A 57,671-nucleotide genomic window follows, 5' to 3' on the forward strand; every position below is an offset into this window, starting at 1 on the left:
ATTCGAGACGGAGAAAACACTTGGAACTGAAATGGTTGGAAGATTTTGTCGCTCTGGCCTCGACCGGCAGTTTTTCCCGTGCCGCCGAAATCCGCAATGTCACCCAATCGGCCTTCAGTCGTCGCATCAAGCAACTGGAGACATGGCTGGGTGCGGATCTCGTCAGTCGCGCCACCTTGCCCGCCGAACTGACGCCCGAGGGAATATCCTTTCTGCCCGTGGCGCAAAGCGCCATCCGCACGATGCAGGAAGCCCGCGCCGCCACCCAGGCCGCCCGTCCGCAGGCGCGTCCGGTGCTGAACATTGCCGCCCTGCAGACGCTGACAGTCACCCGGTTGCCCCGATGGCTGGAACAGCTTGAGCAGCATCTGCCCACCGCACGCACGAGGCTGATCCCGGATCGCGGCGGCATCGAGGCCAATCTGGACGCTCTGGTCGATGGCGAAGCCGACCTGCTGCTGACCTATGCCCATCCCTATGTTCCCATGTTGCTGGACCCGCGCCAGTTCGACTGGATCACATTGGATCGCGATATCATCCTGCCGGTCATGGCACCGGAACCGGGTCGCAAAGGCTCCATGACCTGCGATGCGGTTCGCGCGGTCTTTGCCGGCACGGCACAGCAGGACATCCCCTATCTGGATTACGGCAACGCCTCTTTCTTTGGCACCGCGCTGCAACGGCTGTTTGCCCGTCGCGTCCTGCCGCGCAGGGTCATGCATGAGAATGCCATGTGCATCGGCTTGCGCGCGCTGGCACTGGAAGGGCGCGGGATCTGCTGGCTGCCCCAATCGCTGATCGCCAGCGATCTGACGGCCGGGCGACTGGTCACGGTGTCCTCCGACCCGCAATGGCAACTGGAGATCGACATCCGCCTGTATCGCTGTCGTGCGCCGCAGCACCAGACTGGCGTGACAGACCGGCTTTGGGACAGGCTGCAAGGTGCCGCCATCTCCGACAGCCCTGCGGGACGACGCGGCTGATCCGGCTGACGAATCGGCCAAAGCGTGTTACACTGTCAACTTCGTCAACGTTCAGTTGCGAGGGTCATGTTATGCGAGTTCTGGTGTTTTTCCTGGTCTCCCTCATCGGGGTCATGCTGACCACGGCCGACAGGTCGGTGGCCTTCAACCCCTGCAATCCGGAAGTCCGTACCTGCGAATAGATACCGGATCATGTTGCGGAGGCACCGTGTTCTGCCATGGAAGAATTCCCCGATACCTTCTGGCCATCGGGGTCAGAAGAAACCGGCGCATTTGCGTCCGTTGATATGTGGTTTGCCCTGTCATTCGTGATGGGGCTGGCGGTGCTGATGGTGTTCAGCTGGCGGCGGCTGTTCAACGAACGTGAATTCGACATCAACGAGACTTCGGACCGGCTGCTCAGCATCCTGCCCCCCGGGACGCTGCGCGGCACGATGATCCTGATGCGCGCCTATCTGATCTATATTCTCGTGGTGGGCACGGCCTATACCGTGCTGTCCTTCGGCGGTGCCTATGTGCTGCGCGTCGCCCAGAAACTGAAGATCGGCGAGGAGTCCGGCCTCAGCTTCCTGTCCTCCAACATGGCCTTTGACGATCCGGCCTGGCCATTGGCCGTCAGCCTGGCCTTTGTCGGGCTGGCCGACACGATCCCCAGGCTGAATGTCATCGAGCGCCACATCCGCAGGTTGGCCCATCGTTCGATCGGGATTCCACCGCTGATCCGCTCGCTGACGCGCACGGTGCTGCAGATCCGTCTTCAGCAGGACGGCGGCGCGCATAATCCGCGCGCGGCCGAGCATGGCGCATTCCTGCAGGCCCTGGCCGCATTGGGTATCGAGGGCCATCGTGACGAATTCGTGGAACGTCTTGACCGCATTGCCATCCTGTCGGACGAGGTGCTGGGCGATCAGGCCGTCTGGCCCTCGGCCGAGTTGCACTCGCGCTTCGGGCTGGCAATACGGCCCGTGAAGCAGGATATCGAAGCGCTGTTTTCCGATATTGACGGGCTGCTGCTGTTGCTGCGCGATGCCCAGTTGCAGGACGGGACGCCTCAGAACCCGGCCAAGCTGGCCCATCTGCGCCGCCAATGCCATCTGTCCATGCAGCGCGCCGAGATGATCGACCGCGACCTCAGCATGCTGATCGCGATCTTTGCCGAAAACGAACCGAACCTGCCTGATGATGTCAAACCGCTGCTGGGCCGTTTCGTGGATCGCATCTATGAACAGCGCAATGCCGGCGGGCGGGTTCTGGACCGGTTGCTGCTGATCCTGATGTTGATGCTGGTTCTTGTCTGGGCCGCGACATTCGCCGCCACGCTCTGGGGGCTGAACCCGGTGGTCGGCCCGCTCGGCAACAGCGGCACGGCGACCTATCTGACCTTGCTGATGCTGACGATCTATGCGCCCTCGGCCCTGATCGGCCTGTCATATCAACAGGCAAGACTGGATCGAAGGCAATGGCGGCCCGTGTTCGACGCAAAGGGCAAGATGCAATTCCCACCACCGGTCAGCCAGTATGGCGCGACCTTCCTGTGCGGCTATCTGCCGGTTTTCGTCCTGTTGCTGGTCTTCTACGCAATCTTCTTCCTGATGCTGTCCAATGACTTCGGCACGGCAAAGAGCCAGTTCCTGCTCTTCCTGCCGGTCTATCTGGTCTATGCCGTCATGGGTGGGCTTCAAAGCGTGTTCTCGGCCTTTGCGCAGGGCGAAATCCGCAAGAGCGCCCCCGAGTCAATCGCGCTGGCCGCACCAGTCGTGCACGCCGCGCTGGTAGTTGTCATTCTGACAGCCCTCTTCGAGGCCTACAGCCCACTGCTGGCCAATCGTGCCCATGGTGGGTCGGTCACATATTGGTTCCTGATCTTCCAGGCCAGCGCGGTCGCCTTTCTGGTCACATATCTGTCGCGCAGCGCCACGCCCGAACCTGCGCCACTGGAGAGAACCGCAAGCCGGGGGCAGATGCCATGATCCGGATCGCTCTGGCCTTCATCCTGATCGCTGCGGGGGCGATACCCCTGCAGGCGCAAGAGACCGTGCGGGTCGGGTTCCGTGCGGATGCGCCGCCCTTTTCCTTCCGCGTTGGCGCACAGACCGAATATCACGGATTCCTGGCCGAACTCTGCGTGGACATCATCGAGGATGCGGGCCTGGCGCTGGAACCCGTCGAGATCTCGGCGGAAAACAGGTTCGACATGCTGTCACGCGGCGGTGGCGCGGGCGGGATCGACCTGCTGTGCGACCCGACCTCGATCAACCTGGAGCGCATGTCGAACTATCTGCTGTCGCCCATCGTCTTTGCCACTGGCGCGGGCTATCTGCGCCATTCCCGTATCGGCAATGGCGAGGACAACCGAAACGAGGTTCTGGTCGGCTATCTGCGCGGCACCACTGCAAGCACGGCGGTCGATATCGCCCGCAATTCGGCACAGGTCATCAAGACCGTATCCGGCGGCACCATCCGCAATGTCGAGGTCGATGACCATATCGATGGCATCACCCGCATCTGCCAGGGCAAGCTGGATTTCTATTTCGGCGACATCGACATCCTGCGTGCGGTGCAGGCCAATCTGATGGCGACACAGGGTCTTGACTGTGGCCGGGTGCTGGGCAGCGATGGCCGGCTGTTTTCCTACGAGGCCTATGCGCTGGCCTCGAATGCCGGCCGACCCGATCTGGCGCTGCTGGTGCAGCGCGGCGTGTTCATGGCCTTTTCGGATGGCCGTGCGCGGGACAGCTATGCGCGCAATTTCGACCGTCGTGACATGGGGGCCGCGCTGAAGGCGGTCTTTGCCCTGAACGCCGTGCTGCCCTGTGGCGAGGTTCTGGATCATGACCCTTGCCACTGATCACGATGGGCGGGCCACGACCGGCCACGCCTGAACAAACTGGGGGGAAACCATGTCGCTTGTCACGGATATCAATGCCCGCATTCAGACCGCCACGGACCAGAACGATTCCGAGGCGCTGGAAAAATTGCTGGACGAATTGTACCAGCAACGACAAGAGGCCGACAAACCCTATGACGCCTCTATCGAGTTGAAACCCGAATATCGCGACGAACTGGCCCCCGAAGGCTATGAAAGCGACGCGGCCATGAACTGGGCAAACCGCATTGCCCGCTCGAAACGGCTGGTGGATTATCGGGTCAAGCTGCTGGGCGGCTTCAAGGGGCCGCGGATCGTCTCCGAGGGCGACAGCTGGTTTCAATATCCCCTGCTGCTGACGGATATCATCGACAACTTCATCGCGCAAAGCGATCTGGCGACCTATTCTCTGGGTGCTGCGGGTGATCTGGTCGAACATATGGCCATCAGGCGCGAATATATCCGCGCCATTGGCACCACCGGCGCGCGGGTGATGCTGTTGTCGGGTGGCGGAAACGATCTGCTGGGCGATGGAAGGCTGTTTGACCTGCTGCGCCCCTATACACCCGGCGCATCGGCGGATGATCTGCTGGACATGGCCGCGCTGGAGGCAGCCTCGCAAGAGATCCTGGGCTATTACAACCGCATCCTTGTCGATGTCGCCATGAACCACCCCGGCGTGATGATCTTTGGCCACGGCTATGACACGCCCTTTCCCCGCAAGGGCAAGAAACATTTCGGCAAGCCACTGGAAGAGGCGGGCATTCCCCTGCCCGTGGGACGTGATGTCATCCGGATGATCGTCGAATATTTTCGTGAACGCCTGATGGTCCTGTCCGACCGGATGCCGAATTTCCGCTTTGTCGATCTGACCGATACGGTGGGCGAGCATCCCAATTCATGGTTCGACGAATTGCACCCCCATGATGCGGGGTTTGCCAAGGCCACCGCACCGCTTCTGGCGGCGGTGCGCGCGCATCTGGACGGTCCGCCAACCCCATTGTTTGAATCGGCGACCCCCGACACCGATGGGGTGGCGTCGGTCGGGCCAGTGCGCATCGTTCTGGATCCCGGCCATGGCGGCAGCACCAGCGTCTCGGGGTCCAGCTGGAACAATGCGCTGGGGCCAAGCGGATCGCTGGAAAAGACCTGGACGCTGGATGTCGCCAAACGCGCGCAGCGCATTCTGGCCGCGCGCGGGCTGGGCGCGGTGCTGACCCGCAGCGGTGACATCAATCTGACCTCCCAGTCGCGGCGCAACATCGCCCGCGCCATCGAGGCCGAGGTCTTCGTGTCCATCCATTTCAACGCCTCGAACGCACATAATGCGCAGGGCACGGAAACCTATATCCACAGCGATGCAGATTCCCCGCGCAGCATCCGGCTGATGCGCAATCTGCAGGCCACGATGGTGGCCGCGCTGGGGCATACCGACCGCAACCGGACGCGCAGCCATGATGGCGTGCTGCGCGGGGCCTATGGGGTGATCCGCGAAAACGGCCATTCGGCAGCAACCGCGGCCTGTCTGCTGGAGGTCAGCTTCATGGACCGCGTGGACGAGGAAAACCGCATCCGGCAAGACAGCTATCGCGAGCGCATCGCGACCGCCTTGGCCGATGGTATCCAGTCCTACATGACCGGAGAAACCGGGCTGGAAAGCAACGAGGTCATCGCAGCGCAGCAACCCGATGAATATGAGGACGCCATTCAGGAACATGCCGCCCGCGCCGGGCTGAGCGTGACCCAATATCTTGGCATTGCCGAGGCGCCGGCTGGAGTACCTGCAGTTCATGACCAGGGTGACAGCCGCGGACAGGGTCATATGGATGGCAGTCTCCTGCTGGAGTCCGATTTCCAGCCGGCCCCTGCCGCCACGGGATTGTTTGAACAGATGGCCCGCGACATCAGGCAGCGCCGCGCCCCTGGCGTGACGGACCCCGATCAGGGCGAGGATGCCTTTCTGGACGCTTCGCAGGCGCTGGACCTATCTGCCATCGGGCTTGATGCGGCGCACGACCGTGACATGCTGGAGCGCGCTTTCGCCAATGCAGGCGGCGCGGGCGGCCCTGACAATGCGGCTTTCGATTTCCCGGCCTTCCGCGCCTTTCTGGACTCATTGGACCTGCGTCACTTCACCGCCGCCGAACTTCTGTATCCGGGGGCTCTTGACAGAAGCCGGGCCTGCGCGGGCCGCAACAGGCTGCCACCGCGCGAACTCTGGGGCAATATCGCCACCACTGCACGCATGCTGGACGCGATCCGTGATCTGCTGGGCTGTCCCTTGCGCATTGTCAGCGGCTATCGTTGCGCGGATTTCAACAGTTGCATCGGCGGCCATCCCGCCAGTGAACATGTCAGATATGGTGCACTGGACTGGACCGCCACCGAGGGCAGCCCGGCCGACTGGCACCGCGTCGCGACCGAGATCCGTGACTCGCGCCCCGAATTCATGGGGGGCATCGGACGCTATGACAGGGCGCGCGTCATCCATATCGACACGCGCGGCCGCCGCGCGGACTGGTAGGAGGGCGCAATGACGGTGGAATTCTTCAGCGACTGGAACCAGCAACCCTTTGCCAAGCTGGAAGGCAATGCCAGCGTCCACCGTCCCGAACAGATGATGCGCGGCTGGACCGAGGTTGACGGGCTGGAGGCCAGCGTCGGCCCGCGTTCACTGATAGATGCCGGATTGCTGGAGCTGCTGGCCAGCTATCGCCGCGCGGTCTGCAGGATCATGTGTCAGGGCACTGATCATCGCGGCGTGACGGGCAGTTGGTCGGGCACTGGTTTTCTGGTCGGGCCGAACCTGTTGCTGACCAATCATCACGTGCTCAACAGCGTCGCCACCGCCATCGAGGCCCGCGTCGATTTCGAATATGAAAGATCGCGCGAGCAATTGTCCGGTGCGGCGGCGGCGGGCTATGGGCCGCGCCGGGAATTGCGCCTCGATCCTGAACGACTGTTCGTCACCAGCCCGGCAATTGGCGGGCTGGATTATACCTTTGTGCGCATCGCCGAGGATGTCGCGCAGCAATATGGCCATATCCCGATGTCACGCGGCTCTTTCACGGGGCGGCGCTATGAGCCGGTCTTTCTGCTGCATCATCCGAAGGGCGATCTGAAACAGGCTTCGGTCGATGATACCGAGATCCTGAATATCGACGCCGATCTGTTACTCTATGCTGCCGATACCGATGCCGGTTCGTCGGGCGCGCCGGTCATCACCCGCAATGGCAAGCTTTGCGCGCTGCATCATGCCTATCGCAACCGCGAACAGATGGACGCCCTGCATGCCGGACGCGCGCCGGCTCTGGTCGATGGCGGGGACTATGCGGTGGCGAATGAAGGCATCAAGATTTCCGCCATTGCGATCGATCTGGAAACCCAGCTGAATGGTCGCGGTCCCGATCAGGCCGCCATACGCGAGGTCCTGTCGAATTTCATCGACACCGACACCCTGACCGGCCCCTTTGGCGTGCTGGGCCGGCGCACCCGCACGGAAAGCAATCACCTGCAATCGGGCACCGCCCGCGTGGCCGAGGCCATCAATGCCACCGAGCAGGATCTGGATATCGCCGTCTGGAACATGGAATGGCTGAATGCCCTGCATGATGACAATGCCATCCGAAAACGCATTGCCACGGTTTTTGCCGATCTGACCCATGACGCCTGGGTGCTGAACGGCATTTCCCCCGAGGCCGCCATGGCCCTGCGGCGCACGTTGCGTGACAATTTCGGGCAGGAATATGACTGCATCCATGCCGAGGACGAAATCCACCCTGCCCAGCCCAGCATTTCGATCATCTACAATTCCCGCACCGTGGCCGTTACCCGCAAACCGTGGCCGCCCGAGGTCGAGGCACTTTGGCGGCTGCGCGCCGGGCGCGACATCGGCCTGCAGTCGCTGGATGGACCGGTCTTTCCAAGCTTTCCTGCCCGTTTCGAACTGACCGTCTTGCAACGCGAGGTCGAGACGTCTCTGACGGTCCTGCCGCTTTTCGTCGGAGAACGCAGCAACGCCATGCTGCGCCGGGCGGTTGCAGCGCGCCTGCTGCGCGTTATCGTCGACCAGATGGGCACGCAGGTAGATGCCAGACAGGACTGGTTGATCCTGGGCGATACCAATACACCATTGCGGGCAGCACGTCTTGATGCCCTGCGCGCGCTGGATTTCGACCCGGTGATCGCATTTGACCGCGAACGTGGCGGCATCACCTATCTGGCCGGGCGGCGCAGGATCATGTCGCATATCTTCGTGCCCAAGGGGATGCAGACCATCGACAATGACGGGGGGCTTGTCACGACGGTCGAACATGCCTTCGAGGGCGAGTTCATCGATTCCGTCACCGGGTCGACCCCCTTCGGATTGCGTATCTCGTTGCAGGACCCTTCGATCGCCTCGGATCTGGCGCAGATGGACCGGTTCCTGGCCGACCGACCCAGGCATGGTTCCCCCGAAGCCCCCCGCCTGCCGGCACCGGACACCACCCATGATTGGGTCTGGCAGGGGCTGAACAAAAGGGATTTCGTTCGCCAGAACCGCGCCGGGCTGCTTCTGGCCGTCGCGAATGCGAATGCCGGTCTTGCAGCGGACGACATTCCACTGCATCTGCGCGATCTCGTGGTGCTGATCTATTGCGAGGCCGGTTTCCGCAATGGCGCGATGGACCCACAAGCCTATCACAGTCTGGGCGAACGCGGCCTGCTGCCCCTGCCCGACAATCTGTCCTACTGGATCGGCGGCGAGGTCCCCCGCCATGACAGGCTGCTGCCGCTGGCGCGCAATATCACGCTCTATGCCCGCTATCTGGCGCAGGTGAAGAACCGCGCGGTGCGGCCCTCGTCGGCAGGAATGCTCTATCGTGACCTGTTCCGTGCATCGGAAATCATCGACCACCCGGAACGTCAATCCGCGCTGCTGGCAGGAATCATCCATGGCTATTTCGTCGGGCAGAACTTCCGCTCGGGACAGGCGCCCGAGCCAGCCCAGCTGCTGGCGCGCTATTGTCGTGATCTGCCGGCCGATCAGATCGTTCAGGGCACCGGATATGTCCATGAGCAGACAGCCATCCTGCGCAATCGCCAGGCCAATATCGACGCCGCATTGCGTCACGACTGGGCCTGACGTCCGCCCCCCGCGCGGCGCATTAAATTGCGCCTGCGACGGGTTCCCGCTAGGAAGGATCAGGCCAGATTGACATGAAACGGATGAGGCAGGGTGAATACGCGTTTTCTGGAAACCTTCGTCACCGTCGCCAATCTGGGCAGCTTTCGCGCCGCTGCCGAGCAACTGAACATCAGTCAGGCCACCGTTTCCAGCCGTATCTCGGCGCTGGAAACGGAACTGGGCGTGAATCTTTTTGACCGGGAATTTCACGCCACCCGCATCACCGTGGTCGGCGCGTTGATCCTGGACAAGGCCCAGGACATCCTGGCGGCCGAACGCAAGCTGTTGACCACCCTTTCAGACCCTGCCACGGCGGCGGGGCGCGTGCGGCTGGGGCTGGTCACCTCGATCGTGCACACATGGCTTTGCGATCTGATGGAAGAGGTCGCCCGGTGCTATCCCCGGCTGGAGATGGAGCTGACCATCGAGCCGACGACCAATATTGCCGCCACATTCGATCGCGGCGGTCTGGACATGCTGTTGACGACACAGGAACAGCAGGACGAACAGACCGCCTGCATGGAGTTGCCGCCACTTGCGATGGGCTGGTTCGGACCCGCCGGAATGCGTGATGAATCGCTGACGCTGGCGGATGTGATCACCGGGCCGCTGATCACCTTTACCCGCAATTCCCGCCCGCATGCCAATGTCCTTGCGCTGTTCGAAGAACAGGGGCTGCGCCCCTCTATGGTGCATTGCGTGACCTCGATTTCGGCCATCGCGCGTCTGACCGAGCGCGGGCTTGGCATTGCCACCCTGCCGCGGGGCTGCGATCTGGCCGGGCCGGACCTTTGTGAATTGCAGGTCGATGCGACGCTGCCCGATCTGCCACTGTATTGCGTCTGGCGCCGCAACTCTGATGCCGCCATCTATCGCGCCATTGCCGACCTGGCCCGGACCTGCGCCGAAGCGCATCGCGCCGCGTCTGGTTCTGATTTGAAATCAATGTGATAGAAAAACCCTATCACCCCTGAACAGAAATTCCCGTTTGCCTGAAAGGCGGATTCGGCTGAACCTTGTCCAAATGCAATCGACGCGGCGCAGGGCCATCCGTCCTGTCGGCCTCGTCCCCCACGCAGGACTCAACATGAGCAAGATCCGTTCGACAGAAGAAGCCCAATTGTTCGTGTGGAGCGACGTCGATCCCGACCACGAGGCCGATTTCAACCTGTGGTATGATCGCGAACATATGGAAGAACGCGTCCGCATCGACGGCTTTACCGGCGCCCGCCGCTATCGCGCGGTGTCGGGCTCGGCCCGTCGCTATCTGGCTTTGTATCGCGCGACCTCGCTGGCTGACTTCACCTCGGCCGCCTATCAAAAGGCCTTCACCCAGCAAACCCAATGGTCGGTGACCAATTTCACGCGCATGTCCAACACCCGCCGCCGGGTCATGCAGGTGGCACTGGAGGGCGGATTTGGCTGGGGCGCAGCGGTCGCGATGATCGAACTGATCCCCGGCGCGGTCGATCTGGAGACCATGCGTGCAGCCATGGAAGACCTGCTGGCGGTCGAAGGCGTCCTGCGTGTTCATTACATGATCCCGGATGAAACCCTTTCGACGCCCCTGCCCTCGGAACAGCGCGAGGGTCGCGTCCTGGCCCCCTGCCTTGTTGTCGATGTCACGACCGAGCCGGTGGCCGAGGCAACCCTGCGACAGTTGACCGAACGCTTTGACGGCGCGCTGCGCGAGGCGCAGACCTTCACCCTGCTCTGGGCGCTGAACGAAGACGACCTGCCGCCTTTGGCAGAGTGACAGAAAGCCGGACCGGGGGCTGCCCCTCGGTCCGGTTCAATACCCAAAAACGATAACCGATCGGGAGTTGACTACAGATGAAACGCTTTCTTCTTGGTACCGCAATCGCAGTCTTCGGCGCAGGTCTGGCGCAGGCCGAAACATGGAAAATGTCCGCCGATGCGCCGGACGGCAACTATCTGACCCAGAACATCCGTGCCTTTGCCGAAGACGTCGCCCGCCTGTCCGATGGTGAACTGGAAATCGAGGTCGTCTCGAATTCGGTTCTGCTCAAGCGAACCGATCTGAAACGCGGCGTTCAGCGTGGCATCGTCCCGATCGGCGAGGTTCTGATCTCGGCCCTGGGCAATGAAGATGCGGTCTATTCCGCCGACGCCGTGCCGCTGCTGGCAACGACCTTTGACGAGGCCAAGGCACTTTGGGATGCCTCGCGCCCGATCTATGAAGAAAAGCTGGCCGAAGATGGGCTGGTGCTGCTGTTTGCCGCGCCCTGGCCCCCTCAGGGCATCTACATGAACAGCGAAGTGACCGATGCCTCTTCCTTCGAAGGGGTCAAATTCCGCGCCTACAACCCTTCGACCGCGCGTCTGGCCGAACTTCTGGGTGCCGTGCCCGCGACCATCGCCACGGCCGAAATCTCGCAGGCGTTCTCGACCGGCGTGATCAATGGCATGATCACCTCGCCCTCGACCGGCGTGGACAGCCAGGCATGGGATTTCGTGTCCCACTACTATGACGTGCAGGCCTTCATTCCCAAGAACATGGTCATCGTGAACCAGTCCTCTTACGACGCCCTGTCCGACGAGGTGAAGACTGCTCTGCGCGAAGCCGCCGAAGTGGCCGAGACCCGCGGCTGGGAGATGGCCGAAACCGCCACCGCCGAGGCCACGCAGACCATGGCCGACAATGGCATGCAGGTTCTGCCCACTCCCGAGGGGCTGGCCAGCGATTTCGAGGAAATCGCGGCGACCATGCGCGCGGAATGGCTGGAAGAGGCTGGTGAAGAGGGCCAGACCATTGTCGACGCCATGAAGTAAGCCCATCGTCCCGGCCTCCTTCGTGGAGCCGGGCCCTCTTCGTTGCGCGGCAGACCGCGCAACGAATTCCAGCACAGGAGAATGTCGCGATGGTCCTGACCCGTCATCTGTTCAATTTCTGCGGGGCTCTGGCCGCGCTGTCCCTTGTGGGGATCGCGGTTCTGATCCTTGCGCAGATCGTGCTGCGCCTGATGGGCAGCCAGATTCCGTCAGCCGATGATTTCGCGGCATGGGGACTGTCTGCCTCGATCTTTCTGGCGCTGCCAACCGCACTGACCCATGGCGACCATATCCGCGTCACCTCGCTGCGCCAGCTGATGCCCCAGGGCATGGGCCATGTGGCCGATGTGCTGGCCGCCGGTTTCGCCACGATCCTGATGGGATGGGTGGCATGGGCGATCTTTGGCTATGTCCATGAAAGCTGGAGCTATGACGATGTCAGTCAGGGCATCGTCGCCGTGCCGCTGTGGATCCCGCAGTCAGCCATGGCCTTTGGCGCGATCCTATTTGCCATCGCCTTTGCCGAAGGGACATTGCGGCTGATCCTTGGCCTGCCGGTCGAACGCGACGATGTCGCCGAACAGATGCGGGGCGAGTGATCATGGAAATCCTGTCACAGACTGCCATTCTTGTCGTCACGCTGCTGGTCCTGCTGGGATTGGGCGTCTGGGTCGGGGTGGCGCTGCTGGCCTCGGCTGTGGTGATCTTTCTGATGTTCACCTCCAGCCCTGTCGATGCCATCCTTGGCACCACCATGTGGGCGCATTCGGCCAGTTGGACACTGACCGCCCTGCCGCTGTTCATCTGGATGGGAGAAATCCTTTATCGCACCCGTCTGGCCGAAGACCTGTTCACCGGCCTTGCGCCATGGGTCGGCCGTCTGCCCGGCGGATTGGCCCATGTGAATGTCGTCGGCTGCGGCATTTTCGCGGCGGTCTCGGGGTCATCGGCGGCCACGACCGCGACCGTCGGGCGGATTTCATTGCCCGAACTGAAATCGCGCGGCTATGACGACCGGCTTGCCATTGGCTCACTGGCAGGCTCGGGCACGCTTGGCCTGCTGATCCCGCCTTCGGTGGTGATGATCGTCTATGGCGTCGCGGCGCAGGTCTCGATCAACCGTTTGTTCATTGCCGGCGTCGTGCCGGGGCTGATGCTGATGGCTTTGTTTTCGGGATATATCATCCTGTGGTCGCGTCTGCATCCCGAGGCGATGCCCGACCCGGAAAACCGCATCGGCTGGGGTGAACGCCTCAAGCGGCTGCGCCTGCTTCTGCCGGTCGTGGGTCTGATCATCGGCGTCATCGGCTCGATCTATGCCGGCTATGCCACCGCGACCGAGGCCGCCGCCATCGGCGTGGCCGGGGCATTGATCATCGCCGGCATCGGCGGCTCGCTGACCCGTTCCAGTTTCATCGAGGCGCTGTTCGGGGCCACCCGCACCTCGGCCATGATCGGGCTGATCCTGCTGGGCGCGGCCTTCCTGACCTCGGCCATGAGCTTTTCGGGCCTGCCCGCAGACCTGGCCAAGGTCATCTCGGAAAGCGGCCTTGGCAAGGCCGGGCTGATCGCGGTGCTGACGGTGTTCTTTGTGCTGCTGGGCTGTTTCCTTGACGGAATCTCCATCGTCGTGCTGACCACCTCGGTCGTGATGCCCGCGATCGCGGCGGTCGGGATCGACCCCGTCTGGTTCGGCATCTATCTGATCATCGTGGTCGAGATGGCACAGATCACGCCGCCCCTTGGCTTCAACCTGTTCGTGATCCAGAACCTGACCGGGCGCGGCATCTTTGAAATCACCCGGATGATCGTGCCCTATTTCCTGATCCTCGTGCTGGCCGTGATCCTGCTGACCGCGTTCCCCGGCATTGCCACCTGGCTTGTCCAACAAACGATCTGAGACCGCAAATGACCCAAGACCTTCTGAACCAAGCCCGCGCCCAGGCCACTGCGCCCGATTTCATCCAGGTCTTCGACGACCCGATCACCGCCGAAGGCCCGCTGTCGGGCCTGACCGTGGCGGTCAAGGATCTGTTCGACGTGCAGGGCTATGCCACCGGCGCAGGAACCGCGCCGCGGACTGACCGTCCGCTTGCCACGCGCGACGCTGCGGCGGTTGCGCGGCTGCGTGCGGCGGGTGCGGGGCTGATCGGTCATGCCAATATGACCGAATATGCCTATTCCGGGCTGGGATTGAACCCCCATCACGGCACGCCACTGACACCCCTGATAGAGGGCTGCATCGCCGGTGGCTCGACCTCGGGCGGGGCGTCGGCCGTGGCGCGCGGCGTGGCCGATATCGCGCTTGGCACCGACACCGGCGGCTCGGCCCGTATTCCGGCGGCCTTCTGCGGCATCTACGGGTTCAAGCCGACCGCAAGCACGATCCCGCGCGATGGCGCGGTGCCTCTGTCGCATTCGCTGGACAGCGTCGGCGTGCTGACCCGTGATCCGGCCCTGTTGCGCCCGACGCTGAACGTGCTGCGCGACACGCCCCTGCCTGCCGCCGACATGCCCGGCACGGTGATCGTGCCGCAGAACTTCGGGCTGGACGATGTGGCACCGGAAATCGTTGAAGCCTTCGAGACCGCGCTGGAGGTTCTGGCCGAGGGCGGCATCTCGATCCGCCGCCTGTCACTGCCCTTCTTTGACCGCTATCGCGCCCTGCCTGTCTGGCAGTTCTCGGCGGTGGAATCGCGCTGCCATCATGGCGCGGAATATGACGCCCATCGTGACAGGCTGGACCCGCGCGTCGCCTCGCGCATGGCACGGGCCGAAGAAACCGATGCCCCCGGCTATGCCCGCACCTTGCTGGCGCGTCAGGCATTGGCCGATGAGGCCACACGCATCTTTGCCGACATGCCGATCCTCTTGCCAAGCGTTGCCATCATGCCCCCGCGGCTGAGCGATCTGGAGGATGATGCAAGCTATGACCGGCTGAACCTGCTGGCCCTGCGCAATACCAGCCTGGCCAATGTCATCGACGGCTGCTCGGTCAGCCTGCCGCTGGCCGATCTGCCCGGTGCCGGGCTGATGCTGACCGGTCCGCGTGGCAGCGATGCCATGATGCTGGGCATGGCCGAAGTGCTGGCCTCGGAACTATGAGCACCGCGCGCCCATGCGCCCATGTCGCATTGGGCGCGCAACGCTATCAGGTGCAGCATCTTGCGGTGGGCGCGGACGCGTCCTTCGCCGGTATCAGCGACCTTGCCGTGCTGGCCGACCGGATTGTCGTGCTGCGGCGGCAACTGCCGGAATTGCAACTTCTGAACACGGACGGCACCGGCAAGATCAACAGCCAGCCCCTGCCCCAGTTCACCTGCGGCCACGGTTTGCGTGTTCTGGAACCCGACCTGCTGGCCGCAACCGATATGGATGGGCACAAGGTCGTTTTCCTGAATGCCGAACTGGTCGAGATCGCGCGCCTGCATTGCAATGAACGCCCCGCGCTGGGGCGCCCCTTCAATCATCCGACCGATTGTGCGCGGGGGCCGGATGGGCGGCTGTATGTCTCGGACGGCTATGGCAACAGCGCTGTCCATGTCTTTGCCCGCGATCTGCGCCACCTGTTCAGCTTTGGTGAGCCGGGGACCGGCCCGGGCCAGTTTTCGACCCCACATAGCATATTGTTCGACAGCAAAGGGCAGCTTTGCGTGGCCGATCGCGAAAACAACCGCGTGCAGAGATTTGATGCCGAGGGCCGCTTTCTGGACCAGATCGAAGACCTCTACAAACCCATGGCGCTTGCATTGCGACCCGATGGCGTGCTGCTGGTCACGGATCAGACACCACGCCTGTCAGCATATGATCCGCAGGGCAACCTGATGGGGCGCTGCCGGACCTTTGCCACCTTTGCCCATGGCGTGGATGTTGCGAAGAATGGCAGCATCTTTCTGGCCGAGATGATGCCCGACCGGGTGACCTGCCTGCGCCCGACCGCCGACTGACCTCGGCATTTTTCCGGTTCGCCCCGATATGCAAAACCTCGCGCGAACTCTGCAGACATCAGATATGAAACGTTTCATATTGACTTGCAAAATATTCACATCATAGTGATCTCAAGCCGCCGTGACGCAGGAGGAGAGCGTCAGGGCAGCTTGGGGATCATCAGGGAGGATGACATGAAACTCAGGAATCTTGCGATTACCGCTGCCACCGGCTTGCTGCTGTCGTCGGGCATCGCCATGGCCGATGACAAACCTGTCGTGGGGCTGGTCATGAAGTCGCTGGCCAATGAATTTTTCCAAAGCATGCTGGCAGGTGCCGAGGCACATGCCGCCGAGCGCGGCGATTTCGAACTGATCGCCGTGGGGATGCAGAACGAAACCGATTTCGAGGCCCAGATCAACGCAGTCGACAATTTCATCACCCAGGGCGTGGATGCCATCGTCGTCGCACCGGCAGACAGCCGCGCCATGGTGCGGCCGCTCAAAAAAGCCGTTGAAGCAGGCATCGTCGTGGTGAATTTCGACGTGGCTCTGGATACCGAGGCCAAGGAGCAACAGGGCTTCGAGCTTGCCTTTGTCGGCCCTGACAACCGTGGCGGCGCAGCCATGGCCGGCGATGCCCTTGGCGAAAAGCTGGGCGAAGGCGCAAAGGTCGTCATCATCGAGGGTAACCCCGGTGCCGACAATGCCACCCAACGCCTGCTGGGATTTCAGGATTCGGTCGAGAAATACAAGCTGGAGCTTCTGGACAGCCGCACGGCCCATTGGGAAACCGAAGAGGCCAATCAGGTCTTTTCGACGATGCTGACAGCACATCCCGACATTCAAGGGGTAATGGCAGCCAATGACTCGATGGCGGTGGGAGTCGTCAAGGCGCTGGAAGCGGCGGGACGCGACGATATCGAGGTGGTCGGCTTCGACAACATCCCCGCCGTTGCCCCGATGATCGAAGATGGCCGCATGCTGGCCACGGTCGATCAGTTCGGGCAGGAGATGGCCGCCAATGCCATTGACCTGGCGCTGGAAGTCCTTGCCGGTGGTCCGGAACTGGAAGGCTGGGTGAAAACCGACATCAAGCTGGTGACGGCTGACTAGGCCATCGGTGCCCGACAAGATGATGTCGGGCACATTCCCAATCCACGAACAGGATCGCAGATTGATGTCGCAAGCATTGCCACAGGCGCATCAGCCAGATGCGCTGCTGTTAGACGTGCAAAACCTTCAGAAATCCTTTGGCGGCGTGCATGCGCTGAGTGGCGTCAGCTTTTCGCTGAAAGCGGGCGAGGTTCACGCGCTGGTGGGTGAAAATGGCGCGGGAAAATCGACCTTGATCAAGGTCTTGTCCGGCGTCCACAAATATGATGCCGGCGAAATCACGCTGGCCGGGGCGCCATTCAAGCCGACCGATCCGCATTTTGCCAAGGCCGCAGGCATTCAGGTCGTCCATCAGGAATTCAACCTGCTGAAAGATCTGAGCATCGCCGAAAATATTTCGATCGAGGCCTTCCCCCGCAAACGCTTTGGCCTGCTTGACCGCGCCGAGATGAAAGCCCGCGCCCGCCGGGCGCTGGATGCCATCGGGTTGAATGATGTCGATGTCGATGCGCCGGTGCGCAGTCTTGGGATCGCGCATCGTCAGTTGATCGAGATTGCCCGTGCCCTGCAGACCGACAGCCGCATCCTGATCCTGGACGAACCCACCGCCACGCTGACCGAGCGTGAGACATCGCGGTTGTTCGAAATCATTGCGGGCATCAAGGCCAAGGGCGTGACGGTGGTCTTTGTCTCGCACCATCTGGACGAAGTTTTTGCCATTTGTGACCGGGTGACGGTGTTTCGAAACGGCCGGACAATCACGACAGAAGACATTGCCGAAACCTCGCCCGAGGGCATCGTGCGCCACATGGTCGGGCGCAATCTGGCGCAGCAGGAAAAGGAAATACACGTCCCCATCGACAAGGATGTCGTCCTGTCCGTCTCGGCGCTGCAAACCAGCCAGAACCCGGACCCGAACGGCGTGTCATTCGAACTGCATCGCGGCGAAATCCTTGGCATCGCGGGACTTGTCGGCGCCGGTCGCACCGAAGTGCTGCGGGCGATTTTCGGAGCTGATCCGATCCGCTCGGGCGTGATCACACGCAACGGCCATGCGCTGAACATCAATGGGCCGCGCGATGCCATTGCCGCCGGCATCGGCTTTGTCACCGAAGACCGCAAGGATGAGGGGCTGATCCTCGACATGCCGATTGCGGCCAATAGCTCTCTGGTGAATATCAGACAGGTCTCGCGTCACGGGTTGCTGGATTTCGCACGCGAACGTCAGATGGCTGTCGAGGGCGGTACGCGGCTGAAACTGAAATATGGCAAGACCTCGGATCCGGTCTCCAGCCTGTCGGGGGGCAACCAGCAGAAGGTCGTTCTGGCCAAATGGCTGGCCAATGACCCTGAAATCCTGTTGCTGGACGAACCCACGCGTGGCGTCGATGTCGGCGCCAAGGCCGAGATCTATGCCATCCTCAAGGGGCTGGCGGCCAACGGCATGTCGATGATTGTCGTTTCCTCTGAATTGCCCGAACTGATCACCCTGACCGACAGGATGCTGGTCATGTCGGAAAACAGCATTCAGGGCATCTTGATGCCGCAGGACTATGATCAGGAAACCATTCTGAAACTGGCCTATGGTCAATCCGACGTCGCGAAAGGACCGACCCAATGAGTTCCGCACATGAAGCCAATATCGCGGCACGGGGCAAAAGCTTTTCCCTGAAGGCCATTCTCAACAATGCCGGTATCGGCCTGGCACTTCTGCTGGTGATTGCCTTCTTCTCGGTGACGACGGAACATTTCCTGTCATCGAACAATATCACCAATATCCTGACCCAGATCACGATCAACCTGATCCTTGCCGTCGGGATGACCTTCGTGATCCTGATCGGGGGAATAGACCTCTCTGTCGGATCGGTCATGGCCTTTGCGGCCGTGGTGGCGGGCAAGGCGATCACCCTGCCCGGTCTGGGGGTGACAGAACTGATCCTGCTGGCCTGTCTGGCCGGCGTTCTGGCGGGGTTGGTCTGCGGAATCCTGAACGGGGTGCTCAGCGCCTATTGGTCCCTGCCTTCATTCATCATCACCCTGGGCATGCTGAATATCGCCCGCGGCGCGGCCCTGCAGATTTCGGGGGCACAGACGATCTATTCCTTTCCCTTTGTCTTCGAAGAGTTCGGATCCAAGCTGATCTACGGCGTGCCAGTGGTCTTTCTGCTGGCGCTGCTGCTGGTGCTGATCGCCTGGTTCGTTCTGAACCGCACCGTCTTTGGGCGGCTGATCTATGGCATCGGGAACAATGAAGAGGCCGTCCGCCTGGCCGGGCATCCGGTGTTCTGGTACAAGGTCGCCGCCTTCACCATCTGCGGTCTGACCGCCGGGATTGCCGCGATCGTCTATATGGCGCGTCTCAGCATCGCCAGCCCGATCGCGGGGATCGGCTTTGAACTGAACGCAATTGCGGCGGTCATCATCGGCGGCACCAGCCTGTCGGGCGGGCGCGGATCGGTGATCGGGACATTGCTGGGCGCATTCATCATCGGCGTTCTGGCAAACGGGTTGATCCTGATCGGATTAAGCGACTTTATGCGCCAGATGATCACCGGCGTGGTCATCATCATCGCTGTCATTCTGGATCATTACCGCGCGAGGCTGTCCGCATCATGAAACGTAGCATCCTGATCAACCGTCATCTCAGCACGCTTGTTGCCTCGCTGGGGCATCTGGACGAAATCGTCGTGGCGGATGCCGGATTACCCGTGCCCGATGGGGTGCCGGTGATCGATCTGGCGGTCAAACCGGGGGTTCCCGGATTCTGGGACGTGCTGGATGCCCTGCGTTCGGAACTGGTGATCGAAGCTGCAGTTATCGCCGATGAGGCCAATGATGACCTGCAAGCCGCATTCGCCGATTTCATGAAGGACTGGTCGCAGGAAACGAAAAAGCATATCGCCCTTTCCACGACCTCTCACGGGGCTTTCAAGGACCGCAGCGCGCGTTCGAAAGCAGTGATCCGCACTGGTGAATGCACCCCCTATTGCAATGTCATCCTTGTCAGCGGCGTGCCATTTTGAGCAGAAAGGCCAAGGCAGGAACATCGGGGACGTCATGGCCACGATAAAGGATGTCGCGCGCGAAGCCGGGGTTTCCGTGGGCACCGTGTCAAAGGTCATCTCGCGGGATGCCACGGTCAAACCCGCCCTGCGCGAACGTGTCCTGAAGGCCATCGCCACCCTTGGCTACCGACCCAATCTGGCGGCCCGCGCCCTGCGGACCAACACGGTTAATGTGATCGGACTGGTCGTGCCGGATATCTCCAACCCGTTTTTCGCCGCGCTTGCCAAGCGGATCGAGGCCGAGGCCGCCAAATACGCCCATTCGGTCATGCTGGCCAATTCCGATGACGACCCCGAGGCCGAGGCGCGCCAGATCGCCGCCCTGCTGGGCCAGCTTCCCAAGGGGCTGATCATCGTGGGAGCCGAGACCAAAGCGGTCAAGACGGTCAAGAGTGATGTTCCGATCGTGTCGGTCGACCGGCGCTATGGGGCCTATCCGCTGATCGCGACCAATCACGAAACCGCCTCTGCCCTGCAGGCGGACCATCTTGTCGCTCTGGGGCATCGGCGGATCGGCTATATCTCGGGGCCGGACACGACCGAGGTCGGGCGGCTGCGCAAACAGGGGTTCTACGGTCGCATCATGCAACTGTCAGATCCCGGCGATCCGGTCAGGCTGATCATCCGTGAGGGCAGCTTCGATTACACCTCGGGCGAACTGCTGGCCCGCGCGATGCTGGAACTGCCACCGGACGAGCGGCCGACCGCGATTGCGGCGGCCAGCGACCAGCAGGCGATTGGCGCGTTGCGCCTTGCCCGCGACATGGGCATCGAGGTTCCCGCCCGACTGTCCATTGCGGGTTTTGACAATATCGACCTTGCCAAACTGGTCGTGCCGCGGCTGACCAGTGTCGCACAGCGTATCGAAGAGATTGCCGTGCTGGCCGTTCAACGAATCCTGAACCCGGGACAAACAGGAACCAAGCCCGCCGATGTGCTGGTGGGTGCCGATCTTGTCGCGCGCGGATCTTCCGGCCCGGCCCCCAACGCCAAGGCGCCGGGGTGACCAAGGACCGATCGCCAATCGGTTTCAGCTACGGGACGCTCTGGCCATTTCCTGCGCTTCGATCGCCAGTTCACAGACCCTGAAGCTGCGCGACTGCGGGCAGGCCGTTTCGGTCCGATCGCGAATATCGTTCAGAAGATCGCTGAAATAGGGCATGCCGGCTTGGGCACAATCGATATGGGTGCATTGATCCCTGTTCACCAGAAACAGGTGATTGTCGCCCGGACGCCCGTCCACATCCACATATTTTCGCAGTTCGATGGTGCCTTCGGTGCCGGTGATGAACAACCGCCCATCGCCCCAATTTGGCAGCGCGTCGGCCGTATACCAATCGACGCGGATAAATCCCTGCGCCGCTCCCGATCTCAGGGCAATCGTGCCGAAATCCTCGAACTTCGGGTGCCGGGGATTGGCGTGATTGGCGATGGTCGCCATGGTGATCTCGGCGTCCTCGGATCCGGTGAAATGCAGGAACTGCTCTATCTGATGCGAGGCGATATCGGTCAGGATTCCACCGTAGGTCGCAGCATCAAAAAACCAGTCGGGACGACTGGCCGCATTCAGTCGATGCGGCCCCAGTCCGGTCGTGTGGACGACCTTGCCGATGGCGCCTTCGCGCACCAGTCGTGTCGCCACGGTGACGGCGGGAACCTCGAAACGTTCCGAGAAGTTTACCGACCAGATCCGGCCGGTTTCCTCGACAGTCTCGCGCAGGTGACGAACCTCATCCAGCGAGATGCAGCCGGGCTTATCGACCATGACATCCTTGCCCGCGCGCATTGCCCTGATGGCCAGATCGGCGCGCTGATCGGGACGGCAGGCAATGAGAACCAGTGCGATGCTGTCATCATTCAGGATTTCGTCCAGACTTTCAGCGCGGGGCGCATCAGGAAAGCGCTTGAGGAACCCCGAAACGGGCTGGGGGTTGCCTTCGGTCCACCAGGCGGCCAGCTGTGCGCCGGCATCGATCATGCCCTGGGACATGCCATAGATATGGCGGTGATCCATTCCAAGGGCGGCGAAACGCAGTCCGGCCATCATCATTCTCCGATTTCTACGGTGGTTCCGCTTGCCCCGGATCGGGTCATGGCGTCGATCAGCGCGTGAACGCGCAGGGCCTCGCGCCCGGTGATGCGTGGCGGGCGCTTGTCTCGGATCGCGCGGGCGAAGTCCTCGATCAGTTCGCGATGCCAATCGCAGGGAAAGGCCATGGGATCCGCCCCGCCCCCCGTGCCTGAAACCTCCCCGACGGTTTCGCGGCGACCGTCACGCCATGTCACGACAAGCTTCCCCCCCGTCAGAACCGCCGTGCCCCTTGTCCCATCCAGCACCAGGCGTTCTTCTTCGCCGGGATAGGTGGCGGTGGTCGCCACCACCGAACCCACCGCGCCATTGTCAAAGCGAATGCCTGCCGTGGCGAAGTCCTCGGCCTCCATGTCATGCTGGGCGGTGGTCGCCGTGAAAGCCTGCACCCTTCGGGCCGGACCCGTCAGGCTGAGCATCAGGTCCAGCACATGGATCGCCTGCGAAATCAGCACGCCGCCACCGTCGCGTTCGAAAGTGCCGCGCCCCGGAACATCGTAATAGGACTGATCGCGCCACCACGGGATCTCGGCCCGCACAAGTGCCAGATCACCCAACTCACCCTGATCGACCAGTTCCCGCAACCGCAGCGCGCCCTTGCGCATGCGATGCTGAAACACGATCCCCAGCGTGACGCCCTTTGCCTCGCATTCGGCAACGATATCCTGCGCCGCCTTCAGGCTGCGTTCGACGGGCTTTTCCATCAGGATATCCTTGCCCGCCGAGGCCATCTCGGACAGGATTGCCGCGCGCTGGTTGGGCGGGGTTGCGATGATGACACCATCGGTCCCCGGGTCGGCGGCAATCGCCGCAAGGCTGTCAAACACCGGGAAACCGAAGGTCTTGCTGACCGCCTCGGCCTTGGCGGGGCTTCGATTGAAAACACCGGAGACATTGACCCGGCCCTTCAGTTCGGCCAGCGCCTCCAGATGCGGTTTGGTTGCCATGCCAAGGCCGATCACGGCAAGATTTGCAATGGGTTTTTCAGTCATTTCAAGTTCCTCAAGGCCCGAACCACTGGATCGGCAGTAAAGTGATCTGCGGGATCATCGTCACCAGCAGCAAGACAACGACCTGCGCCGCGATAAAGGGAAGGATGGCGCGGAACACCGACGAAGATGGTGCCCCCCCGACGCGGGCCGTGGTGAAGACCAGCACCCCCAGAGGCGGCGTCAGCGCCCCGATCACCAGGTTCATCACGATAATGATTCCGAATTGCAGCGGATCGACGCCCGCAGCCACCACGACCGGCACGAGGATCGGCACAAGGATAACCATGGCGGCAATCATCTCGATGAACAGTCCGACAAAAACCAGAAACAGATTGATCACCAAAAGCAGAAGCAGCCGGTTCCCGGTCAGGGCCGCCAGCCATTCGGCGATCTTCTGCGGGGTTTGTTCAAAGGTCAGAATCCAGGCAAACGGCGACGCTGCCGCAATGATCACCGCCACCGCGACGGTGTCCTCGACCGCTTCGCGAAACGCATGGGCAAGATTTCGGGCCGTCAGACCGCGATAGATCAGCGCGCCGCAGAACAATGCAAAGACAAAGGCCATGGCTCCGGCTTCCGTCGCGGTAAAGATCCCGAAGCGCACGCCGCCAACAATAAGCACCGGCAGGCACAGCGCCGGGGTGGCCAGCCAGAACGAGCGCCAGCGCACGGCGCCGCCAGAACGTTGTCTTGTGCCGCCATAGCCGTTGCGCACGGAAATGATCCAGGCCACCAGTGACAGCGCCATCGCCACCATGATCCCCGGCAGAATGGTTCCGACGAAGACTGCACCAACCGAGACCGATGCCAGAGCCGCATAGATGATCAGGCCCAGCCCCGGCGGGATCATATTTGCCAGTGTCGATGATGCTGCCGTCAGGGCGCAACTGAAAGAGCGGCTGTAGCCGTGTTTCTCCATCTCGGGCACCAGCAGCTTGGCCGTGGCCGAGGCATCGGCGGTCGAAGACCCCGAAACGCCCGCAAGCATGACATTGGTGACAATATTTGCCTGTGCCAGTCCCCCGCGGAAATGCCCGACCAGATGATAGGCCAGATCGACGATACGCACGGTGATCCCACCGACATTCATCACGGCGGCGGCAAGGATGAAGAAGGGAATGGCCAGCAGCGTAAAGGAATTCAGCGCGCCGGACATGTTCTGTGTGATCGTCACCAGCATCAGCGGCGGCAAGGGCGACAGCCCCGCGAAAGAGCCGATGACAAGTGCATAGACGATGGGCACCTCGGCAAAGATCAGGAACATCGTCACGACCATCAGGATCGCGGTGCTGCTGCTTTCCCCGAAAATTGCGCCACCACCTTCACGCAGGGCGTAATAGCCGACGATCCCCGTGACCAGCGACGCCAGTCCGCTCCACCATGCAAAGCCGCGCACGGGTGCGCTCAGCAACACAAGCGTCAGCCCTGCCCCGACCGGAACGGCCATGAACAGATAGCGCAGCGGCACCCGCAGCGCCGGCATGACCTGCATGGCGCGGCTCATGAAATCGATGCCATGGATGACAAGGATGATACAGCCGATCACCGTCATCACCCTGAGGAACAAGCGGTGCAGGGCCTGTGATCCTGCCGACAGCCGGGGGACGAAGAGTGAAATGGCAATATGTCGATCCCGAAAGGTCAGCAGCGCCATGCCCAGAAAGACCGCCCAGACAAAACAGAACTGGGCGGCCTCTTCGGGCCATGCCAATGACGCGTTCAGCACATAGCGGCAAAAGACCTGCAGCACGACAACCGCGGTCGCGCAAAGCATCAGCAGGACGGCTATCGGTTCCAGGACATTCGCCAGCATGCGGTAGGGCCGTGCCGGAATATCATGTGGCGGATTGTTGCTGTTCAAGATGTTCTCCCCGTCATCTTCCGCCCCATGGCAGACCCCGCAGGGCAGAAGACAGACGCCTTAGCCAAGCGCGCGGATCTTCGCGATCATCGCGGCGGTTTCAGGGCTGGTTGCGCCGAATTCCTCATAGAGGCCGGCGGATTTTTCTTCCCAGCGGGCCTTTTCCTCGGCGGGGAACGGATTGACCACGCAGCCTGCAGCCTTGAGGTCTTCCAACGCCTGATCGGCCCCGGCGCGGTTGATGCTGCGCTGCTCGGCAAAGGCTTCTTTCGCAGAACTGCGGCACAGTTCCTGCAGATCAGCGGGCAAGCCATCCAGCCATGCGGCATTCATGCGGATCGCCTTGGGCAGGAACCAGTGATAGGTCGGCAGGATATTCTGCGCCTGTTCATGCCATTTGAAGCCCAGCACCGAGAAGTAATCGGAATCCAGACCGTCGATCACCCCAGTCGACAGCGCGGAATATTGCTCGGAATAGGGCAGCGGCGTGGGGTTGGCGCCCAAGGTCTTCCAGAAATCCACCCAGATGCGCACTTCGGGCACCCGCAGCTTGACACCCTGCAGGCTGGCCAGATCGGTCACGGGCACCTTGGTCAGAAGATGACGGAAGCCGACCTCGCCATAGGCGATGAATTCAACGCCCGTCTTCTCCCGCGCGATCTGGCTGATTTCCTGCCCGATATCCCCTTGCAGAACTGCATCGACATGGGCCTCGTTCTTGTAGATGAAACCCGGCGCACCTGCGGTCGCGGCAATTTCGGGGGCGATGGCCTCTTCGCTGTCCGGGCCTGCCGCGGTGACCTGGATCGTGCCGATCCGGCTCATTTCCAGCAGTTGCGCCAGTCCGCCAAGCTGGCTGGCGGGGAAATGCTGGGCATCAATACGTCCCTCGCTGCGTTCGTTCAGCATGGTCGCCCAACTGTCGAAAGCATTGGTGAAAGGCGATCCGATGGCCTCGGAATGCGCGATCTTGCAGACATATTTGTCCTGTGCCCAAGCCGTGCGCATCAGCGCCGGCGTGGCAAGGGCGGCAGCCCCCAGTTGCAGCACGCTGCGCCGGGCAATCCCTGTTCTGTTCGAAGTCATCTCTCTCTCCCTTGGTAACCCTGTCCATCATAAGGCGATGGTTCAGAGTGATTGTCCGACCTGCCTCCACCAAGAATGGCGGCCCGGACCCGCTGCCCCTCCATGGCAGCGGATCTGGCCGGAAAGTGGCATATGCCCGCGATCCCTCATCGCGACATATCCGTGACGAAAAAATCGGGTTTGGCCGCTGCGACGACCGGAATGTCGTCAAGGATCCGCCGCAGATGCAGCCGCATCCTCTGTTCGGCTTCATCGGCCTGACCGGCCCTGATCGCATCCACGATCTGACGATGCTGCCGGACCAGGATTTCACGGGGAAACTGGCTGGCACTCAGGTGGCGCACACGGTCCATCTGGGTGCGCAGCGATTTCAGGAAGCTCCATCCCGCACCCTGCCCCGCGATCTCGGCAATCATGCGGTGAAAGGCCTCGTCCAGCGCCATGAATGCCTGCGGATCACTGTCATCGACGGCCGATTCCTGAGCCGCGATATTGCCGTCCAGCTCTGCCAGCATATCGGCATCGGCGCGATCCGTGGCGGCACGGACAATATCGGCCTCGACAGCCTCGCGGACGAATTGCGCGGCAAGAACCGATGCCACGTCGATCCGGCTGACAAAGCTGCCGCGCTGGGGGCGGATGTCGATCAGCCCGGCCTCGGACAGCTTGATAAAGGCTTCGCGCACGGGCTGGCGACTGGTGCTGTAAAAGGCCGCGACATCGACCTCGGACAGCCGCGTGCCCGGTTCCAGCTCGCCGCGCACGATACGATTGCGCAATCTCAGGAACAACTGCGGACTGACCGCCACGCCCGGATCGAGCGGCGCATCCATGTCCTGCCTGTCGCCCGGAAAATTATCCATGCTCTCCCCCATGCGAATAATCCTGCAAGAAAGTTACCATACTAGTCAACATATATTCCGGATGTTACTCTGCTGATGTGGCAGAAGTTGATGTCGCGACATTTCAGGGGGGACAATCATGAAACGGACATGGCGCTGGTTTGGCCCGAAGGATAGCGTTTCAATCGACGCCATGTTGCAGGCCGGTGTTCAGGGTGTGGTCTCGGCATTACATCATGTTCCAACCGGAACCGTCTGGTCTTGCGAAGAAATTTCTCGCCGCAAGAAAGAGATCGCCACCCGCCCGTCTGGCGAACCATCCGGGCTGGAATGGGAAATCGTCGAAAGCCTGCCGGTCTCGGAGGACATCAAGCGCCAGACCGGTGCCTGGCGTGATCACATCGCGGCGTGGGAGCAATCGCTGCACAATCTGCACGCCGCCGGCATCCGGGTGATCTGCTATAATTTCATGCCGGTTCTGGACTGGACGCGCACGGATCTGGCCTACCGGCTGCCCGGCGGTGCCACCTGCATGCGTTTTGATCTGTCGGTCTTTGCGACCTTTGACATCCATATTCTCGGCCGCGCCGGTGCCAGTGACGACTATGCGCCCCAGGTGGTCGCTGCCGCCAATCGGCATTTCACGGAAATGACCGATGCCGATATTCAGGCATTGGTGCGCAATATCGTCTTTGGCCTGCCCGGTGCAGCCGAGAATTTCTCGCTGGAGGATCTGCGCTATCATCTGGCCGCCTATGACGGGCTGGGCGAGGACGGGCTGCGCGCCAATCTGATCGACTTCCTGACCGAAGTTGCCCCGCTCGCCCAGCAGTTGGACATGCGCTTGTGCTGCCACCCCGACGATCCGCCGACCCCGCTGCTGGGCCTGCCACGGATCATGTCGACGCAATCCGATTACACCCGCATTCTGGATGAAGTTGACCTGATGTCGAATGGGGTCACCCTGTGTTCGGGCTCTTTGGGTGCCCGGCCCGACAACGATTTGCCCGCCATGATGGATCACCTGGGGGATCGCGTGCATTTCCTGCATCTGCGCAATGTGAAACGCGAAGGTCCGGGCCCACGATGCAGCTTTCACGAAGCTGCTCATCTGGAAGGCGACACCGACATGGTCGCCCTCATTGCCGCCGTGCTGCGACAAGAGGCCAAACGACGCGCTCAGGGGCGCGAAGATATGTCGATTCCCTTCCGCCCGGATCACGGACAGGACATCCTTGACGATCTGGAACGCAACGCCCAGCCGGGCTATCCCTCGATCGGGCGGCTGAAAGGGCTGGCCGAACTGCGCGGAATCATCGCCGCCCTGTCGCATCCCGACCTCGGGACCGCGCTCTGACATCAGCTGTCTGGGCAGCTCTGCCATTTCACCTTGTCATTTCTGCTGTTTCGACGTGCAATCCGGCAAAACATGCCGAAGAAAACCGCTATGCTGGGCACATCAGAAACAGGCAGATCGCATGAGCAACGTGAACAACCGGCAACTGGACAGCTTTACCCTTGAAGCACGGGACATGACCCCGGCTGACATCCCCGCCCTGCACGAGCTTTCAGTGGCGGTCGGCTGGATGCACCGGGCTGAAGACTGGGCCGTCACGCTGGAACTGGGCGAAGGCATTTTCCTGACCGATGAAATCGGGCGGCCCGTCGGCTCTGCCATGTGGTTTCCCATGTCGGACGAGCTTGCAATGCTGGGTATGGTCATCACCACACCGCGCCTGCAGGAACGCGGCGCGGGACGCTGGATGATGGAACAGATCCTGTCGCGCACCGGAGGTCGGGATCTGGCGCTGAACGCCACACGCGCCGCCTTTCGCCTGTATCTTGCCCTGGATTTCCAACCCGGCCCGAAGGTCTGGCAGCATATGGGAATCGTCAGCGCGGTCCCCGAAGACAGTGGCCGGACCCGCCAGATGCGGGCAGAAGACCGCGCCGCGATCCATGCGCTGGACAGCCGCGCCTATGGCACGGACCGACACAACGCCCTGGAGCTGTTTCTGGATCAATCCGTGGGAACGGTGCTGGAGGAAGACGGCCAGATCACCGGCTATGCGCTGTGCCGCCGCTTTGGTCGTGGCCATGTGGTCGGCCCGATCATCGCGGCCACGCCACAGGATGCCGCAGCGCTGGCCGCCCCGCATATTGCCGCGCATCACGGACAATTCCTGCGCATCGACACGCGCGACACCGATGGGCCGTTCTTCCAGATGCTGACCGCCCATGGGCTGGCCCCGCGCGACAGCGTGACCTCCATGACCAGGGGCCGCGCGAGGGGGGGCGATCTGCAGGCGCATGTTTTCGCGCTTGCGAACCAGGCAGTCGGCTAGAAATCCGACACCTTGCCCCAGCTTGAAGTGGAAAAGCGCTCAGGGTGATAGGCCGCCGGATCAATCAACGGCGTCTCTCCCGTCACCATGGCGGCGATCATCTCGCCCGCCCCGGGGCCGATGCCGAAACCATGACCGCTGAAGCCCGCGGCCAGCACAAAGCCGGGCAACGAGGTTTCGCCGATCGCCGGAACCCCGTCGGGTGTGCTGTCGATATATCCTGCCCAGCTGGCCTGAACCGTTGCCCTGGCCATGCCGGGGATCAGGGCACAGGCGCGCTGATGGGTCAGGCGGATCGTCGCGGCATCCGGTGTCGGGTCCAGAATCCGCATCCGCTCCATCGGCGTTTCACGATCCAGCGCCCATTTCGCGCGCGTCTCATGCCCCGAACACCAGCCCTCGGTCCCGCCGGGGCGCAGAACGCGCCAGCGCTTGGCGAACATCGGCAAGAAATGCTTGGCATATCGGATCTGCTGCGGCGTCGGATCGACGCGCGCATTGCCCGAAATCGCCAGCGTATAGCCACCGTCGCCGCGACGGGTCAGCGACACCGGTCCGGTGTGCAGGGCATCCGGTCCCTCTACGCCCGGTCCGACCGACATGATCGAGGATCTGACCGAGGCCTGCGGGAATCCCAATCCCTGCTGATGACAGAACGAGGACGCCCATGCGCCACCCGCCATGACCACTACGCCGGTACGGATCGTTCCATGTTCGGTCACGACGCCGGAAACGCGCCCGGCCTCGGTTTCCAACCCTCGCGCGGCGCAATTCTGATGCACCGTGCCGCCTGCATTCATGATCCCGCGGGCTATCACCGGACAGGCGCGGCTGGGATCGGCGATCCCGTCATCAGGCGAAAAGACCCCGCCCAGCCAGTCGCGGTTGGTCACGGCACCACGTGTTCTTGCCTCGGCAGCACCAAGAACATGCGAGGTGACACCCAGGCCTCGGGCCATGTCGCGCCAACGCGCCCAGCCGGCGATCTCGGCCTCGTCATTGGACAGGTAAAGCAGGCCGCTGCGACGAAAACCGGGATCTTCGCCGATGTCCCTGGCCAGCGTGGCCCACAGATCAAGGCTGCGCGTTGCCATCGGCAGTTCTCGCGCATCGCGGTTCTGCTGGCGGCACCACCCCCAGTTGCGGCTGGATTGCTCGGCACCGATGCGGCCCTTTTCCAGCAGCGCGACGGCCACGCCCTTGCGGGCCAGGTAATAGGCGGTGGCACAGCCGACAATGCCCCCGCCGATCACCACCACATCGGCGGTCCGGGGCAGGTCGACTGTCGTCTCTATCGTCAAAAGGGGTGCGGGCATCAGATTCTCCTGTCCGGAACAAACTGGCATGCCCTCTCGATGCAGTGTTGCTTGCTTGTGCAAAAATTCAGCATAATCTGCCGTTTCAGCAACCTCTGCCACAAGCTATGTTTGCAAAAGGTTTTCACGCATTTTTGCCCAGCAGAAGGTCGTGAGATCTTGATCATACCGCATGATATGCTATCGCCATGACGCATCCATTCAAGGAAAAGCGATGAAGCTTGATCGCATCGATATCCGCATCCTTCACGAACTGCAGCGCAATGGTCGCATCACCAATGTCGAGCTGGCCGAACTGGTTCATCTGTCGCCCAGCCCCTGTCTGATGCGGGTCAAGAAACTGCAAAAGGCGGGATATATCACCGGCTATTCAGCACAGATCAATATCGCCAAGCTGGGTCCGATCCTGACCGTCTTTACCGAGGTGACGCTGAAGAACCACCGTCAGATCGATTTCGCGCGTTTCCAGCAGGCGCTGGAGCGCATTGACGAAGCCGTGGAATGCCACCTGATCTCGGGCGGATACGATTACCTGGTCAAATTCGTGACCGCCGGGATCAGCGACTATCAGGAAATCATGGAACGCCTGGTCGACGCCGAGGTCGGGATCGACAAGTATTTCAGCTTTGTCGTCATCAAGACCCCTTTTGCCAAGTCGCATCTGCCCTTGCACAACCTGTTCGAGGTCTAGCGCGCAGCCCAGGCATCGGCAAATCCGGGGTCCTGATCCAGCCCGTCCAGCCAGCCGGTGTCCAGTTTGGGCACGGATGCGAACAGCAGCTTGGAATAGGGATCGCGTGCGGATCGATGCAGCGCATCTGCGGGCAGGGTCTCGACCATGCGTCCGTGATGCATGACCATGACATCATCGCAAATTGCCTCGACCGTGGACAGATCATGGCTGATGAAGACATAGGACAGCTGCAATTCGCGCTGCAATTCCTTCAGCAGGTCGATCACCGCCGCCGCAACCACCGTATCCAGAGCCGAGGTGATCTCGTCACAAAGGATGATTTCCGGGTTGGCCGCCAGCGCGCGGGCAAGGTTCACCCGCTGCTTCTGTCCGCCCGACAACTCCCCCGGCAAGCGATGGCGCATGGCGCGCGGCAGATGCACCATGTCCAGCAGTTCGGCCACGCGTGCATCGCGTGCCGCCCCGCGGCTGCCGTGATAGAAAGTCAGGGGCCGCCCGATCACATCGCCGATGGGCTGGGCCGGATTCAGCGCGGTGTCTGCCAATTGGAACACGATCTGCAGCCGCCGCAATTCATCCAGAGACCGCCCCTTTAGCCCCGGTGCCAGCTTCTGGCCATCCAGCACGACGCTGCCCGAGACCGGCGGCAGCAATCCGGCAATGGCGCGGGCCAGCGTGGATTTCCCGCTGCCCGATTCCCCGATCACGCCCAGATTGCGGCCCCGGTCCAGCCTGCAGCTGACCTGATGCAGCGCCAGCTTGGGCGGCATCCCGTCGCGGCCGGGCCGGCCGTAGCCGGCCGTCACCTGATCCACCAGCAGCGCAGGCGTAGGGTCAGCCCCCTCGGCTGCGGCGGCTCTGACCTCGCCCGCGACGGGCTTGAAGGCCGCCAGAAGCGATTGGGTATAGGGATGGCGCGCGGCATGCAGGATTTGCTCGGCAGAGCCTTCCTCCTGGATCTCGCCACCTTTCAGCACGATGATGCGATCCGCGATCTGGGCCACCACGGCAAGATCATGGCTGACATAGACACCGGCCATGCCCCCCGCCTTCATCACCGACTTGAAGGCTCGCAACACCTCGATCTGGGTGGTGACATCCAGCGCAGTCGTCGGCTCGTCGAAAATCACCAGCTTTGGATCGCCGATCAGCGCCATCGCAGCAGCCAGGCGCTGCAACTGCCCGCCCGATACCTGATGCGGATAGCGCATGCCGATGTTTTCGGGATCGGGAAGGGCAAGGGCGCGAAAGACCTCGACCGCCTTGGAGCGTGCCTGCTCCATCGGCATCAGATCATGGATGCGAGCGGTTTCGATGACCTGATCAATCAGACGATGCGCGGGATTGAAGCCCGCCGCCGCGCTTTGGGGGACATAGGCGACATTCGTGCCACGCATCTTGGCGCGCGCGGCTTCACTGGCGGCGACCATGTTCACGCCGTCCACCGTGACCGAGCCGGACTTGAAATGACAGCCCGGGCGGACATGCCCCATCAGCGACAGGGCGATGGTGGTCTTGCCGCTGCCGGATTCCCCGATCAGGGCGACGATCTCTCCGGCATCAATCTTCAGGCTGACGCCCTTGATGATATCGACCTTGCGGCCGCTGTCAGTCACCGCACCCAGTTTCAGATCGCGAATTTCGGCAAAACTCATCATTCGCTCCTATCGCGGATACGGGTGGGCAGATTGTCGATCAGCAGGTTGACGCTGATTGTCAGGGTCGCAATCGCAATGGACGGCATGATCACGGCAGGCGCGCCAAAGGCCAGCCCGCCCATGTTTTCGCGCACCAGCGACCCCCAGTCGGCATTCGGGGGCTGCACACCCAGCCCAAGGAAAGACAGGCCCGACAGCAGCAGTACGATAAAGACGAAGCGCAGCCCCATGTCGGTCAGCACCGGTCCAAGGATGTTGGGCAGGATCTCGGACCGGATCAGATAGGGGGTGCGCTCTCCCCGCGCGCGGGCAACGGTGACGTAATCCATGGTGCTGATATTCACTGCCAGCGCCCGCGCAAAGCGATAGGACCCCGGTGTATAGATGACCGCCAGCACCCCGATCAGAACCGGGATCGAGGATCCGATGGCAGCCACCACCACCAGCCCGAACAGTTTGGAGGGGATCGAGCTGATCGCATCCAGCAGGCGGCTGATGACCGTATCTGTCCAGCCGCCGATGACCGCCGAGGTCATCCCCAGCAGGATGCCCGCCGTGCAGGCGATCAGCACCGCTGCCAGCGAAATTCCGACCGTATAGCGGGCTCCGGCCAGCACGCGCGACAGGATATCGCGTCCCAGATAGTCAGTTCCCATGGGAAACTGCGCCGAGATCGAACCAAAGAAATCATAGTCGACGATCTCGCCCGGCGGATGGGGGGTGATCCATGGGCCGATCACGGCAATGACGGCCCAGAACAGGATGACACAGGCGGCCAGGACACCGACGGGACTGACCTGCCAGCCAAGGCGGCGGGGTGTGGGAAGGGCAAGGGTCATCAGTGGCGCAACCTCGGGTTCGAAAGGATCGCGACGACATCGGCGATCGTGATAAGAAGCAGATAGCCAAGGCAGAAGATCATCGCGCAGCCCTGGATCAGCGGCAGGTCGCGCGTCGCAACGGCATCAACCATCAGCTTGGCCACGCCGGGATAGTTGAAGATCGTCTCGACGATGATCACGCCGCCCAGCAGATAGGACAGCGACAGCGCCATCGCATTCACGATCGGCCCGATGGCATTGGGCAGCGCGTGGCGCAGCACCATGCGGCTGCGAGAGGCACCTTTCAGCAGAGCCATCTCGACATAGGGGGATTTCATCGTTTCGATGACCGCCGCCCGCGTCATGCGGATCATCTGGGCCGACACGACAAAGGTCAGGGTGATGACCGGCATGGCATAGGCGCGCAGGATGTCCCAGATGCCTTGGGTGCTGCCCCCAAAGGACAGCGCCGGCAACCAGCCCAGCCAGACCGCAAAGACCAGAACCGCAAGCGTGGCGACCATGAACTCTGGCACCGAGATGACGCCGACCACCAATGTGCTGATTGCACGGTCAAACAGGCTGCCCCGCCAGATCGCCGTCAGGATACCGAATGCCAGGGCGACCGGAACCGCGACAGAGGTGGTGATCGCGGCCAGTTTCAGCGTGTTTTCCAGGCGTGCGGCAATCAGTTCGGCCACTGCCATCCGGTTGGTATAGGAATGCCCCAGATCACCATGCAGCAACCCACCCAGCCAGTTGAGGAACCGCATGATCGCGGGCTGATCAAGGTGCATGGCCTCGCGCAGCCCGGCGACGGCCTCGGGCGTGGCGGCCTGCCCCAGCAGAACCTGCGCAACATCCCCGGGCAGCATTTCCGTGGCGGCAAAGACGATGAAACTGACGATCAGCAATGTGACCAGCGCCACGCCGACCCTGCCGGCGATCAAAGACAACACCTGCGAATTCATGGGTTTCCTTTCGGGAAGCGCGCCCCCGCCGAAACGGGGGCGGTTGAATCAGGCATCCAGCCAGACATATTCGGCAAAGGCATAGCCCATCTGACCGCCAAGCGGGCTGGGACGCAGGCCATGCAGCTTGGCGCTGTGAATGTCCACATTCGACAGGTAAAGTGGAATCGCGGTGCCCGCCTCATTCGAGATCATGACCTGCATTTCGTCATAGATTTCCTTGCGGCGCGCGAATTCCAGTTCGCCCCGCGCCTCCAGCAGCATCGAGTCGAATTTCTCGGACTGATACCGGCTTTCGTTCCAGGGTGCATCCGAGGCATAGAGCAGCGAGAACAGGATATCAGGCGTCGGACGCGGGTTGATATTGCCGAAATGCACCGGCGCCTTCAGCCAGTAATTCGACCAGTAGCCATCCGAGGGCACACGCTGGATGTCCAGGTTCATGCCGATTTCCGAACCCGCCTGTTGCAGGATCATCGCCATATCGGTGGCCGAACCGGCGGCATCCGAAGTCACGACCTCGATACGCTGACCCAGAAGGCCCGCCTTGTCGAACAGCGATTTGGCGCGCTCAGGGTCATATTCGCGTGGTTTCAGCTCGGCGTTGTGGAAGGCGCTGATCGGGGAAATGGGCTGATCGTTGGCGATCTCGGCCAGACCACGCAGGGCAGAGCGCTGGATCAACTCGCGGTTCAGCAGGTATTTCATTCCCTCGACGAAACCGGCCTTGTCCCCGGGCGACAGATCCAGCCGCATGTTCAGGTTGGTATAGTTCCCCGAGGTGGTCTTGGACAGGACCACTCCCGGTTGACCCTCGGCAATACGGGTATATTGCGGCTTGATCGTTGCGCCGAAATCGATGTCGCCGGACAGGACCGCATTGACGCGGGCATTGTCGTCCGAGATGCCGAAATATTCAAAGCTTTCCAGATGCGCCTTCTGGGGTTTGAAGTAATTTTCGTTCCGCACCCCGACGGACCGCACGCCGGGCTGGAACTCCTGCGACACAAAGGCACCGGTGCCATTGCCCTTGCTGAAATCGGTCGTGCCTTCGGCCACGATCATGAAGTGATGCATGGCAAGAATGGTCGGCAGGTCGGCATTGGCTGCTGCAAGCGTGATGCGGACCGTGGTCGGGTTCTCGGCCTTGACCTCGGCGATCTGTTTGGCAATCGTCGCGACCTTCGAACCTACGGCAGGATCACTGTGGCGCTGAAGGGAAAAGACCACATCATCGGCGGTCAGCGTCTTTCCGTTGTGGAAAGTCACGCCCGATTTCAGCTTGACCGTCCAGACCACGGCATCATCGCTTTCGATCGACTCGGCCAGTTCCATTTGCAACTGACCATGCTCATCAAGGATGGTCAGACGGTTGTAATAGGCGCAGCAGCGCACATAGTCGGTCGTCAGAGAGGCCGCCGCCGGATCCAGCGTGTCAGCGGTCGAGGACGACCATCCCGCCGCGCGCAGATGCCCACCACTGACCGGCGTCGCGGCCAGCGCCGCCGAAGCGCGCCCCAGGATCGATCCGCCCGCAACCGCGCCGATTCCACCCATCATGAACATGCGCAACAGGTCGCGACGGCTGGCACCGCGACGCAGGGCATTTTCAACCATCGCATCATCGGCGCTGGTCCAGTTGGTGACTTTCTTCTCTGACATGTTGATTTCCCTGTTTGCCAATCTATTCATTCTGTCGGGTCGATATCCTGTCGGCAGCCTGCCCGGCGCGGGCAGAGCAGCCGGTGCGGTAGTTCACTCCGGCGATGACCGCTAGCCGGATGAGATGGCCTGTCCATGTTCAACAGCAGATTCTGCCGGGAAGGACGGGTCGGCTGCGCTTCATGCAGGGTCTTGTCGCCCGACTTGGCAGCCAGTTTTACCCAAGGCCGGCAGTGAAAAACCCCGAATTGCAGCCCAAGGCAGCAGAATGTTCCGAACTGCCGCGCGACGGCGGCATCCCGTGGCGTGCCCCGCTCAATAGCCCTTGCTCCGATCGACCGAGCCGGGCACGTCCTGTCCGGCTCGGTGGGCGCGGATGCCGGCGATCACATGGGCGGCTCCCTCCTGCGCATCGGTCTGGCTGGCGACATGGGGCGTCACGATCACCCGCGGATCGCGCCACAACCAATGATCCGGGGGCAAGGGCTCGGGGTCCGTCACATCCAGAAAGGCCGAGGCCAGCCGGTTGTCCAGGGCGTGATGCAAGGCCGGCATGTTCAGCTGTGCGCCCCGTCCCAGATGAACCAGTCCTGCGCCTTCCGGCAGCGCAGAGAAGAGATCGTCATTCAGGATGTCGCGGGTTTCAGGCGTCAGGGGAAGCAGACAGATCAGGATATCGCTGCGCGCCAGAAATCCCGGCAGATCGGTAAAGCATTCCACGCCGTCGATCTGTTTGGCAGACCGGCTCCAACCCGCCAACGGAAAGCCGAAGGGTTGCAGAGCAGCCAGAACCGCCTGGCCCAACTGCCCCAGGCCCATGACTCCGATGCGTCGTTGCGCGGCGGGCCGGTTCGCGCGCGCCTGCCAGACGCCCTGCCGCCCCTGCTCCAGATAGGCCGGCAGATCACGATGCAGCGCCAGCGCCGCCATGACCGCCATTTCCTGCATCTGTCGCGCTATCCCTGGTTCAAGCATGCGCACAATGCCGACGTGATCGGGCAGCGCATCCATGTCGAACTGGTCAATGCCCGCCCCGACCGAAAAGATCAGCCGCAGGTTCGGCCATTGGTCCAGGTCCTTGGGCGGAGTCCAGGCAACCATATATTCCACCGCTGCCGGATCGGGGGCCGTTCCGACATGGAAAGGCAGATCCGGCAGATGCTGCGCAAAGCTGCGGGCAAAGACCTCGCCCCGCTTCGCTTCGGACAGATACAGCAGCGTCATCAGCGCATCGCCGCACGGATGTCCGGATCGCCCAGAGTCAAATCCAGCACCCTGCGCGTGCGCTCGACGATCTGATCGATCTCATCCGCCGTGCAGCACAGCGGCGGCGCATAGCCGAGAACACCCCATCCAAAGGCACGCAAGACCACGCCCTGATCCCAGGCCCGGTCAAAGATCCGGTTGGCGGGATCGGCTGCGGCGGGAAGGCGTGTCTTGGCGTCCTTGTCGGTCACCAGTTCGATGGCTGCCAGCATGCCGCGCCCCCGGACATCGCCAACCAGCGGGTGATCGGACAGAGAGGCCAGTCCGGCCTGCAACCGTTGGCCCATCACCTGCCCGTTCTCCAGCAATTCATCCTGATACAGATCCAGCACGGCCAGCCCCACCGCAGCCGAGACCGGATGCGCCGAATAGGTCTGGCCATGCCCGACAGCCGCCTTGCCTGCGCCATCTGCGATCACCTGATAGACATGATCGGACATGAAGACCGCACCCATCGGCACATAACCCGATGTCAGCCCCTTGGCCGTGGTGATGAAATCGGGAACGATGCCCTCATCCGCGCAGGCGAACAGCGGACCGGTGCGCCCGAATGCGGTAATCACCTCATCCGCAATGAACAGGATGTCCAGGCTGGCGCAAAGATCGCGCATCGCGGCCATCCAGCCCGGCGGTGGCACCAGGACCCCGCCCGAGCCCTGGATCGGCTCGACATAAAAGGCGGCGACATGCTCTGGCCCGCCCAGTTCCTCGACCTTGTCCAGCAGATGCTGACGAGATGCGGCAATGACCGTCTGCGGATCATTTCCAACCGGGTTGCGATACAGGTCATGAGTGGGAATCTTGTGCTGCCAGTCATATGGCACGCCAAAGCCCGCATGGAACGCCGGCAACGCGGTCAGCCCAGCCCCCGCCGTCGAGGACCCGTGGTAGCCCTGCTCGACCGAGATGAAATGCTGCTTTTGCGGCAGACCGCGCGCATGCCAGTAGTAGCGGACAAACCTGATCGTGCTGTCGACCGCATCCGAACCGCCAAGGGTGAAATAGACGTGATCCAGATCGCCCGGCGCGGCCTCGGCCAGACGCGCGGCCAGACGCACGGCAGGTTCGCTGCCCAGACCGAAATAGCCGGTCGCGTAGCAAAGATCCTGCATCTGCCGGGTGGCGGCCTCGATCACCTTTGGCTGACCATAGCCGGCGTTCACGCACCACAGACCGGCAAAGCCGTCGATCAGCTCGCGACCTTGGCCATCGCGGACGGTGGCACCCTGGCCATGGGTCAACAGGCGCACGCCCGCCTGTTCATGGCCACGCCAACTGGCGACGGGATGGATCAGATGATTGCGATCCAGTTCGACAAGGGAATTTGCAAGCATGAGGTGGTCCTTTCAACCAAGCGCCTGAGCGGCAAGGGCAAAGCTGCGGTTGGGGCCTGACGGCACCTGCGGGGCGGTCGACATCGACACGCCTCCTCCGGCGCGGGTCAGATTGATCGAGGTCAGCCAATCCGACAGGCCGCTGTCGGCCTGGGTATCGACGCGAATGAAGCTGCCGGGATGATCCGCCATCAGCCGCGACAGCAGACGTTGCGCGGTCCCGCTGTCAGGGGCGATCACCGGCCCGGCGACCAATCCGCGCCCAAAGGGCCGAATGCCTGCCCAGGCCGTGATCTGGCCATCCTGCGACAGCGCGGCGATTTGCCCGAGCGAGAGAATGGCATCGACCAGCGGTTTGCGTGCCATCCCGGTGGCCTGTTGGTCCAGAGCCGCCAGAGCGGCAGAATCTGCCGCCGAGGCCCAGCTGATCCCGGCATCCTGAACCTCCAGCGCGGCGACCTGCCCCTGATGCTGCACGATCTCGCCCAGATCGACGAAACCCATCTTGCGATAGAGCGGCAGCCCGGCCTGCGTCGCCACCAGACGGTATTCCGCGACATCTGCCGTTTCCATGGCGCGCTGAACCAATGTCCGTCCAAGGCCGCGCCCGCGCAGTGCCTCGCCCACGATGATCATATTGACCAGCCCGACCTGCCCAAAGCGTGTGGCCAGAGCAGTGCCTGCAACCTGATCACCAGCCAGGGCAACGACACCGCGGCTGAGCGACAGGAACATCTGCCAGTCCTCGGCCCGATGGGGCCAGCTTTCGGCGCGCGACAGGGCAAGGGCACCGGGAAGATGCGCGGCTTCGAAGGGCGTGATGGTCAGCGTGCTGTCAGGCATGATGTCTCCGGCAAGGCGTTGTTGCGCCCATTGTGACCGGTTCGGGCGGTGTTTGCTGTGCGACTGCGCCCCTTCAGCACAATCTTTCGCCGTTCGCGCCCCGCAAGGCCGCATGATCTGCTGCACGCCTTTCGATGATGACGAAGACTGACGGTCCACGGCGACTGCCGCGCAACACGCGCAACAGATGCTGCCGCCAGCATCGGCGAATACGGTGCAATCTGCTTGGCCGGGCGCGTGATCCGGTGCCTCTGGCCTGCATTGCGCAGCTAGCCTGTCATGGACACACCACCAAACCCGAGGCTGCGATCATGACCTTTCGCCCGAAATTCATCACCTTCGACTGCTATGGCACCCTGACCAATTTCGACATGGCAGGCGCAGCGCGGCGCATTTACGGCGACACGCTGTCCGAACCGGCCATGGTGCAATTCATCAAGAATTTCGCGGCCTACCGTCTGGATGAAATCCTTGGCGCATGGAAACCCTATGGCGAGGTCGTGCACAATTCGCTGGAACGCACCTGCAAGGCCAACGGCGTTCCCTTCCGCCCCGAGGACGCGCAACGGGTCTATGACGAAGTCCCCACCTGGGGGCCGCATCCCGATGTACCTGCCGGTCTGGCCAAGGTCGCCAGGGAAATCCCGCTGGTGATCCTGTCCAATGCCATGAACTGCCAGATCATGTCGAATGTCGAAAAGCTGGGGGCGCCCTTCCACATGGTCATCACCGCCGAGGAAACCGGCAGCTACAAACCGCAGATGAACGGCTTTGAATACATGCTGGACAAGCTGGGCTGCGGCCCCAAGGACATCTGCCATGTATCCTCGTCCTTCCGCTATGACCTGATGACCGCCCATGATCTGGGCATCGACAACAAGATCTGGGTCAATCGTGGTCACGAGCCCGCCAACCCCTATTACGGCTACACCGAGATCGCCGACATCGGCGGGCTGCCCGGCGTCTTCGGGCTGTGATCCGATGAAATTCCTTCCATATTGGCATGACAGCACCCCCGCCTTCGGGGGCGCTGCAAGCGGGCCGGTCGGGGGCGACTATGATGTCGCAGTCATCGGCGCGGGGTTCACCGGATTGGGCGCAGCGCGCAAGCTGGCGATGGAGGGAAAATCCGTCATCGTGCTGGAGGCCCGGCATGTCGGTGCAGGCGCCTCTGGCCGCAACGGGGGCCATCTGAACAACGGGCTGGCCCACAGCTATCTGGCGGCGATGCGCCAGTTCGGGCCAGAGAAGGCACGCGCCTTGTATCACGCCTTTGACGCGGGGATCGAGACGCTGATCCGCATCATCGACGAAGAAGGCATCGACTGCAATTTCCGCCGTTCAGGCAAGCTGAAACTTGCCTCGAAGCCCGGACATATGGACGCCATGCGGCGCAACTTCGAAGCGGTCAACCGCGAGGCCGATCCGGAAACCGAATGGCTGGAGCGCGACGTGCTGCATGACGAGGTGCGCTCGGATTCCTTTCACGCCGGGATGCTGCAGCGGCGCAGTGCAATGATGCATATGGGCCGCTTCGTGGTTGGGCTGGCTGATGCCGCCGTTCGCCATGGTGCCGTGGTTCATGAAGGTGCCACCGTCACGACACGACAGAAACAGGGCGCAGGATGGCGGCTGACCACGACCAAGGGCAAGGTGACCGCAGGACAGGTCCTGCTGGCCACCGGAGCCTATACCGATGATGCCTTCCCCTGGTTTCGACGCCGGATCGTCCCCGTCGGCAGCTTCATCATCGCCACCCGCCCGCTGACAGAAACCGAAATCGCCGCCAGCGTCCCGGGAGACCGGACATTCGTCAATTCGATGAATATCGGCAACTATTTCCGCCTGACCCCGGATCGCCGCCTGATCTGGGGCGGACGGGCGCGGTTCTCGGCGCGTTCGGATCAACGCTCGGACAGCAAGAGCGGCGCAGTGCTGCGAGCCTCTCTGGCGGCGACCCTGCCGCAGCTGGCCGATGTCGGGATCGACTACTGCTGGGGCGGGATGGTCGATATGACCGCGGACCGTTTTCCCCGCGCCGGACAGGCGGACGGGCTGTGGTATTCAATGGGCTATTCGGGCCATGGCGCGCAGATCGCCACCCATATGGGCGAGATCATGGCCGACCGGATCATGGGCCATGAGCGGCAGAACCCCTGGCAGGATCTGCCCTGGCAGGCCGTGCCGCTGCATACCGGAAAACCCTGGTTCCTGCCCGTCGTGGGGCTGTATTATCAATTGAAGGACAAGATAAGCTGATGTCTTTGCTGAAGAAGATCGACCTCTCCGAGGCAGGGGACCCTGTGCCGTCGAAATGCGCCCCGGAAAAGCTGATCGCAGGCGATCCAGATTTCCTGACCTGGGCTTTCGACGATACCGGCGATGGTCACATCCGGACCGGAATCTGGGAAGCCACCCCCGGCGAGAACCATTCGATCAAGGGAGAGATGTTCGAGTTCTGCCATCTGCTGGACGGCGTGATCGAAGTGACCGAGGAAGGCCATGACCCACGCATCTTTCGCAAGGGTGACAGCTTCATCATGAAGCCCGGCTATCGCGGCATCTGGAAAACCATTGAAACCGTGCGCAAGATCTATGTGATCGTCGGTTAGTCCTGAACGGGGGACAAGGCCCCCCGTTCGCATTTCTACAGGGTTCGCATTCTTACAGGCCGGCCATGTGGAAGGCCTTGGTTTCCAGATACTCGTCGATACCGGTGCGGGCGCCCTCGCGGCCCAAACCCGATTGCTTGACCCCGCCAAAGGGGGATTCCACCATCGACACCGCACCGGTATTCAGCCCGACCATGCCGAATTCCAGTGCCTCGCCGACCCGCCAGGCACGCTGCATGTCCTGCGTGAAGAAATAGGCCGCCAGACCGAAGGGCGTGCCATTGGCCAGCAACAAGGCTTCTTCTTCGGTATCAAAGCGAAAGACAGGCGCGACCGGTCCAAAGGTCTCTTCCGATGCCAGCAACATGTCACCAGTGGCTCCTGTCAGCACCATGGGCGCTGCATATTGACCCTCGGGCGTTTCCGCGCGGGCGGCGATGCTGGCACCATGGTCCAGCGCATCCTGCACATGCGCGTTGATCTTGTCGATGGCGGCACCGTTGATCATCGGGCCGATATCGCTGTCCGCCGCCATGCCGGACCCGACCTTCATCGACGAGACACGCTCTGCGAGACGTTCGACAAAGGCATCGTGGATGCCGGCCTGAACAAGAATGCGGTTCGAACAGACGCAGGTCTGCCCGCCATTGCGGAATTTCGAGGCAATCGCCCCTTCGACCGCGGCGTCCAGATCGGCATCGTCAAAGACGATGAAGGGCGCATTGCCGCCAAGCTCCAGCGACAGCCTTTTGACCGTCGGCGCGCATTGCCCCATCAGGATAGATCCCACGCGGGTCGAGCCGGTAAAGGACAACTTTCGCACGACGGGGCTGGAGGTCAGTTCGGCGCCGATCTCGGCAGGCATGCCCGTGACGATATTGATCACGCCTGCCGGAATTCCGGCCCGTTCAGCCAACACGCCAAGCGCCAGCGCCGAATAGGGCGTGAATTCAGATGGTTTCACGACCACCGTGCAACCTGCGGCCAGCGCCGGGCCGACCTTTCGGGTGATCATGGCATTGGGGAAATTCCACGGCGTGATGATGGCCGAAACGCCAACCGGCTCCTTGGTCGCCAGAATGCGGCGATCCGTCATCGGCGCCGGAATGATCCCGCCTTCGACCCGCCGGGCTTCTTCGGCGAACCATTTGATAAAGCTGGCCCCATAGGCAATCTCGCCGCGCGCTTCGGCCAGAGGCTTGCCCTGCTCCAGCGTCAGGATCATGGCCAGATCCTCGGTCGCGGCAATCATCAGATCATGCCAGGCCATCAACAGTTTCGCACGCTCGGCCGGGCTGGTCCTGCGCCATTGGGCAAAGGCCGCCTCGGCTGCCGCAATCGCCTGACCGGTCTGTCCTGCCGAGACATCGGGAACCGTGCCCAGGACCGCCCCTGTGGCCGGGTCGGTGACCTCGATACGGGCACCACTTTCGGCATCGACCCACTTCCCGCCGATCAGCGCCTGCCGACGCAGCAATTCGGGATCGGAAAGTCCTTGCAAAGCGATATGAGAGGTCATCGGCTTATTCCTGTAGCTGGGCCAGAACGGCATTGGTGATATCGTCGGTGCTGTCCTGACCGGGGATGACGCCGACTCCGCTGGCACAGCTCGCCTCCATCGCCGCCATGATGCGGGCCGCGGGTTCGGACTGTTCCAGATGGTCCAGCATCATCGCCGCCGACCAGAAAGCTGCCATCGGATTGGCAATGCCCTGATCGGCAATGTCGGGCGCCGATCCATGCACGGGTTCGAACATCGAGGGCGCGCTGCGGTCGGGATTGATATTGGCCGAGGCCGCGAATCCCAACCCGCCCTGAATGGCCGCGCCCAGATCGGTCAGGATATCGCCGAACAGATTCGAGGCGACCACGACATCAAGGCTTTCAGGGGCCATCACCATGCGCGCGCACATGGCATCGATATGATAGCGCGAGACCTCGACTTCGGGATATTCAGCCGCCAGTTCGTCGGTGACCTCATCCCAGAACACCATCGAATGGCGCTGCGCATTGGACTTGGTGACCGAGGCCAGCTTGCCGCGCCGGGTCCTGGCCTGTTCAAAGGCAAAGCGCAGGATACGTTCGACCCCGGTGCGGGTGAAGATCGAGGTTTCGACAGCGACCTCGTCTCCGGTGCCCTGATGGACGCGCCCCCCGGCACCGGAATATTCGCCCTCGGTGTTTTCGCGGATGCAGAGAATATCGAAATCGCTTTTGCGCAGCGGACCCTCGACACCGGGCAACAGCCGATGGGGCCGGATATTGGCATATTGCACGAAAGCCTTGCGGATCGGCAGCAGCAGCCCGTGCAGTGACACGGAATCCGGCACCCGTTTCGGCCAGCCGACCGCACCCAGAAAGATCGCGTCAAAGCCGCGCAGGGTCTCGATCCCGTCCTCGGGCATCATCCGCCCATGTTCCAGGTAATAGTCACAGGACCATGGGAAGGCATGGGTTTCAACCGAGGCACCGCTGGCTTCAACGACCCGCATCGCGGCTTCGGTCACGGGAACGCCGATCCCGTCGCCGGGGATCAGGGCAATGCGCTGCTTGGTCATGTTGGACTCCTCAGATGTCGATCAGCACAGTCTTGGACTGACGGTTGGCATGATAGGCTTCGCGGCCCAGATCCTTGCCGATACCGGATTGGCGATAGCCCCCTGTCGGCAGGATATGATCGCGCGAGCGGCCATAGCGGTTGATCCAGACGGTCCCGGCCTGCACCCTTTTCATGGCACGCAGGGCACGGGACAGATCGCGCGTGAATATTCCCGCGCACAGGCCATAGATCGGGTGATCCGAAAGTGCCAGAGCCTCTTCCTCGGTGTCGAAGCGCTGCAGCGTCAGCACCGGACCAAAGATTTCCTGCTGTACCGCAGGGCTGTTCTGGTCGACTCCGTCCAGCAGTGTCGGTGCAAAGAAATATCCGGCTCGGTCCAGCGCATGACCGCCGCACAGGACTTCGGCGCCACCGTCGACAGCCTGCCCAAGAATGCCCGCGATGCGCTGGCGCTGTTTTTCGGAAATGATCGGCGAGTAGGCGGTGTCACCCTGCCATGTCGGGCCGGGCCGGTCTGGCTGCATCCGCGCCATCAGCCGCGCCGCCAGGTCATCCGCGATCGAGGCATGGGCGATGACCCGGCTGCCCGCAACGCAGGCCTGCCCGGCATTGAACACGATCGAACGCGCGATATTGTCGGCCGCCAGATCCAGATCAGCATCGGCAAAGACGATCTGCGGGGATTTGCCGCCCAGTTCCAGCGTCACCGGCTTGGTCCCGCAGCGGGCTATATTGCCCATGATTGCCTGCCCCGCCGCGGTCGAACCGGTAAAGCTGACCTTGGCGATCTGGCCATGACCCGTCAGAGCCGTGCCGGTGACAGGCCCGTCGCCCAGCACCACATTGATCAATCCTGCCGGAATGCCGGCCTGAACCGCCAGCTGCGCCATGCGGATCGAGGAAAACGGCGTCATCTCCGAGGGCTTCAGCACAACGGCATTTCCTGCGGCCAGTGCCGGACCCAGCTTCCACCCTGCCATCGAGATCGGAAAGTTCCACGGCGTGATTGCCCCGACGACGCCATAGGGTTCAGTCACGGTCATGCCCAGAGACCCCTGGGCCGTAGGAGCCAGATCGCCGCCTTCCTTGTCGGCCAGTTCCGCAAAAAAGCGGATCTGCTCGGCGGTGACGGCAATATCTCCGGCGGCCAGCTGTGATACCGGCCGTGTCGAACACAGCGCCTCGAGCTGCGCCAACTCGCGGGCATGGCTCTCGATCAGGTCGGCCCATCGCTGCAGGGCCCGGGTCCGATCCCGCGGCACCGCGCTGCCCCAACCCGCAGCCTGCGCCCGACGCGCCGATTGCACCGCGCGGTCCACCATCTCGGCGTCTGCGACCGGGCAATGGGCATACTCCGCACCATCCGAGGGACGATGCATGGCCAGCCCGTCGTTTGTCGGCAGCAGTTCTCCGTCGATCAGATGGCCAATGGGCAATTCGATGCTGTCAGGGTCAAAGGAATTCGTCATTTGGGCCTCGCGCTACTGTGCCCCGACAATTTAGGACGGGATGACTGGCAGTTTCGTCGCGGATTTCCGGTGCTGACGGTGGATTGTCCTGTTGCGCCCCACCCCTTCGGCAGGATCTGCGTCCGCGATTGGCAATACTGTCCGGAACAGGAGCCGCTGATGATGATGACCGAAATTCTGGCCGAGCTTGTCTCGGTCCCTTCCCTGCCCGGCACCCCGAACGACAGGATCACCGATGTGATCTGCGGACGGCTGGATGTTCCGGGTGTCACCCTGCACCGCCTCGCCACCCCCGAAGGCCGCTGGAACCTGCTGGCCAGCATCGGCCCCGCCGATCTGCCGGGCCTGATGCTGTCAGGGCACAGCGATGTCGTCTCGACCGAGGGGCAGGAATGGGACAGCGATCCCTTTTGCCTGACAGAGGTCGAGGACCGGCTGGTCGCACGTGGCACCAGCGACATGAAGGGCTTTCTGGCGGCAATGCTGGATCTGGTGCCGGACCTGCTGCAGATGCCCCTGAAGCGCCCCGTGCATCTGGCCTTTTCCTGCGATGAGGAAATCGGCTGTCGCGGCGTGCCGCATCTGATCGCGCGCCTGCCGGAACTGATCGCCCGGCCTGCCGGATGCGTGGTGGGCGAACCGTCGGATCTGCACCCGGTGCGCGCACATAAGGGCAAGCAATCGGTCGAAATCCGCCTTGAAGGGCGACCCGGCCATTCATCGGATCCGGCCCAGGGGGTGAATGCGATCTATCCGGCAGCCCGGCTGGCGCTGGAGGTCGAGAATATCGCCGCGGCCTTCGCCGCAATGGGGCCTTTCGATCAGGGCTTTACCACACCCAACTCGACCTTGCAGGCCGGCGTGATTCAGGGCGGCGTGGCCGTCAACATCATTCCCGAACATGCCCGCATGCTGATCGAGGCCCGCACCATTCCCGCACAATCGCCCGCGGATGTCATCGCGCGTGTCTCTGCCGCGCTGGATCATATCGGCGCCTCGGCAAAGGCGGCAGGCCGACCGTTTCGCAGCACGATCGAGGTGCTGGCCAGCTATCCGGCACTATCGCCGCGGGGCAATGAAGAACTGGCCGGACTCCTGTCGCAGATTACCGGACAACCGATCATTCAGGCGGTCAGCTATGGCACCGAAGCCGGATTGTTCGCGCAGGCGGGCATTCCATCGGTCGTTTGCGGTCCCGGCAATATCAGCCGCGCCCATCGCGCCAATGAGTTCATTCACCCGCAGGAACTGTCTGCCTGCGCCGATATGCTGCGCAAGATCGTGTCGAGGAACTGTCTCTAGACATCTCGGACGCGCCTCGTCATGAGGCGCATCCGACAGCGGCTGATCGCCGGCGCACCCATGATGAAGGAACCCGGCACACCGCAAGCCTAGCGGCTTTCAAAGGCATTGAGCGGCAATTTCAGATAGGAGCGCCCGTTGTCCTCTGGCTCGGGAAGACGACCGCCACGGATGTTCACCTGCAGGGCAGCCAGCATCAGCTTGGGCAAGGGCAGGGTCGCATCGCGGGCATCGCGGACGGCGCGATATTCTGCCTTGGTCGGGTGATCCTTCCAATGGATATTGGCGGCCCGATGCTGTGCCACGCTCGCCTGACATTCTGCCGCGCGACCGGGGGCATAGTCATGGCCAACAAAAATTCGCGTGTCATCGGGCAGGGCAAGGATGGCCGAAATGCTGTCATAGAGTGCAGCCGAACTGCCGCCCGGGAAATCGGCGCGTGAGCTGCCACTGTCGGGCATCATCAGGGTGTCATGCACAAAGGCGGCATCGCCCGCCACATAGGTGACCGAGGCCAGCGTATGACCGGGCGAGAACATGACCCTGACAGGGACATTGCCCACCATGAAACCGTCACCATCGGCAAACAGGTGATCCCACTGGCTGCCATCCGTCGGAAATTCATCGGGCAGGTTATAGATGCCCTGCCACAGTTTCTGAACCTTCGTGACATGCTCTCCGATGGCCGTTCTGGCACCAGTTTGCTCCTTCAGCCAGGGAGCAGCCGAGAAATGGTCGGCATGCGGATGCGTGTCCAGAATCCAGATCAGATCTATTCCGCTGTCGCGCACATAGGCCAGCAGACGCTCGGCGTTCCCTGTCGCGGTCGCGCCGGCAAGCGGGTCGAAATCAAGCACGGGGTCAACAATGGCCCCTTTCATGGTTTCGGGATCGTGAAAGACATATTGCCAGCTGCCGGTCGGTTCATCCCAGAAGCCTTTTACAATCGGATTGGTCATCTTGCGTTTCCCTCTTGCTGTCGTCCGGCGGGTGGCCACGCCCGCAGGCATGGCCGGAAATGATCAACGAGTGCCGGCCTTCATCATCCACAGTTCCTTTTCGTGCCACTCCAGCCGGTCCGTCAGAACGCCCACGGAAACCTCGTCCCCGACCTCGCCGCAGGCGGCAATCGCCTTGCGCAGGGTTGCGGCCAGCGCCTCATGCCCGGCAATCAGCTTTGCTACCATGTCACCGGCAGATTGCGCAGGCGCATCTTCCGGTCCGGCCAGTGCCATCAGCTCGGCAACGGTTCCGGGCGCATAGGCCCCCTGTGTGCGAATGCGCTCGGCAATCTCGTCCAGAGCACCCCAGAGGTTCTGATATTGGGCTTCAAATGTCGCATGAAGCTGGCGGAAATTCGGGCCCTCGACGTTCCAGTGATAGCCATGCGTCTGAACATAGAGCCGGAATGTTTCACTCAGGACGGCGTTCAGAGCATCGATGTTCTTGTGAGATGCATTGGTCATGGGCTTACTCCTTTGATGTGGCTGACGGATGCATGTCGCCCGGTGCCGGATCATGATCGATGGATCGGGATGGGCGGCGCAAGCAAACGATGTCAGCACTTTGATGAAACATAGATAGCAACTGGACATAGATAGTAGAAATTGAATATAAGATCGTTTCTTATAGAAAGGTTCTATAAGTGATTACGCTTCGCCAAATGCGCTATCTGACGGCGGTGGCCGACACGCTGAATTTCTCGCGTGCGGCCGAAATCTGTTTCGTGACGCAGCCGACGCTCAGCGCCGGGATCAAAGAACTGGAAGACCGTCTTGGTGTGCAACTGATCGAAAGAACCCGCCGCAGCGTCATGCTGACCCCTCTGGGAACAGAGCTGACCAAACGTGCGCGGCGGCTGTTGCTGGATGCCGCGGAAATCGAAGCCTATGCGCAGGCGCACAAGAACCCCTTCGAAGGCGATCTGAAACTTGGCTCGATCCCGACCATCGGCCCCTTTCTGCTGCCCCGCGCCCTGCCCGCCATGCGCGATGCCTTTCCCAAGCTGCGCGTCTTTCTGCGCGAAGAAATGACCGAAAGCCTGCTTGAAGGCCTCAATGCCGGGCGGCTGGACCTGATTCTGATCGCCCTGCCCTTCGACATCGGCACATTGGAAAGCCTGACACTGTTCGAGGACGGCTATCAACTGGCCTCACCAAGGGATTGGCCAGTCCCGAATGGAGCCGAGGCCCTGACGCAAAGCGGACAGCTGATGCTGCTGGAAAAGGGTCATTGCCTTCAGCGCCACGCATTGGAGGCCTATCCCGGCCGTATCTCCGCCGCACAGGACAGTTTTGCCGCCACCAGCCTGACCACCTTGATCGCCATGGTGTCCGAGGGTTTGGGAATGACCCTGCTGCCCAATCTGGCGGTGCAGGCCGGGGTGGTGGGCAATTCGGGGATACGACTGACCCCGTTGCCCGATGCCTGCCCCCGCCGCATTGCGCTGGCATGGCGACCGGGATCGGCACGGGTGGCGGTGTTCAGGAAGCTGGGCGAGATATTGCGCGCACAACACCACAAGATGAACGACAGCCGTGACAGGCAGATCACCGCCGGGAGAACCTCTGGAGGCTGATCGCCTGCGCCGTCGGCCATGGCGACATCCTGGCCGCTCTGGCCGGAACAGGCTTCTGGACCCTGGGCAGCGTGTCGCGCCCGCTGGACCAGAAAGCGACGTCACGGCCCTTTGCGTTCAATGCTCCCGGCATGACATGGGTGGCGCGCTGCTCCGCGAAGGTCCGGCCCATCTCGACCCCGCTTCATCCCTGCGCCTGACGCGGCTCTGGCGTGGTATCGAGCGGCGATGCCGATGCGCCCCGCTGCATGGTCGCAAGGACGGCCTCATGCTGGGACAGGAAAACCCTGCCGGTCAGCACATCCAGAAAATGGGACTGTTTCAGGCGATCCATCACCGGACCCTTCACCTCCGACAGATGCAGGCTCAGCCCCATCTCGCCCAGACGCGTGTTGATCGCCTCGAGCGATTCCAGCGCGCTCATGTCGATCTCATTCACGGCTGTGCATTGCAGGATCACATTCCGGATCGCCTTGTCGCGCGTCACGCGATCCAGGATGTAATCCTCAAGAAAGCGCGCATTCGCAAAATACAGGCTTTCATCGACCCGCAGGCTGACGGTGCCGGGATCCGTTTCGACCTTGTGCCGCAGGATATTGCGGAAATGTTCGGTGCCGGGGATACGCCCGACCTCGGCGATATGAGGGCGCGAGGTTCTGAACAGGTAGAGCAGGATCGAAATAGCCACACCGCTTGACACCCCAAGCTCCACCCCGAAGCCCAATGTCACCAGGATCGTCGTCAGAACGGCCAGGAAATCGGCCTTGGAATAGGCCCAGGCGCGCGTCAGAATGGTGAAATCGACCAGGCTCAGCACCGCGACAATGATTGTGGCCGCCAGTGTGGCCTTGGGCAGGAAATGGATCAGCGGCGTCAATGCCAGCGCGGCAATCGCCAGACCGACCGCAGTAAAGGCGCCTGCCGCCGGTGTGCGCGCCCCGGCATCGAAATTCACGACCGATCGCGAGAAGCCACCCGTGACCGGAAAGCCACCGCTAAAGGCCGCCCCCAGATTTGCCGCGCCAAGGCCGATCAGCTCTTGATCGGGCTTCACACGCTCGCGTTTCTTGGCGGCAAGGGTCTGCGCCACCGAAATGGATTCAACGAAACCGATCACCGAGATCAGCAGCGCGGGCAGGAAAAGCTGCCCGATCAGATCGGGAGAGAAATCCGGCAGCGTCAGCGGTGGCAGGCTCTGGGGAACTTCGCCCACGATTGCCACGCCCCGGTTGGCCAGGTCAAAGCCCCAGACGACCAGAGTCGTCGCGACGACGGCGGCCACCGGTCCGGCCTTGGCGAATATGTCGGCCATGCGCGGCCCCAGACCGGCACGGCGCAACATTGGCTTCAGCCCGCGCCGGACCCAGAACAGGAATGCCGTTGCCGATGCCCCCAGCGCCAGCGTGTGGAAATTCGTGTCGGGCAGATTGCGCAGCAGGCTTTCGACCAGTTCGATCAGATTGTCGCCGCCCCCGGCAATGCCCAGCACATGACGCAACTGCCCCACGGCGATGATCACGCCCGAGGCGGTAATAAAACCCGCGATCACCGGATGGGACAGAAAATTGGCCAGAAATCCCAGCCGGAACAATCCCATGGCAAGCAGGATGACCCCGGACAGCGCCGCCAGCGTCAGCGCTGCCGTGGCGTAACCAATGGTGCCCTGCTGCGCGATCTGTCCCAATGCGGCCGCCGTCATCAGCGACACGACAGCCACGGGTCCGACCGCAAGTGCCCGGCTGGTCCCAAAAATGGCATAAAGCATGATCGGGGCAATCGAGGCATAAAGCCCCGCTTCGGGCGGCATCCCCGCCAGCAGCGCATAGGCCAGCGATTGCGGGATCAACATGATCGTCACGATGACGGCTGCGATCAGATCATCAGACAGCGTGTCACGGTCATATCTGCGGCCCCAGTCAAGGATCGGCAGGTAACGGGCGATAGGGGGCATATCTGTCTTCGCTCATAAGAAGGGCATCACGCCAATTGCGCCACATTGCGGCGGCGACTCAGGTTCCGGGTTTCTCGGCGGGGGAAGGCTTTGCCATCCACTCATGTCCGCGCAGCATCGCCCGCCAATAGATCGGTGGCAACAGGCGCTCCTTGAGAAACCACGCCGCGCGCGAGGGTTTGGTGCCGTCGATGAAGGCCTTGGGGAAACTGGGCAGCATCTTTCCGCCATAGCCGAATTCGGCCAGCACGATCTTGCCCCGCTCGACCGTCAACGGGCAGGAGCCATAGCCGTTATATTGCGCCACGGCCGAGCCTCCGGCGATATCTGCAATGACATTTTCCGCCACGATCGGCGCCTGAATGCGCGCGGCAGCGGCCGTCTTGGCATTGGGCGCATTCATCACGTCGCCAAGGCTCCAGATATTGTCATATGTCTTGTGGCGCAATGTCGCCTGATCGACGTCGACCCAACCCGCCGCATCCGCCAGGGGCGACACCCGGATGAAATCCGGTGCCGACTGGGGCGGGCAGACATGCATCATGTCGAACTCCATTTCGACCTGACGCACCTCTTTTTCAGGCTCCCTTACCTCGAACACGGCCTTTTTGGCCTTGCCGTCCACGGCAATCAGATTATGGAAAAAGTTCAGCTGCGCGTCATATTTCCGGACATAATCCATCAGCGCAGGGACATATTCCTTGACGCCGAACAACACGCCACCGGCATTGTTGAAATTGACGTCAATGTCCTTCAGGACGCCACGCCGCAACCAGGCATCACATGACAGATACATGGCCTTTTGCGGGGCACCCGCGCATTTGATCGGCATCGGCGGTTGGGTAAAAATCGCCCGGCCTTGCCGAAGACCGGACACCAGTTCCCAGGTATATGGCGCCAGATCATAGCGATAGTTCGAGGTAACGCCGTTCTGGCCAAGCGTCTCGATCAAGCCGTCAATTCTGCCCCAATCAAGCTTCAGCCCCGGACAGACGATCAGGCGTCCGTATTTCACGATACGGCAGCCCTCCAGCACAACCGCGTTTTCTCTAGGCTCGAATGCCGCGACCGCGGCCTTGATCCAGTTGACCCCCTTGGGGATCAGGCTGGCCATGGTCCTGGCGGTCTGCTGCGGCTCGAATATGCCGCCGCCCACCATCGTCCAGCCGGGCTGATAATAGTGAACATCGGCCGGATCGATCAGCGCAATGTCAAGATCGGGCTTGCGCGATTTCAGGCTGGCAGCGGCGGCGATCCCGGCCGCCCCGCCTCCGACGATGACGACATCATGGCTGGCGTCGGCACTGTCGGTCGGGGTCTTGCCGCCATTGGCGATCCGGCGCACGACCCCGCTCATGTCATATCCGGCCTTCTGCGTCGCCGCCAGGATATCGGCGGTCGGCAATTTCGTCGCCTGCGACAGCGACCACAAGGTGGCCGAGCGCGTGCCGCTGCGGCAATAGGCACATATCGGCCCCGGCAGCTCCTCCAGCGCGGCGGCGAACAGGGCGGCATCCTCGTCGCTGACCCTGCCCCCAACGACCGGGATATATCGTGCCTCAAGACCGTTTTCGCGTGCGGCGGCGTCAATCTCGGCAAAGCTGGGCTGATCAGCACCTTCACCGTCAGGACGGTTGCAGATGATCGCGCGATAGCCCTGCGCTTTCAGTTTTGCCACATCCTCGGGCGCGATCTGCGCCGACACGGAAAGTCGCGCCGAAATGCGCTTGCTGTCCAAAGTCAAATTCAATTCCTCCCTGGCGATGATTCTCAAGACCGGTCAGGGCCAGGCCCGGACATGCGCAGCCCAAGTGACTTCCGGCGACTGTGCACATCGCGACAGCAGCACCAGCTTTCACGATAAATTCTGTATATGCGTCGGACCGGTCGCGTTCAGTGACTTTGTCACCAAACCGGCCATGCCAGTATCTGGCATGACCAGCGCCAAACCGGCAGACGCGCGGAATATCTGTCCCGAAACAGATCGTACAGGATGTCATGGTCCATCGAAATGCCGTCCGAAGCCAGCCGAACGAGCCACACCCGGAACGAAACATGCCGCGTCACGAGGACGCGGCATGTCGCGATTTTCACAAGACGGGTCCGGTCTTAGAAATGAACCGATTGTGCCGTCGCGGGCTTGTCGGTGACCGGGGAAAACTTGGTCAGATCGATGCCTTCGACAGCCGATTTGTATTCATCGACATTGGGGGTTCTGCCAAGGATCGCGGACAACACCACGACCGGGGTCGAAGCCAGCAGCGACTCGCCCTTCTTCTCGGCGGAGTCCTCGACGACACGCCCCTGGAATAGCCGCGTCGAAGTTGCCAGAACCGTATCGCCCTTGGCGGCCTTTTCCTGGTTGCCCATGCAGAGATTGCAGCCCGGACGTTCAAGGTAAAGGATGTTCTCGTATTCGGTGCGTGCCGAGCTTTTGGGGAACAGATCGTCGAACTCGAAGCCCGAATATTTCTGCAGGATGTCCCAGTCACCTTCGGCTTTCAGCTCGTCGATGATGTTATAGGTCGGCGCGGCCACCACCAGCGGAGCCTTGAATTCGACCTTGCCCTGATCGCGTTCAAGGTTCTTCAGCATCTGGGCGACGATCTTCATGTCTCCCTTGTGCACCATGCAGGATCCGACGAAGCCCAGATCGACCTTCTTTTCACCGCCATAGTAGGAAACGGGACGGATCGTGTCATGGGTATAGCGGCGCGAGGGATCGGCGTTGTTCACATCGGGATCGGCGATCATCGGCTCGTCGATCTGATCCAGGTCGACCACCACCTCGGCGAAATACTTGGCATTGTCGTCGGGTGCCAGCGCAGGCTTTTCGCCCGAGCGGATTTCCGCGATGCGACGGTCAGCCTTGGCGATCAGCCCGTGAAGGGTTCCTGCCTCGTTTTCCATGCCCTTGTCGATCATGATCTGGATGCGGCCCTTGGCGATCTCGAGCGATTCAATCAGGGTTTCATCCTGCGAGATGCAGATCGAGGCCTTGGCCTTCATCTCGGCCGTCCAGTCCGTGAAGGTGAATGCCTGATCGGCCAACAGCGTGCCGATATGGACCTCGATCACGCGGCCCTGGAAGACGTTGTCGCCGAATTGCTTCAGCATCTGCGCCTGGGTCGCGTGAACAACATCGCGGAAGTCCATGTAGCTCTTCATGGTTCCCTTGAAGGTCACCTTCACCGATTCCGGGATCGGCATGGTCGCCTCGCCCGTGGCCAGCGCCAGAGCAACGGTGCCCGAGTCCGCGCCAAAGGCCACGCCTTTTGACATCCGGGTGTGCGAGTCACCGCCAATGATGATGTCCCAGTCATCGACCGTCAGATCGTTGAGCACCTTGTGGATCACGTCCGTCATGGCGTGATATTCGCCCTTGGGATCGCGCGCGGTGATCAGGCCAAAGCTGTTCATGAACTGCATCAACCGCGGAATATTGGCCTGCGCCTTCTTGTCCCAGACCGATGCGGTGTGACAGCCGGACTGATAGGCCCCGTCCACCGTGGGCGAGATGACGGTGGCGGCCATGGCCTCCAGTTCTTGTGCCGTCATCAGACCGGTGGTGTCCTGCGATCCGACGATATTCACCTTGACGCGCACATCCGAACCGGCGTGCAGGGTCTTGCCATCGGTGACGCCGACCGCATTCTTGTTGAAGATCTTTTCGACGGCGGTCAGGCCCTGACCTTCGATCGAAACCTCTTTCGAGGGGGCAAAGACCGGCGCGGGGGTCACGCCCAGGGTTTCGGCGGCAAAGGTCTGCAGCTTCTTGCCAAAGACCACGGCATAGGAACTGCCCGCCTTCATGAATTCCATCTTCTGCGGTGTGAAGGCCGAGGAAACGTCAACCAGAACCTCGTCACCGGCCTCGTTGCACAGTGTCTTGTCCCGGGTATTGATGGTCAGAACGGTTCCGGTCTCGACCGAATATTTCTGTTCGAGAACCGGGTTGCCATCCTCGTCCAGCACCACATTGCCGTCCGCGTCGAGTTTTTTCACCCAGTTCTTCAGGTCAAGCCCGATGCCGCCGGTCACGCCGACCGTGGTCAGGAAGATCGGCGAAATGCCGTTGGTGCCAGCCACGACCGGAGCGTAATTGACGAAGGGCACATAGGGGCTGGCTTTCTTGCCGGTCCACAGTGCGACGTTGTTGACACCGGACATCCGCGAGGAGCCAACGCCCATCGTCCCCTTTTCGGCAATCAGCATCACGCGCTTGTCGGGGTGTTGCGCCTTGAGCGCCTCGATCTCGGCCTGAGCTTCGGGCGAGATCATGCATTTGCCGTGCAGTTCGCGGTCCGAACGGGAATGCGCCTGATTGCCCGGCGACAGCAGATCGGTCGAGATATCGCCTTCGGCGGCGATATAGGTCACGACCTTGATCTCTTCCTCGACATCGGGAAGCTTGGTGAAGAATTCCGCCTTGCTGTAGCTTTCCAGAATGTCGCGGGCGACAGCATTGCCCTCACGCAGGGCCGCCGCCAGACGTTCCATATCGGCTTCATACAGGAAGACCTGGGTTTTCAGCACATCACCGGCCTGTTGCGCGATTGCAGCGTCATCACCCAATGCAAGGTCCAGCAGCACGCCGACCGAGGGTCCGCCCTTCATGTGGGACAGCAGTTCGAAAGCGAAATCCGGGGTGATCTCTGCAACCACGGCCTCGCCCAGAATGATCTTCTTCAGGAAGGCCGCCTTGACGCCTGCGGCACTCGTGGTGCCGGGCAAGGTGTTGTAGATAAAGAACTCCAGCGAATCCTTGCGATCAGGGTTCGCTTCATCCTCGATCTGGGCGATCAGTTCGTGAACCAGTGCACCGTCATCAATGGGCTTGGGATGCAGCCCTTCGCCCTTCCGCGTTTCGATTTCTTTCAAGTACTCGCTGTACAAGCTCATGGCGATCCCTACGGTCAATGTTGGCTTAGGCTGGAACACCGGGCGACAAGGCGACCGGCGAACGGCGGCGGCTAATTGTATGCCGCAGTATACCAAAGACGATTTCAAGGCAAGTGCTGACACAGCACCGCTGCTTTGCCCGCCCCTCAGCCTGCAATTCACGCTGACCGCATGACGGATCCAACATCATATTCTCTATAGCGGAATCCGTTTTCATGCCAGACGCCATTTCTGCGGGGCGCTCTGGATACAGCCTTTGGTTGTGCTCACAACGGGCGGATCAAACGCCCTTTCCGCACGCCGAAAGCCCGTTTCGGGATGGCATGGGCCTGGCAGTCAGGTGCCGAAATCACCGAATCTGTTGCAGGCCCAATGATTGCTGGCCGACGCGGCATATTCAACACGGAAGACGGGAAAAAACCACAGTAGCATTGAGTTTTTGCCTCATTCACTTAAGGTTGAATTTGCTCATTTCGGTCATGCGCGAGGAACGTGTGGAATACAAAGGCCTCACAGACGCGCCAATTCAGGGTTCCGCCTGTCCGACGGTAATTGTCGCCGATGACGACGCCGTGCAGCGGACCTATACTTCGGCCGTCCT

Annotated in this window: 47 protein-coding genes (1 of these 47 cut by a window edge); 26 read left to right on the forward strand and 21 right to left on the reverse strand. The window is 61.9% G+C overall.

Translation table 11 applies throughout. From position 1 onward, the window contains the following. Positions 1–20 precede the first annotated feature (20 nt). From JHW44_RS19275 to JHW44_RS19355, 17 genes are all read left to right on the forward strand, one after another. A complete protein-coding gene (locus tag JHW44_RS19275; RefSeq protein ID WP_089344124.1) occupies positions 21–983 on the forward strand; it encodes a LysR family transcriptional regulator in 963 nt (320 codons plus the stop codon). Between the two features lie 218 nt (positions 984–1,201). Next, positions 1,202–2,953 (forward strand): hypothetical protein, encoded by a 1,752-nt coding sequence (locus JHW44_RS19280; protein WP_089344125.1) that lies wholly within the window; start codon positions 1,202–1,204, stop codon positions 2,951–2,953. Then, entirely contained in the window at positions 2,950–3,831 is an 882-nt protein-coding gene (locus JHW44_RS19285) for a transporter substrate-binding domain-containing protein (RefSeq protein ID WP_089344126.1), read from the forward strand. Before JHW44_RS19280 ends, JHW44_RS19285 begins: the two co-directional genes overlap by 4 nt. A gap of 52 nt (positions 3,832–3,883) precedes the next feature. After that, entirely contained in the window at positions 3,884–6,373 is a 2,490-nt protein-coding gene (locus JHW44_RS19290) for an N-acetylmuramoyl-L-alanine amidase (RefSeq protein ID WP_089344127.1), read from the forward strand. Positions 6,374–6,382: 9 nt separating this feature from the next. Next, a complete protein-coding gene (locus JHW44_RS19295) occupies positions 6,383–8,974 on the forward strand; it encodes a trypsin-like serine peptidase (protein ID WP_089344128.1) in 2,592 nt (863 codons plus the stop codon). A gap of 93 nt (positions 8,975–9,067) precedes the next feature. After that, positions 9,068–9,967: a LysR family transcriptional regulator gene (locus JHW44_RS19300; RefSeq protein WP_089344129.1), complete on the forward strand. Its 900-nt coding sequence runs from the start codon at positions 9,068–9,070 to the stop codon at positions 9,965–9,967. 136 nt (positions 9,968–10,103) lie between these two features. After that, complete coding sequence (locus tag JHW44_RS19305) at positions 10,104–10,772, forward strand: DUF4286 family protein (RefSeq protein ID WP_089344130.1); 669 nt, start codon at positions 10,104–10,106, stop codon at positions 10,770–10,772. A gap of 77 nt (positions 10,773–10,849) precedes the next feature. Next, positions 10,850–11,809 carry a TRAP transporter substrate-binding protein gene (locus tag JHW44_RS19310; RefSeq protein ID WP_089344131.1) on the forward strand — a complete coding sequence of 320 codons (960 nt, stop codon included), beginning with the start codon at positions 10,850–10,852 and terminating at the stop codon, positions 11,807–11,809. A gap of 89 nt (positions 11,810–11,898) precedes the next feature. Further along, complete coding sequence (locus JHW44_RS19315; protein ID WP_089344132.1) at positions 11,899–12,408, forward strand: TRAP transporter small permease; 510 nt, start codon at positions 11,899–11,901, stop codon at positions 12,406–12,408. A 2-nt stretch (positions 12,409–12,410) separates the two neighbouring features. Beyond that, entirely contained in the window at positions 12,411–13,709 is a 1,299-nt protein-coding gene (locus JHW44_RS19320) for a TRAP transporter large permease (RefSeq protein ID WP_089344133.1), read from the forward strand. 8 nt (positions 13,710–13,717) lie between these two features. Continuing rightward, on the forward strand, positions 13,718–14,914 hold the full coding sequence (locus JHW44_RS19325; protein ID WP_089344134.1) for an amidase family protein: 1,197 nt from the start codon (positions 13,718–13,720) through the stop codon (positions 14,912–14,914). After that, on the forward strand, positions 14,911–15,756 hold the full coding sequence (locus tag JHW44_RS19330) for a 6-bladed beta-propeller (protein WP_089344135.1): 846 nt from the start codon (positions 14,911–14,913) through the stop codon (positions 15,754–15,756). Before JHW44_RS19325 ends, JHW44_RS19330 begins: the two co-directional genes overlap by 4 nt. A 174-nt stretch (positions 15,757–15,930) precedes the next feature. Next, positions 15,931–16,851, forward strand: a complete 921-nt coding sequence (locus tag JHW44_RS19335) for a sugar ABC transporter substrate-binding protein (RefSeq protein ID WP_089344193.1) — start codon at positions 15,931–15,933, stop codon at positions 16,849–16,851. 64 nt (positions 16,852–16,915) lie between these two features. Further along, entirely contained in the window at positions 16,916–18,472 is a 1,557-nt protein-coding gene (locus JHW44_RS19340) for a sugar ABC transporter ATP-binding protein (protein WP_089344194.1), read from the forward strand. After that, positions 18,469–19,467: an ABC transporter permease gene (locus tag JHW44_RS19345; RefSeq protein WP_089344136.1), complete on the forward strand. Its 999-nt coding sequence runs from the start codon at positions 18,469–18,471 to the stop codon at positions 19,465–19,467. The genes JHW44_RS19340 and JHW44_RS19345 overlap by 4 nt, the downstream gene beginning before the upstream one ends. After that, positions 19,464–19,874 carry a D-ribose pyranase gene (gene rbsD, locus JHW44_RS19350; protein WP_089344137.1) on the forward strand — a complete coding sequence of 137 codons (411 nt, stop codon included), beginning with the start codon at positions 19,464–19,466 and terminating at the stop codon, positions 19,872–19,874. Before JHW44_RS19345 ends, rbsD begins: the two co-directional genes overlap by 4 nt. Before the next feature lie 34 nt (positions 19,875–19,908). After that, positions 19,909–20,922: a LacI family DNA-binding transcriptional regulator gene (locus JHW44_RS19355; protein WP_089344138.1), complete on the forward strand. Its 1,014-nt coding sequence runs from the start codon at positions 19,909–19,911 to the stop codon at positions 20,920–20,922. A gap of 24 nt (positions 20,923–20,946) precedes the next feature. Here the strand turns inward: JHW44_RS19355 and JHW44_RS19360 are convergent, their stop codons facing one another. The 5 genes from JHW44_RS19360 to JHW44_RS19380 form a co-directional block, all read right to left on the reverse strand. Continuing rightward, complete coding sequence (locus JHW44_RS19360) at positions 20,947–21,963, reverse strand: Gfo/Idh/MocA family protein (RefSeq protein ID WP_089344139.1); 1,017 nt, start codon at positions 21,961–21,963, stop codon at positions 20,947–20,949. Then, positions 21,963–22,997: a Gfo/Idh/MocA family protein gene (locus JHW44_RS19365; protein ID WP_089344140.1), complete on the reverse strand. Its 1,035-nt coding sequence runs from the start codon at positions 22,995–22,997 to the stop codon at positions 21,963–21,965. The genes JHW44_RS19360 and JHW44_RS19365 overlap by 1 nt, the downstream gene beginning before the upstream one ends. A gap of 10 nt (positions 22,998–23,007) precedes the next feature. Beyond that, on the reverse strand, positions 23,008–24,858 hold the full coding sequence (locus JHW44_RS19370) for a TRAP transporter large permease (protein ID WP_218822560.1): 1,851 nt from the start codon (positions 24,856–24,858) through the stop codon (positions 23,008–23,010). A 60-nt stretch (positions 24,859–24,918) separates the two neighbouring features. Next, the gene (locus tag JHW44_RS19375; protein ID WP_089344141.1) at positions 24,919–25,944 is read right to left on the reverse strand and encodes a TRAP transporter substrate-binding protein; all 1,026 of its coding nucleotides are present in this window, start codon (positions 25,942–25,944) and stop codon (positions 24,919–24,921) included. Between the two features lie 146 nt (positions 25,945–26,090). Next, entirely contained in the window at positions 26,091–26,807 is a 717-nt protein-coding gene (locus tag JHW44_RS19380; protein WP_245847035.1) for a GntR family transcriptional regulator, read from the reverse strand. Positions 26,808–26,925: 118 nt separating this feature from the next. On the opposite strand from JHW44_RS19380, the gene uxuA reads away from it, so the two are divergent. Continuing rightward, on the forward strand, positions 26,926–28,143 hold the full coding sequence (gene uxuA / locus JHW44_RS19385; RefSeq protein ID WP_089344142.1) for a mannonate dehydratase: 1,218 nt from the start codon (positions 26,926–26,928) through the stop codon (positions 28,141–28,143). A 121-nt stretch (positions 28,144–28,264) separates the two neighbouring features. Continuing rightward, on the forward strand, positions 28,265–29,131 hold the full coding sequence (locus tag JHW44_RS19390) for a GNAT family N-acetyltransferase (RefSeq protein ID WP_089344143.1): 867 nt from the start codon (positions 28,265–28,267) through the stop codon (positions 29,129–29,131). On the opposite strand, the gene JHW44_RS19395 is transcribed toward JHW44_RS19390, so the two are convergent. Next, the gene (locus tag JHW44_RS19395) at positions 29,128–30,447 is read right to left on the reverse strand and encodes an NAD(P)/FAD-dependent oxidoreductase (protein ID WP_089344144.1); all 1,320 of its coding nucleotides are present in this window, start codon (positions 30,445–30,447) and stop codon (positions 29,128–29,130) included. The genes JHW44_RS19390 and JHW44_RS19395 overlap by 4 nt on opposite strands. A 214-nt stretch (positions 30,448–30,661) precedes the next feature. On the opposite strand from JHW44_RS19395, the gene JHW44_RS19400 reads away from it, so the two are divergent. Continuing rightward, entirely contained in the window at positions 30,662–31,138 is a 477-nt protein-coding gene (locus JHW44_RS19400; protein ID WP_089344145.1) for an Lrp/AsnC family transcriptional regulator, read from the forward strand. Here the strand turns inward: JHW44_RS19400 and JHW44_RS19405 are convergent. The 7 genes from JHW44_RS19405 to JHW44_RS19435 all read right to left on the reverse strand — a co-directional run bounded on the left by JHW44_RS19405 (position 31,135) and on the right by JHW44_RS19435 (position 39,696). Next, entirely contained in the window at positions 31,135–32,799 is a 1,665-nt protein-coding gene (locus JHW44_RS19405; RefSeq protein ID WP_089344146.1) for an ABC transporter ATP-binding protein, read from the reverse strand. The genes JHW44_RS19400 and JHW44_RS19405 overlap by 4 nt on opposite strands. Beyond that, positions 32,796–33,638 carry an ABC transporter permease gene (locus JHW44_RS19410; RefSeq protein ID WP_089344147.1) on the reverse strand — a complete coding sequence of 281 codons (843 nt, stop codon included), beginning with the start codon at positions 33,636–33,638 and terminating at the stop codon, positions 32,796–32,798. The genes JHW44_RS19405 and JHW44_RS19410 overlap by 4 nt, the downstream gene beginning before the upstream one ends. Then, positions 33,638–34,591, reverse strand: coding sequence for an ABC transporter permease (locus tag JHW44_RS19415; RefSeq protein ID WP_089344148.1), 954 nt, complete (start codon positions 34,589–34,591; stop codon positions 33,638–33,640). Before JHW44_RS19415 ends, JHW44_RS19410 begins: the two co-directional genes overlap by 1 nt. Before the next feature lie 48 nt (positions 34,592–34,639). Continuing rightward, positions 34,640–36,253, reverse strand: a complete 1,614-nt coding sequence (locus tag JHW44_RS19420; protein ID WP_089344197.1) for an ABC transporter substrate-binding protein — start codon at positions 36,251–36,253, stop codon at positions 34,640–34,642. A 315-nt stretch (positions 36,254–36,568) separates the two neighbouring features. After that, positions 36,569–37,477, reverse strand: coding sequence for a 2-hydroxyacid dehydrogenase (locus JHW44_RS19425; protein ID WP_089344149.1), 909 nt, complete (start codon positions 37,475–37,477; stop codon positions 36,569–36,571). Continuing rightward, on the reverse strand, positions 37,477–38,853 hold the full coding sequence (locus JHW44_RS19430; RefSeq protein ID WP_089344150.1) for an aminotransferase class III-fold pyridoxal phosphate-dependent enzyme: 1,377 nt from the start codon (positions 38,851–38,853) through the stop codon (positions 37,477–37,479). The genes JHW44_RS19425 and JHW44_RS19430 overlap by 1 nt, the downstream gene beginning before the upstream one ends. A 12-nt stretch (positions 38,854–38,865) precedes the next feature. Next, positions 38,866–39,696 carry a GNAT family N-acetyltransferase gene (locus JHW44_RS19435; RefSeq protein WP_089344151.1) on the reverse strand — a complete coding sequence of 277 codons (831 nt, stop codon included), beginning with the start codon at positions 39,694–39,696 and terminating at the stop codon, positions 38,866–38,868. 311 nt (positions 39,697–40,007) lie between these two features. On the opposite strand from JHW44_RS19435, the gene JHW44_RS19440 reads away from it, so the two are divergent. The 3 genes from JHW44_RS19440 to JHW44_RS19450 are packed head-to-tail and all read left to right on the forward strand — an operon-like array spanning position 40,008 to position 42,308. Further along, complete coding sequence (locus tag JHW44_RS19440) at positions 40,008–40,673, forward strand: haloacid dehalogenase type II (protein ID WP_089344198.1); 666 nt, start codon at positions 40,008–40,010, stop codon at positions 40,671–40,673. Positions 40,674–40,677: 4 nt separating this feature from the next. Further along, positions 40,678–41,955 (forward strand): NAD(P)/FAD-dependent oxidoreductase, encoded by a 1,278-nt coding sequence (locus JHW44_RS19445; protein ID WP_089344152.1) that lies wholly within the window; start codon positions 40,678–40,680, stop codon positions 41,953–41,955. Next, positions 41,955–42,308: a cupin domain-containing protein gene (locus JHW44_RS19450; protein WP_089344153.1), complete on the forward strand. Its 354-nt coding sequence runs from the start codon at positions 41,955–41,957 to the stop codon at positions 42,306–42,308. Before JHW44_RS19445 ends, JHW44_RS19450 begins: the two co-directional genes overlap by 1 nt. Before the next feature lie 52 nt (positions 42,309–42,360). On the opposite strand, the gene JHW44_RS19455 is transcribed toward JHW44_RS19450, so the two are convergent. The 3 genes from JHW44_RS19455 to JHW44_RS19465 are packed head-to-tail and all read right to left on the reverse strand — an operon-like array spanning position 42,361 to position 46,337. Beyond that, positions 42,361–43,827: an NAD-dependent succinate-semialdehyde dehydrogenase gene (locus tag JHW44_RS19455; protein ID WP_179217696.1), complete on the reverse strand. Its 1,467-nt coding sequence runs from the start codon at positions 43,825–43,827 to the stop codon at positions 42,361–42,363. Positions 43,828–43,831: 4 nt separating this feature from the next. Next, the gene (locus JHW44_RS19460) at positions 43,832–44,866 is read right to left on the reverse strand and encodes a tartrate dehydrogenase (protein WP_089344154.1); all 1,035 of its coding nucleotides are present in this window, start codon (positions 44,864–44,866) and stop codon (positions 43,832–43,834) included. A gap of 10 nt (positions 44,867–44,876) precedes the next feature. Beyond that, the gene (locus tag JHW44_RS19465) at positions 44,877–46,337 is read right to left on the reverse strand and encodes an aldehyde dehydrogenase family protein (RefSeq protein WP_089344155.1); all 1,461 of its coding nucleotides are present in this window, start codon (positions 46,335–46,337) and stop codon (positions 44,877–44,879) included. Between the two features lie 159 nt (positions 46,338–46,496). On the opposite strand from JHW44_RS19465, the gene argE reads away from it, so the two are divergent. After that, positions 46,497–47,639, forward strand: a complete 1,143-nt coding sequence (argE, locus tag JHW44_RS19470; protein WP_089344156.1) for an acetylornithine deacetylase — start codon at positions 46,497–46,499, stop codon at positions 47,637–47,639. Positions 47,640–47,728: 89 nt separating this feature from the next. Here argE and JHW44_RS19475 read toward each other — a convergent pair whose 3' ends face one another. Beyond that, the gene (locus JHW44_RS19475; RefSeq protein WP_089344157.1) at positions 47,729–48,598 is read right to left on the reverse strand and encodes an MBL fold metallo-hydrolase; all 870 of its coding nucleotides are present in this window, start codon (positions 48,596–48,598) and stop codon (positions 47,729–47,731) included. 63 nt (positions 48,599–48,661) lie between these two features. Then, the gene (locus JHW44_RS19480; protein ID WP_089344158.1) at positions 48,662–49,105 is read right to left on the reverse strand and encodes a Dps family protein; all 444 of its coding nucleotides are present in this window, start codon (positions 49,103–49,105) and stop codon (positions 48,662–48,664) included. A 179-nt stretch (positions 49,106–49,284) separates the two neighbouring features. Between JHW44_RS19480 and JHW44_RS19485 the strand changes: the two genes are divergently transcribed. Then, positions 49,285–50,217: a hydrogen peroxide-inducible genes activator gene (locus tag JHW44_RS19485; RefSeq protein WP_089344159.1), complete on the forward strand. Its 933-nt coding sequence runs from the start codon at positions 49,285–49,287 to the stop codon at positions 50,215–50,217. Positions 50,218–50,401: 184 nt separating this feature from the next. Here JHW44_RS19485 and JHW44_RS19490 read toward each other — a convergent pair whose 3' ends face one another. The 3 genes from JHW44_RS19490 to JHW44_RS19500 form a co-directional block, all read right to left on the reverse strand. Further along, positions 50,402–52,168, reverse strand: coding sequence for a SulP family inorganic anion transporter (locus JHW44_RS19490; protein WP_089344161.1), 1,767 nt, complete (start codon positions 52,166–52,168; stop codon positions 50,402–50,404). 58 nt (positions 52,169–52,226) lie between these two features. Further along, positions 52,227–53,906, reverse strand: coding sequence for a bifunctional protein tyrosine phosphatase family protein/NAD(P)/FAD-dependent oxidoreductase (locus JHW44_RS19495; RefSeq protein WP_089344162.1), 1,680 nt, complete (start codon positions 53,904–53,906; stop codon positions 52,227–52,229). 371 nt (positions 53,907–54,277) lie between these two features. After that, positions 54,278–57,070 (reverse strand): bifunctional aconitate hydratase 2/2-methylisocitrate dehydratase, encoded by a 2,793-nt coding sequence (locus JHW44_RS19500; protein ID WP_089344163.1) that lies wholly within the window; start codon positions 57,068–57,070, stop codon positions 54,278–54,280. A 572-nt stretch (positions 57,071–57,642) separates the two neighbouring features. Between JHW44_RS19500 and JHW44_RS19505 the strand changes: the two genes are divergently transcribed. Beyond that, positions 57,643–57,671: the start of a fused response regulator/phosphatase gene (locus JHW44_RS19505; RefSeq protein ID WP_179217697.1), read on the forward strand. The gene runs 1,111 nt beyond the window's last position; the window shows 29 of its 1,140 coding nt (coding positions 1–29); it begins with the start codon at positions 57,643–57,645; its stop codon lies off the right edge, out of view.

Source organism: Paracoccus seriniphilus, assembly GCF_028553745.1.
Taxonomy (GTDB): Bacteria; Pseudomonadota; Alphaproteobacteria; order Rhodobacterales; family Rhodobacteraceae; genus Paracoccus; species Paracoccus seriniphilus.

Excerpts from the sequence above, each read along its gene's own strand:
- JHW44_RS19360 (WP_089344139.1), bottom strand. The coding sequence starts at position 21,963 with ATGATGGCCGGACTGCGTTTCGCCGCCCTTGGAATGGATCACCGCCAT.
- JHW44_RS19285 (WP_089344126.1), top strand. The coding sequence starts at position 2,950 with ATGATCCGGATCGCTCTGGCCTTCATCCTGATCGCTGCGGGGGCGATA.
- JHW44_RS19375 (WP_089344141.1), bottom strand. The coding sequence starts at position 25,944 with ATGACTTCGAACAGAACAGGGATTGCCCGGCGCAGCGTGCTGCAACTG.
- JHW44_RS19460 (WP_089344154.1), bottom strand. The coding sequence starts at position 44,866 with ATGACCAAGCAGCGCATTGCCCTGATCCCCGGCGACGGGATCGGCGTT.
- JHW44_RS19410 (WP_089344147.1), bottom strand. The coding sequence starts at position 33,638 with ATGACCCTTGCCCTTCCCACACCCCGCCGCCTTGGCTGGCAGGTCAGT.
- JHW44_RS19390 (WP_089344143.1), top strand. The coding sequence starts at position 28,265 with ATGAGCAACGTGAACAACCGGCAACTGGACAGCTTTACCCTTGAAGCA.
- JHW44_RS19320 (WP_089344133.1), top strand. The coding sequence starts at position 12,411 with ATGGAAATCCTGTCACAGACTGCCATTCTTGTCGTCACGCTGCTGGTC.
- JHW44_RS19280 (WP_089344125.1), top strand. The coding sequence starts at position 1,202 with ATGGAAGAATTCCCCGATACCTTCTGGCCATCGGGGTCAGAAGAAACC.
- rbsD (WP_089344137.1), top strand. The coding sequence starts at position 19,464 with ATGAAACGTAGCATCCTGATCAACCGTCATCTCAGCACGCTTGTTGCC.
- JHW44_RS19325 (WP_089344134.1), top strand. The coding sequence starts at position 13,718 with ATGACCCAAGACCTTCTGAACCAAGCCCGCGCCCAGGCCACTGCGCCC.
- JHW44_RS19365 (WP_089344140.1), bottom strand. The coding sequence starts at position 22,997 with ATGACTGAAAAACCCATTGCAAATCTTGCCGTGATCGGCCTTGGCATG.
- argE (WP_089344156.1), top strand. The coding sequence starts at position 46,497 with ATGATGATGACCGAAATTCTGGCCGAGCTTGTCTCGGTCCCTTCCCTG.
- JHW44_RS19315 (WP_089344132.1), top strand. The coding sequence starts at position 11,899 with ATGGTCCTGACCCGTCATCTGTTCAATTTCTGCGGGGCTCTGGCCGCG.
- JHW44_RS19340 (WP_089344194.1), top strand. The coding sequence starts at position 16,916 with ATGTCGCAAGCATTGCCACAGGCGCATCAGCCAGATGCGCTGCTGTTA.
- JHW44_RS19400 (WP_089344145.1), top strand. The coding sequence starts at position 30,662 with ATGAAGCTTGATCGCATCGATATCCGCATCCTTCACGAACTGCAGCGC.
- JHW44_RS19440 (WP_089344198.1), top strand. The coding sequence starts at position 40,008 with ATGACCTTTCGCCCGAAATTCATCACCTTCGACTGCTATGGCACCCTG.
- JHW44_RS19420 (WP_089344197.1), bottom strand. The coding sequence starts at position 36,253 with ATGTCAGAGAAGAAAGTCACCAACTGGACCAGCGCCGATGATGCGATG.
- JHW44_RS19435 (WP_089344151.1), bottom strand. The coding sequence starts at position 39,696 with ATGCCTGACAGCACGCTGACCATCACGCCCTTCGAAGCCGCGCATCTT.
- JHW44_RS19290 (WP_089344127.1), top strand. The coding sequence starts at position 3,884 with ATGTCGCTTGTCACGGATATCAATGCCCGCATTCAGACCGCCACGGAC.
- JHW44_RS19295 (WP_089344128.1), top strand. The coding sequence starts at position 6,383 with ATGACGGTGGAATTCTTCAGCGACTGGAACCAGCAACCCTTTGCCAAG.
- JHW44_RS19425 (WP_089344149.1), bottom strand. The coding sequence starts at position 37,477 with ATGACGCTGCTGTATCTGTCCGAAGCGAAGCGGGGCGAGGTCTTTGCC.
- JHW44_RS19310 (WP_089344131.1), top strand. The coding sequence starts at position 10,850 with ATGAAACGCTTTCTTCTTGGTACCGCAATCGCAGTCTTCGGCGCAGGT.
- JHW44_RS19450 (WP_089344153.1), top strand. The coding sequence starts at position 41,955 with ATGTCTTTGCTGAAGAAGATCGACCTCTCCGAGGCAGGGGACCCTGTG.
- uxuA (WP_089344142.1), top strand. The coding sequence starts at position 26,926 with ATGAAACGGACATGGCGCTGGTTTGGCCCGAAGGATAGCGTTTCAATC.
- JHW44_RS19395 (WP_089344144.1), bottom strand. The coding sequence starts at position 30,447 with ATGCCCGCACCCCTTTTGACGATAGAGACGACAGTCGACCTGCCCCGG.
- JHW44_RS19405 (WP_089344146.1), bottom strand. The coding sequence starts at position 32,799 with ATGATGAGTTTTGCCGAAATTCGCGATCTGAAACTGGGTGCGGTGACT.
- JHW44_RS19335 (WP_089344193.1), top strand. The coding sequence starts at position 15,931 with ATGAAACTCAGGAATCTTGCGATTACCGCTGCCACCGGCTTGCTGCTG.
- JHW44_RS19330 (WP_089344135.1), top strand. The coding sequence starts at position 14,911 with ATGAGCACCGCGCGCCCATGCGCCCATGTCGCATTGGGCGCGCAACGC.
- JHW44_RS19355 (WP_089344138.1), top strand. The coding sequence starts at position 19,909 with ATGGCCACGATAAAGGATGTCGCGCGCGAAGCCGGGGTTTCCGTGGGC.
- JHW44_RS19305 (WP_089344130.1), top strand. The coding sequence starts at position 10,104 with ATGAGCAAGATCCGTTCGACAGAAGAAGCCCAATTGTTCGTGTGGAGC.
- JHW44_RS19345 (WP_089344136.1), top strand. The coding sequence starts at position 18,469 with ATGAGTTCCGCACATGAAGCCAATATCGCGGCACGGGGCAAAAGCTTT.
- JHW44_RS19380 (WP_245847035.1), bottom strand. The coding sequence starts at position 26,807 with ATGGATAATTTTCCGGGCGACAGGCAGGACATGGATGCGCCGCTCGAT.
- JHW44_RS19490 (WP_089344161.1), bottom strand. The coding sequence starts at position 52,168 with ATGCCCCCTATCGCCCGTTACCTGCCGATCCTTGACTGGGGCCGCAGA.
- JHW44_RS19475 (WP_089344157.1), bottom strand. The coding sequence starts at position 48,598 with ATGACCAATCCGATTGTAAAAGGCTTCTGGGATGAACCGACCGGCAGC.
- JHW44_RS19465 (WP_089344155.1), bottom strand. The coding sequence starts at position 46,337 with ATGACGAATTCCTTTGACCCTGACAGCATCGAATTGCCCATTGGCCAT.
- JHW44_RS19445 (WP_089344152.1), top strand. The coding sequence starts at position 40,678 with ATGAAATTCCTTCCATATTGGCATGACAGCACCCCCGCCTTCGGGGGC.
- JHW44_RS19500 (WP_089344163.1), bottom strand. The coding sequence starts at position 57,070 with ATGAGCTTGTACAGCGAGTACTTGAAAGAAATCGAAACGCGGAAGGGC.
- JHW44_RS19455 (WP_179217696.1), bottom strand. The coding sequence starts at position 43,827 with ATGACCTCTCATATCGCTTTGCAAGGACTTTCCGATCCCGAATTGCTG.
- JHW44_RS19415 (WP_089344148.1), bottom strand. The coding sequence starts at position 34,591 with ATGAATTCGCAGGTGTTGTCTTTGATCGCCGGCAGGGTCGGCGTGGCG.
- JHW44_RS19430 (WP_089344150.1), bottom strand. The coding sequence starts at position 38,853 with ATGCTTGCAAATTCCCTTGTCGAACTGGATCGCAATCATCTGATCCAT.
- JHW44_RS19480 (WP_089344158.1), bottom strand. The coding sequence starts at position 49,105 with ATGACCAATGCATCTCACAAGAACATCGATGCTCTGAACGCCGTCCTG.